Source organism: Stenotrophomonas sp. STEN035 (assembly GCF_056759935.1).
This window is the reverse complement of sequence record NZ_JBRRDY010000035.1, coordinates 1-55,742: the sequence shown is the minus strand read 5'-3', so window position 1 is coordinate 55,742 and position 55,742 is coordinate 1. Positions and strand designations below refer to the sequence as shown.

Here is a 55,742-nt window from a genome sequence, read left to right as displayed (position 1 = left end):
CCCGCCTCGGGGGGGGGGTGCGGGGGGGGGCCGAGCCCCTTTGGGCGGCGCGCCTGGCGGTGCTGTGGACTCCCCGCCCCCCCCCCCGCCGGGGGGCCCCCCCCCACTACCTTGGCTTGCGTGCTCTAATCGCGCACCTGTTGCTGAAGGATGTCGTCCTTGTCTACTTCTGCTTTCCAGCCTGTGGCGGCCAACGAACGCATCGCCACCCTGGACGTGCTGCGCGGCTTTGCCCTGTTCGGCATCCTGCTGATGAACATGGAGGCCTTCAGCGGGCCGATGGACATGTCCTTTACCGGCATCGATCCGCATTGGCAGGGGTGGGACTACTGGGCCGACGCCTTTGTCTACGTCTTCGTGCAGGGCAAGTTCTTTACCCTGTTCTCGCTGCTGTTCGGTGCCGGCTTCGCGGTGATGGCACAGCGGGCTGCCATTGCGGGGCGTGACTTCACCCGTTTCTACCTGCGCCGCAGCCTGGGTCTGCTGGTCATCGGCGTGCTGCATGGACTGCTGCTGTGGTCCGGTGACATTCTGGTCGCCTATGCGCTGCTGTCTTTCGTACTGCTGGCCTTCCGTGAGGCGCCGCGCAGCTGGTTGCCGGCGCTGGGGACGATGGCGTATCTGGGCGCAGCAGTGCTGATGTTGATGCTGGGCGCCTTGATGCAGCTTGTACCGGCCGAAGCTGCCAGCGCGCAGGCAGCTGCCGCGGCAAAGGCCATCGAGGCGCAGCGCCAGGCGTACGGGCATGGCAGCTACCTGCAGGCGGTCGCGCAACGTCTGCGTGACGTCTTCGCTTCCCTGGGGGCGTTGCTGGTTGTCGGTCCGCAGGTGCTGGGTATGTTCCTGATCGGCGCATGGTTCGCGCGCAGTGGTGCCATTGCCGAGCCCGGACGCTATCCGCGGTTGTGGGCAGGCTTGCGCTGGTTGCTGCTGCCAATCGGTCTGGCGGTGATGTTGCTGAGTGTCTGGGTGCTACCGTACAACGCCCCGGGGCAATTCACCATGCGCAGCGCGGGCGCCTACGCGCTGACGGCAGTCGCCGGCTTGATGATGTGTCTGGGCTACCTCGCATGGGGCGTGCGCTGGAGTCGCCATCTGCAATGGTTGGCGCCCGCCGGGCGCATGGCCTTGAGCAATTACCTGGGGCAGTCACTGGTCTGCACCCTGGTTTTCTATGGCTATGGGCTGGGCTGGTTTGAACAGGTTGGGCGTGTCTCACAGCTGCTGTTTGCGGTTGTTCTGTTCGCCATGCAGGTACTGCTCAGCCAGCTATGGCTGCGGTGTTTCCAGTACGGGCCGGTGGAGTGGCTGTGGCGGGCGTTCACTTACTTGCAATTGCCACCACTGCGGCGCTGATGCATTGGCGGCAATAAAATAGCCGGGTGAACTCCCCCAAAGACGATGTACTTGTTGTTGGTGCCGGTGCCACCGGCCTGGCCACCGCGTTGGCGCTTTCCGAAGCAGGACGGCAGGTGCGGGTGATTGACGCAGGCACGTTGGGCGGTGCTACCTCGCACGGCAACTGCGGCACCATCACTCCCAGCCATGCACCACCGCTGGCCGCTCCCGGTGTGCCATTGCGCGCTCTGCGTTGGATGCTGTCGCCGCAGGCGCCGCTGTACATTCCGCCGCGTCTTGATCCAGCGCTCTGGCGCTGGCTGCTGAAGTTCGCTGCGCGCTGCAATCGAAGGGACTGGCTGCACAGCGCGCAGGGGCGCGCCGCATTGTTGAATGACTCCCGACAACGTCTGGTCGCCTGGGTGCAGCGCTACCAGCTGGATTGCGAGTTTGCCGAGAAGGGTTTGGATTATGTGTTCCGCCAGCAACGCAATTTCGACACGCATGCGGCCGAATGCGGTGCTTTGGCCGACCTTGGCATCGCTACCGAGATCATCGATGGCAGCGATTACGTTCGTGCCGAGCCCGCCTTCAAGGACGGTGTGATCGGTGCGATACGTTTTCCGGGTGATGCCAGTCTGCGCCCGGACCGTTACACCGCCGAGCTGGGACGGGTACTGCGTGCGCGCGGCGTGCTGATCGAAGAACACTGCGTGGTGCAGTCATTCGAGCCGCACGAGCGGGGCGTGCGCGTGCAGACCAATCGAGGTGCCCGCAATACCGGTGAACTGGTGCTGGCGACGGGTGCATGGTCGCCACGACTGGCTGCCAGGTTGGGGCTGCGCGTCCCTATCCAGGCAGGCAAGGGCTACTCCATCACTGGCAGCTGCGCGATGCAGGTGCCGAGCCGGCCGGTGGTGCTGAAGGATCGTTCGGTATTCGTCATTGCCTGGGCTGAACAGATGCGTCTGGGCGGCACGATGGAGTTTTCCGGGCAGGACTGGCGTTTGAATGCAACCCGTCTGCAGGCACTGGAGCAGGCGGCGCGTCAGTATCTGCGCCAGCCAATCGGCGAGGTCATCCATGAGCGCTGGTATGGCTGGCGGCCGATGACCTGGGATTACATGCCGATACTGGGGCGCTCACCTGTGCACGCTCACGTCTGGCTAGCGGCGGGTCATGGCATGCTCGGCATCAGTATGAGCAGTGGGAGCGGACAACTGATGGCTGATTTGATAACCGGGCAAGTGCCTGCAATCGATCCTGCGCCGTATCGCGTGGAGCGTTTCCAATGAGTGCGCGCAATTACGACGTGGTGGTGCTGGGTGGCGGTTCGGGCGGCTTGGCTGCCGCGTTCCGCGCAGCATCCTACGGCGCCAAGGTGGCGATGCTGGAGCCTGCGCCGCTGGGTGGTACCTGCGTCAATGTGGGTTGCGTGCCGAAGAAGGCGATGTGGCTGGCCGCGGATCTGGCCGAGCGCATTGGGCTGGCACGGCGGATCGGTTTCGATGTGCCGGCCGAACCGGTGTTGACGTGGTCGACTCTGTTGGATCGACGCCAGCAGTACATCGCCAATATCCACGCCAGTTATCAGAAGCGACTGGATGAAACCGGCGTGGTGCGGATCAGCAATCGTGGGCATCTGATCGATGCGCACACGGTGCAGTGCGAGGACGGCACCCAGTTCCGTGCCGAGCACATCGTCATTGCTACCGGCGCGCATCCGCTCAAGCCGGAGTTGCCGGGCGCTGAGTTGGGTGGCGTTTCGGATGATTTCTTCGCGCTGCGGGCGCGGCCGGACCGCGTTGCCTTGGTAGGCGGTGGTTACATCGCGGTGGAACTTGCTGGCGTACTACGAGCGTTGGGTAGCGAGGTTGCCTTGCTGGTACGCGGACAGCGCTTGCTGGACAAGTTTGACGCGGAAGTATCAGATCAGCTGGCAGAGAACCTGCGCCTGCAGGGCGTGGAGCTGCACTTCGGCTGCAAGGTAGAGGCGCTGCAGCGGCTGCAGCAACAGATCCGCGCGCAGTTGCACAACGGCCCGGAACAGGCTGTGTTCGATACGGTGCTTTTCGCTACCGGGCGTGGCCCGAACACAAAGGGGCTTGGTTTGGAGCAGGCTGGCGTGAGGCTGGGCGAGAAGGGCCAGATCGAAGTGGACGATTACCAGAACACCTCGGTGCCTGGCATCTATGCGGTTGGCGACGTTACCGGCCGGGTGACCCTGACGCCGGTTGCGATTGCTGCCGCACGCAGGCTGATGGATCGCGTGCTGGGCGGGCAGCCGGAGGCCAGGCTCGACTACGAGAATGTTCCCAGTGTCGTGTTCGCGCATCCGCCGCTGGGCAGTGTTGGTCTGAGCGAGGAAGAGGCGAGCAGGCGCTTTGGCAAGGTAAGCACGTACTACAGCCGCTTCCGGCCGATGCTGCAGGCGCTGGGGCAGGGGGAGGTACGCAGCCTGTTCAAGATGGTTTGTGTTGGTGAGGATGAAAAGGTGGTTGGCATCCATCTGCTGGGCGAGGGTGCCGACGAGATCCTGCAGGGGTTTGCGGTGGCGGTGAAGGCAGGGGTGACGCGCAGGCAGATGGAAGAGACGGTGGCGATCCATCCGACGTCGGCTGAGGAAGTTGTTTTGATGCGCTGAGCGTGGTGGTCAGCAACAGCAACAGCGCAAAAGCACCCCTCCTCAATCCTCCCCTGCGCTGCGCGCAAGGGAGGAGGCTGATCCTGCAGTTGCGGGCAATGCTTCGGCTCCCTCCCTTTGCCGTAGGCGAGGGGGTGAAGAAGGCCTGCTTGCGCGCCACTGGCGCGCGGCCTGATGAACGACCGAAGGCTATGCCTTCGGGCCGGGTGGGTTGGGGAGGGGTGCGGTTGATCTTACTTCTACTCCGGTAACACCTTGGTCCTACCCATCCGCCCCGCATAAATCCCTTAGCGCCCATAATAGAAAGCCATCTCCCCCGGATGCCGTAACAGCGTGACTGCTCCAAACCAGCGTGAGGCCACAGTGGCCGCGCCAACACTGCCCACCAGCTCGCGCCGCCTGTTGATCAGTGGCCTGTTGCTGGCCGCCACCGGTGCCATCGCCGCGTCCGGCAAGGCGGTAATCGTCAAACTCGCCTATCGGCATGGCGCCGATGCCACTGCCTTGCTGGCGCTGCGGATGATGGTCGCGTTCCCGTTCTTCATCGTCATGGGCATGTGGGCTGCGCGGAGGGCGCAGCCGCTGTCGGTCGGCGACCGCTGGCGGGTACTGCTGCTAGGCTTCAGTGGCTACTACCTGTCCAGCTATCTGGATTTCCTCGGCCTGCAATACATCAGCGCCACGCTGGAACGGCTGATCCTGTATCTCAGCCCCACTTTGGTGGTGCTGATCGCGCTGGTGGTGCTCAAGCAACGGCCCACCCGCATCCAGGTGGCAGCCCTGTTGGTCAGCTATCTCGGCGTGTTGCTGGCTTTCGGTCATGACATCCAGCTCGAAGGCCGCAGCACCTTGATTGGCTCGGGCTTGGTATTCGCCAGTGCACTGAGTTATGCGGTGTATCTGTTCGGCAGTGGCCAGGCGGTGGTGCGGATTGGCGCGGTGCGCCTGACCGCTTACGCCAGCATGGTGGCCTGCGTGCTATGCATCGGTCAGTACCTGCTGTTCCAGCCATGGGATGCGTTGTGGGAGTGCGCGCCATCGGTGTACTGGCTGTCACTGCTCAACGGCACGGTCTGCACCGTCTTGCCGGTGCTGGCGATCATGATCGGGGTCAAGCGGATTGGTTCCTCGCTGGCCGCGCAGGTGAGTATGCTGGGGCCGGTTTCCACGATTGTGCTCAGCGTATGGCTGCTCGACGAACCGATGGGCATTTGGCAAAGCGCCGGGACGGTACTGGTGCTGCTGGGCGTGTTGCTGGTGGGCAGCGGCGTGGCGAAGAAGCGGTGAGTGCCGAGGCCAGTGCCGCCGGTCATGCGCGCATCCTTGAGGCGATTCGCGCCATCCCGCGCGGGCAGGTACTGGGTTATGGCGAAGTAGCGGTCAAGGCCGGGCTGCCCGGTCGGGCAAGGCTGGTGGCGCGCCTGCTGGGCAGCAATGACGACCCGGAGCTGCCCTGGCACAGGGTGCTGCGCTCGGACGGCCGCATCGCCATGCCGGAAGGTTCGCGCGGTTGGCGCGAACAGAGCCAGCGGCTGCGGGCCGAGGGCGTGGCGGTGGAGAACGGCAGGGTGAAGCGGCCCAAACCGCCGCGCAGCCTGGACGAGGCGATCTGGGGCCCGGGCTAGCCGCTGCGGCTATGATGTAGCCAGTTTCCCCGGATGCCACCATGTTCCCGCGCCTACCCAAAATCACCCAGACGCTGCTGATCGCCAACGTCGTCCTGTTCCTGCTGCAGCAGTTGCCGCAAACGGCGGGCATCTTCACCCAGCTGATGCTGTGGCCCTTGGGCTCGCAGCAGGTGTTTGTCGATTCGCCTGGTTTTGAACCGTGGCAGCTGCTGAGCTATGGCTTCCTGCATGGCAGCTTCGGCCATCTGTTCTTCAACATGCTGGCGCTTTTCATGTTTGGTGCGCCGCTGGAAGCAACCTGGGGCGAGAAGCGCTTTCTGACCTATTACATGGTGTGCGTGGTCGGCGCTGGCCTGTGCCAGTTGCTGGTGGCTGCATTTGCCGGTGAGTACAACCCGGTGCTGGGTGCCTCCGGTGGCGTGTTCGGCCTGCTGCTGGCTTACGGCATGTTGTTCCCGAACCAGCGGGTGGTGCTGTTGTTCCCGCCGATCCCGATGAAGGCGCGTACCTTCGTCATCGTGTTCGGTGCGATTGAACTGCTGCTGGGTTTCACTGGCTGGCAGCCGGGCGTGGCCCACTTCGCCCACTTGGGCGGCATGTTGTTTGGCTGGTTGCTGATTCGCTACTGGCGGGGGCAGCCGCCGTTCAACAAGCGTGGCCCGCACCTGCGTCGCGTCAAATAGAAAAACTGTAGTGCCGAGCCATGCTCGGCAGTGGCTTTACCTGCGCAAAGCAGCCCTCACCCCAACCCCTCTCCCGCGAGCGGGAGAGGGGCTCAAGCGGTAGTGCCGAGCCATGCTCGGCAGCAGCTCCGCCGGTAAAGCTCCAGCCGAGCATGGCTCGGCTCTACAACAGCAGAAACGCAAAAAGGCGCGGAATCCGCGCCTTTTTGCTTCCTTCAATTCCGCATCAACGCCAGATCTTGATCTGCTCGGCGTCGGTGCGCTGCATCGGCTGGCCCGGTTTGCAGCTGAAGCTGGCACCAAATGCTGGCAGGTTGGACAGCGGTGCATTGCTGCGCCAGCGGCCCGGTGCGCGCACGTCGGTACGCAGGCGCTGCACGGCTTCATTCGGCGACAGCTGCTGTGCCCACAGGCTGGTCCAGCCCTTGAAGAAGTCCTGCTTGTCGGCCGGCTTGGCATCGGCCTGGGCGGCACTGAAAGCCTCCCATGCGATTTCCATGCCTGACAGGTCCGCCATGTTCTCGTCGCGGGTCAGTTCGCCGTTGACCTTGGCATCCTTGACGCCCGGGAACGGGTAGGCGCTGTACTGCGCGGCGACACGGTTGCCGAGCAGGGTCCAGGCGCTCTTGTCGGCCGGTGTCCACCAGCTGCGCAGCTCGCCCTTGGCGTCGATCATGGCGCCCTTGACGTCGATGGCGCGGCTGACTTCATGTGCGACCAGACCACCGAAGGCGCCGAACTTCTCGGCATTGCTGGCGTTGCCGGCAAAGATCGGGCCCTGCAGTGCGGCAGCCGTCACGATCAAACGGTTCTGGGCAATGTCGTAAGCGATCGACGGCTGCTGCGGCAGCACGTCCCAGCGGCGGTCGGCGTTGCCCTTGCCGATGCGCTTCATTTCCTGGGCGTGGCGCCAGGTGGAGGCGATCAGGATGTTGCCGCCGAAGCTGCCGCGGCCCATCGGCTGCACGGTGTAGTCCAGATCGCGCAACGGGGTGCCGATCTCGATCTTCATCGCGGCCAGCTTGGCTTCGGCTTCGGTCTTGGCCTCGGCGCTGAGCCAGCTGCTGCGCTTGACCGCAGCGATCTGTGCTTCGCGGATCTGGTCGACCATGACGCCGGCCTGGCGGCGGGTGTCGCGGTTGAGGTAGGTCGCTGCGTATTCGTGGCCCAGCATCGGGCCGGCGGCCACGTTGATGGCGTCGAGCACGGCGTCCGGGCGCGCAGGTGCGATGGTCTGGCCACGCAGCACGCGGCCACGGAATTCGAACTCGGCGTCGCGGTAGGCCTTGGACAGGTACGGCGCCATCGCATCGCCCACGCGCCAACGCAGGTAGGCCTTCCACTGGTTGGCCGGCAGGCGGCTGACCATGCCGTTGAGCTGCTGGAACAGCGCCGGGTCGGCCAGCGATACCAGGTCGTCGTTCACGCCCTGCGCCTTCAGGAAGGCATCCAGCTGCAGGTTGCGGTAGCGGCTGTTGAGGTCTTTGGTGGAGACCGGTGCGTAGTTGTTGAACGGGTTGTTGATGTCAGCCACCGAGTGCGCGCTGCGCGCCAGTTCGGTTTCCAGCTGGATGACCAGCGCCGATTCGGCATCAAGCTGCGCGGCCGGGGTGCCGGTCAGCGCCAGGATCTGCTTCACATAGCCGCGGTAGCGGCCCATCAGTGCGACGGTGTCGGCATCGGTGCGGGTGTAGAAGGCCGGGTCCGGCAGGCCGGTGCCGCCCTGCATGAAGTAACCGATGTGGCGGTCCAACGCCTTCAGGTCCACGTCCGGGGCGAAGTTGAACGCCACCGGGATGCCGACCTGATGCAGGGCGGCGATCGAGGCCGGAATGTCCTTGGCCTTCTTGATGGCGTTGATGCGGGTCAGCAGCGGCGCGATCGGCTTGGAGCCGTCGGCTTCCACCGCGGCTTCATCCAGGCCACTGGCCCAGAAGTCGCCGAGCAGCTTCTGCACATTGCCCTGCGGTGCCGTCATCGCACGATCCAGCAGCTGGCGCTGCTGGGTGCGGGTGTTGTCTGCCAGCGTGCCAAGGGCGCTGACCGCGCCGGTCTGCGGCACCGGATTGGCCTTGAGCCAGTTGCCGTTGGTGGTTTCGTAGAAATCCGTACAGGCCGCGCTCACTGCCGGTGCCCGTGCCGCAGGCTTCTTGCGGGCGGCCTGCGCATCGTTGGTGGACAACATGGTCACCAGGGAGAAGGCCAGGGCCAGGGTAAGTGGGCGAACGTTGGGCATGTGGTGCATATCCGCAGAAGGACAAAGTGGGCGGAGTTTAACAAGCTGGCGGCGGATTGGTGCCGGGGCAGGGCACGGAATTGGGTACTGCATCAAAACCGGGGGTTGTGTGAGCGGCGTCAGCCGCGAAGCTGGCGGTGTGGGAGATTCAAGAACCCCGGATTTGTGGAGCGGCGTCAGCCGCGAAGCCACTGCAATGAAGCAGTCAGTACCGTCGGGATTGCGTAGATATCTGGCGCTTTGGGTCTGCTCAGCTTCGCGGCTGACGCCGCTCCCACAAAAGCGTTGGCAAAAAGAAAGCCCGGCGATGCCGGGCCTTCTTCGGGTCTCACTGCAGGGCAGCGATTACCAGATCACTACCTGCTTGTCGCCGGTGCGGACCATCGGCGAGCCGGCCTTGCACTGGAACGCCGCGGCGAAGGTCGGCAGGTTCGACGGCGCACCCATGGCACGGAACTGTGCCGGGGCGTGCGAGTCGGTGGCCAGGCGGACCTTGGCGTTCTCGGCGGTGTACTTGGTGCGCCACACGGTGGCCCAGTTGAAGAAGAAGCGCTGGTCGCGGGTGAAGCCGTCAACCTTTGCATCTTCCTTGCCGGCCGAAGCCTTCTGCAGGGCGTCATAAGCCGTGGCCAAGCCGCCCAGATCGGCGATGTTTTCGCCCAGGGTCAGCGTGCCGTTGACCTGCTGGTCGCCCACCTTGTACTCGTTGAACTGCTTGACCAGCTTGCCGGTCAGGCCTTCAAAGCCCTTGGCGTCAGCCGGCGTCCACCAGTTCTCGAAGTTGCCGGTCGGCCCGAAACGGCTGCCCTGGTCATCGTAACCGTGGGTCATTTCGTGGCCGATGACGGCACCGATACCGCCGTAGTTCAGCGCGTCGTCGGCGTTCACGTCGAAGAACGGCGGCTGCAGGATGGCGGCCGGGAACACGATCTCGTTCTGCAGCGGGTTGTAGTAGGCGTTCACGGTCTGCGGGGTCATGCCCCACTCGGTCTTGTCGACCGGCTGGCCGATCTTGGCCAGTGCCCACTTGTAGTTGAAGGCGTTGGCTGCGCGCACATTGCCCAGGTAGTCATCGTGGGTGGTGCTCAGGCCGCTCCAGTCGCGCCACTTGTCCGGGTAGCCGATCTTCGGGGTGAAGGTTTCCCACTTGGCGATGGCCTTGGCCTTGGTTTCGTCGCTCATCCAGGTCAGGTCCTGGATGCGGTCCTTCAGCGCACCGGCCAGGTTCTTGACCAGTTCTTCCATCTTGGCCTTGGACTCGGGGGAGAAGGCAACCTTGACGTACATCTGGCCGAAAGCATCGCCAGCATCGTTTTCAATGGTGCCCAGGACCTGCTTCCAGCGCGGCTTGATTTCCTTCTGACCGTTCAGTTCCTTGCCGTAGAACGCGTAGTTCTCCTGCACGAACTCATTGCTCAGGTACGGCGCGGCGCCGTCCACGGTGTGGAAGCGCAGGTAGGCGCGCCAAGCTGCCGGGTCGGTGTCGGCCAGCATCTTGCTAACTTCCGCGTGGAAGGCCGGCATCGCCAGCGAGAACTTCTCCGGTGCGGCAATGCCCTGCGCCTGGAAGAACGCGGTCCAGCTGAAGTTCGGGGTCAGCTTGTCGGCATCAGCCACGCTGACCGGGTTGTAGTACAGCGAGACGTCGCGCGACAGCTCGACGCTGGACTTGGAAGCCTTTGCCAGGCGGGTTTCAAACTTGACCACTTCCTCGGCCTGCTTGGCGGCGTCGGCAGCGGCCACGCCGCTCAGCTCCAGCACCTTGGCGACGTGGGCCTTGTAGGCGTTGAGTTTGTCGGCCTTGCTGGCGTCGGTGTAGTAGGTGGTGTCAGGCAGGCCCAGACCGCCCTGGCTGGCATAGGCCATGTTCATGGACGAATTCTTGAAGTCCGCTTCCGGGCCGAAGCCGAACAGGAAGTTCTCGCCCTTGGCAGCGGTGCTGCGCAGGTAGTTGGCCAGCGCGGCGGTGTCCTGCAGGCCATCAATCGCGGCCAGATCGGCCTTCAGCGGGGTGATGCCCAGGCTGTTGATCTTGGCTTCGTCCATGCCGGCAGCCCAGAAGTCACCGACGATCTTCTCGATGCCGGTGGCGTTCTTCATCGCCGCGGCCTGCTCGGCCAGCTGGTGCTGCACGGCAACCGAGCGCTCGTCGAGGATGGTGAAGGCGCCCCAGCTGGTACGGTCAGCCGGAATTTCGTTGGCATTGAGCCACTTTTCGTTCACGTAGCCGTTGAAGTCGGTGCACGCATCCTTGCTGGCATCCAGGTCGGCGGCGGTGAAGGCGTTGTAGGCCGGCAGCTTGGACTCGTCCAGCTTCAGCTCAGTGGCGGCGGCCGGCGCAGCAGCGGTAGCTGCCGGCGGGGACTGCTCTTCTTGCTTGGGGCAACCGGTCAGCACGGCGGCGACGGCCAGCGACAGCAGGAGAATCTGGGGTTTGCGAACGATCACGGGAAAGGCCTCCGGGCCGGTTTCAAAGCATGAGTGAGGCCACGGAGTCCGGGGCCGAAGCAGGAAGATACGCCTGAAACCGATGAGGAAGGGGTGTAGAAGGTCATGGGTCGCTGCAGGCCTATTCCTATGGGCGGCGGCGAGTAGCCAATGCTATACAGCAGCAATGACCAAGACCTCGAGCAAGCAGTGGGACGCGATCCTGATCGGCGGCGGCCATAACGGCCTGGTGTGTGCGGCCTATCTGGCCAAGGCCGGCAAGCGCGTATTGGTATTGGAGCGACGATCAGTGGTTGGGGGCGCCGCGGTCACCGAGGAGTTCCATCCCGGGTTCCTCAACTCGGTGGCCTCTTATACGGTGTCGCTGCTGCAACCCAAGGTGATTGCCGAGCTGGAGCTGGAACGGCATGGCTTGCGGGTGGTCTCGCGCAAGCTCAACAACTTCCTGCCGCTGGGCGACGGTGAGTACCTGCTGGCCGGGGGCGGGCGCACAGCAGAACAGGTTGCGCGCTTTTCCGCGCGCGATGCGGCCCGCTTGCCCGAGTACGAGCAGCGGCTGGAAATATTTGCCGACGTGTTGCGTGCGCAGGCACTGCAGGCGCCGCCCAATATCAGCGGAAATAGTTGGCTGCGCGCTTTACCAGAGTTGTGGAAGGCTGGGCAGCTCGGCAGACAGCTGCAGCGTCTGGACCCGGGGTTGCAACAGGAGTTGATGGATCTATTCACCATCTCCGCCGCCGAATACCTGGATCGTTGGTTTGAGAACGCACCGATCAAAGCCTTGTTCGGCTTCGATGGCATCGTTGGCAACTACGCCAGTCCCTATGCGCCGGGCACTGCCTACGTGTTGTTGCATCACGTGTTTGGTGAAAGCAACGGCGTCAAAGGTGCCTGGGGGCATGCCATCGGTGGCATGGGCGCGATCACCCAGGCGATGGCGCGCGCGGCGGTCGAGGCCGGTGTTGAAATTCGTACCGATGCAGTAGTGAGCAAGGTGCTGGTCGAGCAGGGACGCGCGGTAGGTGTCGTCATGGCTGATGGCGAAGTGCTGCGTGGCAAGGCCATCGTTGCAAACGTCAATCCGAAGCTGCTCTACGAGCGTCTGTTTGATCCTGCCGATGTGCCGGCGCCTACGTTGGAACGCATGGCCAACTGGCGCTGCGGTTCTGGAACCTTCCGAATGAATGTGGCTCTGTCGAAGCTACCTGAGTTCAGTGTGTTGCCGGGGCAGGGTGATCACCTGACGGCCGGCATCATCATCGCGCCAAGCCTGGACTACATGGATCGCGCCTATCTGGATGCACGCCAACATGGTTGGTCACGCGAACCGATAGTGGAGATGCTGATCCCCAGCACGCTGGATGACTCATTGGCGCCGCCTGGGCAGCATGTGGCCAGCCTGTTCTGCCAGCACGTTGCGCCGCAGCTGTCGGGCGGCCGTAGTTGGGACGATCACCGCGAAGAAGTCGCGGATCTGATGATCGCCACTGTCGATAAACATGCACCGGGCTTCGCTGAGTCGGTACTGGGCCGGCAGATCATGAGTCCGTTGGATCTTGAACGGACATTCGGCTTGATCGGTGGCGATATCTTCCACGGCGCGTTGAGCCTGAACCAGTTGTTCAGTGCGCGACCGATGCTGGGGCAGGCGGGCTACAAGGGGGCGCTGCCGGGGCTCTATCTATGCGGCTCGGGTACGCATCCAGGTGGCGGGGTTACCGGGGCGCCTGGGCATAATGCCGCGCGGGTGATCATGGGGGACCTTGACCACTGAAACGGTCGAGGTCCCCGTTATCTCAAGTCAGGGCTTGGTGCTGCTGCCTTCAACCTGCGGCATCTCGTCATCGGCGACGGGCTCCGGTACATCCCGGAGTGGTTCGACGGCTGGTATGCGCGTGGATCGCGGAGCTTCTGAGGCCTGCTCGACAGTGCCTACGTTTACCGTCGCAATGCGGGGTTTCATCCACACCGAATCCTGCCATGCCTGGTACTTGATCGGGTCCCAGTAGCGTTCGTCATAGAACTTCGATCCATCTATCTCGGTGCTGCCGGTGGCGGTGGGGATGATGATGCGCACGTTGCCGGTAAAGCCGGTCCTGCTGCCGGTCAGGCTCCTGCGCTCCCTTCGGAGCTTGCTGGCAATACGCGGCAGAGCTGCGGCATCACCGTAGCGGGCATAGACGTCCTGGCCCAGGGTCAACGCGCGCGCGCGCTCCCCCTCTGGAAGCTCTGCCCAGTACCGTTCTCGCAGACCGGCGAAGCCCTCGTAGCCGCGTTCAGCTGCAAGGTCCATCCAGGCATATGCCAAGGCGCGGTCGCGGACAGTGCCCGTGCCGGTCCACAGCATTTCGGCGACCATGCCTTGTGATGGCTTGTCACCGTAAAAGGCAGCGTTCTGGAAGAAACGGAAAGCTTTCTCCAGGTCACCTGCCTTGTGCTTCTCAAGGCCAAGCAGGCGGAAGCGAAGATCGGGATGTCCGTTGAGGAACCCCGCAGTGATCATCAGTTGATCTTTTGTTGGATCGTCTGGCTGCGTGCCCACTGCCTGGTTGGCTGCAATCACGGGCCAGGTGCTGGATAGCGCCAGCAAAAGCAAGGTCCGGGCGAAGGTATGTTGGCGCATCATGTGTGTCCTTGTGCTATCCGTGCCATGGCGACATGGTCAACGAAGAAGGGTTTGCCTTGGAATGGTCGAAAGTCATTGGCATAGCAGCGGGGGAAGTCCCCCGCTGCTCCCTTGCAAAGACGAGCTTCGGATGAGGATGTGACTTCGAGGTTACTTTGCGCTGGTTGGCTCGCCGACGTTGACCTTCCCGTCGCCGATATGGCGTTGGAAGAAGCCAAGCATTTCCGTATAGAGATTCACGCGGGCATCCTCGCCGTAGAAGCCATGCATTTCGCCTGACTGGATGATCATGCCTTCGGGCTTGTTGCCTGCCGCGATCAGTGCTCTGTTCATCAACTCTGTCTGTTCCGGAGGAGTGCGCACGTCACGTGCGCCGGCAGCGAGATAAACGGGAATCTTCACCTCGCCGGCCCGACGAGCAGGCGAGCTTTCGGCCCAAAGCTTCGAGTCAGTGCCATGCGTGCGCCGCAGGAAGCGCTGGCCGGATTCACGCTCAGGGATGTCGCCCTTCTTGAACATCATGTCGATGTCGTAGACACCCACGTAGCCGAACGTGCACTTGAAGAGGCCCGGCTCCCTGATCGGTGCCATCAGTGAGGAATAGCCGCCGAAACTGCCGCCATAAATGCAGATGCGGTCCTTGTTGGCATATCCGTTGTTGATGACCCAGTGTGTCGCGTCGAGGATGTCGTTCTGGATCCCCTGGCTCCATTGCTGGTGGCCTGCGTCCTGGAATGCCTTGCCATAGCCACCGGAGCCGCGGTAGTTGATCTGCAAGGTGGCGTAGCCACGGCTGGCAAACAGCTGCGCTTCAGGATTGAAGCCCCAATTGTCGCGTGGCCCGATCGGACCGCCATGCGGATTGACGATCAACGGCAGGTTTTTTCCGTCGCTGCCATGCGGCAGCGTCAGGTACGCATGGATGAGCTTACCGTCGCGGGAGGTGAACGAGAATGGCTTGACCGAGGCAAGCTGGGCAGACGCCAGCTGTGGTCGCTGTTTCATGAGAAAGCGTGCCTTGCCGGAGTCGCGATCGAACAGATAGAGCTCTGAGGGATTTGTGTCGCTGTAGACGTTGACAATGATCTTCTTGCCATCGGCGGTGGCATTGGAAAAATCCACCATCTGCCCCTCGAAAGCGTTGGCCAGAGATGCGTAGAGCTCGGCATCCGGGTGCTCCTCATTGAGGAGGGAGACTTTGGGTGCACCAGCCTCGGTGACTACGCCGATGAGTGTCGTATCGTCCGTTGACCAGATCATGTCGGAGACTTCCGCAACCGGATCCTGATGAAGAACCGTGAAGTCTCCCGTAGTGGGGTTCAGTGTTCCCACTGCCGCCGGTAAACGCCCATCATCCCGGCTTGCATAGATCGTGCCATCCGGGGTGGAACGCAGGATGTCCAGGTGGTTACCATCCGATTTGGATGCATTGACCAAGGTCCAGTTGCCCGCATCACGGCGGTAGAGCTCGGTGCGCTCGTCGTACTCGCCGTCTTCGCCCTTGCTGGTGGAGCAGATCGCGAACTGTGGTTCTTTGGCGGCATCCAGCGTGATGTTGCAGTTCTCTTTCGGCGCGCGAGCCATGCTGGTACGGCGCCCGCTCAGTGTGTCCATGCGCACGACTTCTGTGCCGACGCCTTCGGAGGAACGCGGGCTTGTCACCTGCATGATGACGTTCTGGTCGTCATTTTTCAGCGTGTCGAGCAGGCTGAAACGCTCCGAACCAACGGTCTTTCCGCGTTGCGTGGCATCACGGGTGCCGTAGAAGATAAGCGGTCTGGGCTGCGAACCGTCTGCATTCACGGCAAACCATTCGCCGGTTGAGAAGGGGGCTGCGTAGCCGCCCATCTTCTTCACGGCGTTGAACATCAGGCGTTCGGGGCTGGTCCAATAGAAACTGCCAACGCTTTTCTGGTCGGGGAGCTGATTTACCTTCACGATCTTGAGGTCGGAAGTTCTCAATACGGTGAGCACGTCCTGTTCACCACGATCCACGGTTATGGCGATGTAACGGCCATCCGGGGAAATCTTGGCCGTGCCGTAGGCGGAGTGCGAGACGAAGTCGCGTATGGACGGGACGGCGGCCGTTGGCGCCGCGGAGGCTGCCGGAACGGAAAGCGCAAGCAGGATGGCTGCTGCCAGGCATGATTTCATCGGGGATTTCCTTGTCAGATATCGAAACACTGGGTCATCAACAGAATGGCCCGGGAGTACCCGGGCCATTCTGCTTGGATCACACGCTCAATCAACGGAACCGATACTGGAACTCAACAGCGATCTCGCGTCCCACTGCGTCATAGGCGCGCCAGAAGTACGGGTAGGTGTTGAAGCCGTCGTCCTTCGGGTGGTGGTTGTCAAAGATGTTGTTGACGTACAGGTTGACCTGCGCCTTCTCGGTGATCTTCTTGCCGATGCTGCCGTTCCAGATGAAGTACGGAGCGATGCGGCCGGTTTCCTGCCAGTTCGGCAAGCTGCCGTAGCGGACCATGAACAGTGCGGCCTGCCAGTCGTCCCGCTGCCACGTACCGGTTGCGCGGATGCGGCTGCGGAAGTCGAAGTTGCCCAGGTCGTCGCGGTAGTCCAGCACCGGGTCGTTCTTGAACTGGGCGGACGTCTGGCCGAGGGTGTGCGACCAGCCAAGCTGGACACGGAAGTCGCCCAGGCGGTCGGTATCCAGCCTGTAGTCCAGGGTGGCGTCGATGCCCTTGGTGCCGAGGACTGCGCGGTTGATTGGACCGCGACGGATCTCCGTGATCTGGCCGTCGTTCGGGGTGCCCGGGGCGCTGAGGCGGGAAACGCGCGAGAGCATGTCGTTGCAGAAGGCCGAGCCTGGTGCGCCCAGCGTGAACGGCTGGCCGTTGCGGGTCTTGCCGGTGATGCAGCCGGCTTCACCTTCCAGAATGTACGCGGAGGTGATGTCCGAGACCACGTCTTCCAGTTCGATGTGGTAGTAGTCAGCGCTGACCGAAAGGCCGTCGATGATGTCCCACACGAAACCGGCCGTCCAGGACTTGCCTGTTTCTTCGCTCAGGTCCTTGGTGCCTTGGCGCACGCCGAAGGCGGTGTAGTTGGTAGTGATGTCCGAGCTGGTGCACTGCGCTGCGACGCGGCCGCTTTCAAGGCAACGACGCACGTCGAGGACTGAGCTGAATGAACCGCTGCGCTCGGCGAATACATAATGCATGTCCGGGGCGCGGAAGCTGGTGGCGTAGGAACCGCGCACGAGCAGGTTCGAGAACGGACGCCATTCGAGGCCGGCGTTCCAGGTGCGGGCGTCATCCACCGAAGTCACGTCGTCGTACTTGTCGAGGCGGCCTGCGAGGCTGGCCTTGAGGCTGTCGAAGATCGGGATGGACAGTTCAACGCCGGTCGCATAACGGTCACGCTTGCCACCGCCACCGGTGCCGGTGCGGTTGTAGGGGCGGTCAGCACCAGTGTAGTCCGGCAGGATGCGCTTATCTTCGTTCAGCTTGTACTCCTGCTGGGATGCTTCCACGATGGCCGCGAAGCCAAGCGGGCCGGCTGGTAGCTCGAACAGGTCGCCCGAGACCACGAAGTTGCCTTGGTTCACATAGGACTTGGCGTCGGTCTTCAGGGTCGTGCTCATCGACGCGAACTGTTCCGGCGTCAACGCGCTGTAGTAATGAGCTTCATTCAGATCGTAGACCGCGTAGCCGCTACGTGTGCCTAGGCGTGGGCCGAGGAACCAGTCGTTGACCTTCGAGGCGACCAAGCGCGGAGATTCGACCTTGATGCGGTACTCGGCACGGGACACGGTCGCATCCCAGTCGAAGCGGTCGGCAAAGCTGCCCTTGAAGCCAACTGCAAGATCATAGGACTTTTCGTCATTCTTGCTCATCAGGTTGTTCAGGCCGCCGGCTTCCATCGGCGTGAAAATGCGCTGCGCGTCGACGATGGTGCCAAGACCTTGGTCGTACCAGAGGCCGCCGACGGTGGGACCGCCCCAGAACTGGGTGCCGCCAGTGTACTTGGCGCGCGACCAGTAGGTCTGGAGGCTTGCCCATGCCTGCACGCCGCTATCGAAGTCGAACGTGCCATACAGGTACGCCGAGATGTCGTTGTTGCCATTGCTGATCGTCTGGTAGCCAACATCCTTGTAGCTGCCGCAAGCCTGGCCAAGGTTGGTGATCGTGCCGGCCGCGTTGGCCGAGCGATAGTTATGGCGCACCCACTCATCGCCCATCTGCTCGCAGGCGCCAGGCGGCGGTGCGATGTAGCTGTTCGCGCTCTTTGTGCGGTCACGGACACGCATGGTCCCGGTGGGCTGGATGCCGACGAAGTTCGGCGGCAACGGGTTGTCCAGCAGCGAGTCCATGAAGTCACGCTGATACGCGTGCAGCGGCTCGGAATTGAAATATTCAACTGCGTAGGTGAGGCTCCACTTGTCGCCGGTCTTGCCGCCGATCCACTGCAAGTCGGCGCGATCACGGCCGCCGTCGGTGGTTGTGGAACCCTTGACCTTAAACAGATCGCCTTCGAAATTGGTCTTCAGGACGATATTGACCACACCTGCGACAGCGTCGGAACCATAGATGGCAGATGCGCCGCCGGCCAACAGTTCAATGCGCTCGACGGCGGCAGCGGGGATGTTGCCGAAATTGGCGAAGTTGCTCTGGCCGTTGTACGGCAACGGATAGTCAGCAGCACGGCGACCATTGATCAGCAGCAAGGTGCGGCCCGGGCCGAGGCCACGGAGATTGATGACGCTGGCGTTCGGTGTGAAGCCACCCTGGAAGATTTCGTTCTGGGTGGAGCCGCTGGCCTGGGTCAGTGTGTTCAAAGCGTCGAAAACGGTGGTGAAGCCTTCGCGCTCGATCTGGGCGGAAGTGATGACAGTTACGGGTGCCGGACCCTCGACTTCAGCGCGCTTGATGCGCGAACCGGTGACGGTGACCTTGTCCAGGTTGGTCGCGTTCTTGTTGGTCACCTCGTGACCAGGCTGAGGCTCGGCTTCCTGAGCGTGAGCCTGCGCGGTAATGGTCAGTGCCATTGCGGACACCAGTGCAAAGCTCAACGGATGACGGATGAGCGGACTACGAATCGCCATGCATTTCCCCTAAAACGAATGAGGTATCCCTTTCACAACCATGCTGACGAAAGGGCTATTTGTTCCGGTGTTAAAAATTTTCATTTCCCGGTAACCCCAAGTTAACACAAGGTTAACCTTAAAGGTCAAGTGTTCAGCTTGTGCTCATGAGTGCTGGATTCGGCAAGACTTGTGGTTGAAGTCGGCAAAAGTCGGGCTGCTGGTGGTTCTGCGCATCGCGCTATAGTTCGCGCCGAACCAATGAAGTAGAGGCTGTAGTGATCAGGTCGATTCCGCTGGGCGGTGCCCACAAGGTGCAGAAGGGGCTCTCCCCCCATCCGCGTATCCGCAATGTCATTGCGGTTGGCTCGGGCAAAGGCGGGGTGGGCAAGTCCACCACGGCCGTGAACCTTGCTCTGGCGCTGAAGCAGCTGGGTGCCAAGGTTGGGGTGCTGGATGCCGATATCTACGGCCCCAGCGTGCCGGCCATGCTGGGCCTGAGCGGGCGGCCGGAGAGCCCGGACAACAAGTCCATCGAGCCGCTGCGGGCGTTCGGGGTCGAGGCGATGTCGATTGGTTTCCTGATCGAGCCGGACTCCCCGATGATCTGGCGTGGGCCGATGGCCACTTCTGCGCTGACCCAGCTGTTCAACGACACGCTGTGGGGCGATCTGGATTTCCTGCTGATCGACCTTCCGCCGGGTACCGGTGATATCCAGCTGACGCTGTCGCAGAAGATCCCGGTGGCCGGGGCGGTGATCGTCACCACACCGCAGGATATCGCCACGTTGGATGCGCGCAAGGCTTTGAATATGTTCGAAAAAGTCGAGGTTCCTGTGCTCGGTATCATTGAGAACATGGCGGTACATACCTGCGGCAACTGCGGCCATGTCGAGCATCTGTTCGGCGAGGGCGGGGGGCAGCGCATGGCCGAGCAGTACGAGGTGCCGTTGCTGGGCTCACTGCCACTGGATATCGGCATCCGCGAGCAGGGCGATGTGGGTGCGCCTATCGTGGTTGCGCAGCCCGATTCGGCCGCGGCGAAGGCCTATATGGCGGCCGCGCAGCGGATGGCGGAAGAATTGGCCAAGCGCCCACGCGCCAGCATTCCGATCCTGTCGTCGCTGATCTGAGGCAGTCGCCAGCTCGGTAGCAAGCAAGGCCCGCTCAGCGGGCCTTGCCTTATATAGAGAGTGTGCAGAAATTGCTGGCAGGCGATTGCTTGCCGGCTCCTGACCGGCTCTAGGCTAGAATCGACCACCCCCGGCCGCAGGCATGCTGCGGCACAACGTGAACAGGATCACTGAATGAGCATCAAGAGCGACCGTTGGATCCGCCAAATGTCCGAACAGCACGGCATGATCGCGCCGTACGAAGCCGGCCAGGTCAAGCAGGTGGATGGCCAGCGCATCGTCAGTTACGGCACCTCGAGCTACGGCTACGATGTGCGTTGCTCGCGTGAGTTCAAGGTGTTCACCAACATCAACTCGACCATCGTAGATCCCAAGCACTTCGACCCGAAGAGCTTTGTCGACATCGAGGCCGATGAGTGCATCATCCCGCCGAATTCGTTCGCGCTGGCACGCACGGTGGAGTTCTTCCGCATCCCGCGCGACACCCTGGTGGTGTGCCTGGGCAAGAGTACCTATGCGCGCTGCGGCATCATCGTCAATGTCACCCCGCTGGAGCCGGAATGGGAAGGCCACGTGACGCTGGAGTTCTCCAACACCACGCCGTTGCCAGCACGCATCTATGCCAACGAAGGTGTGGCGCAGATGCTGTTCTTCCAGGCCGACAAGGACGACATCTGCGAGACCTCGTACAAGGATCGTGGCGGCAAGTACCAGGGCCAGACCGGCGTCACCCTGCCGCGCACCTGAGTGCGGTTCGAGCTGAAATGAAAAAGGCGCCATCAGGCGCCTTTTTCTTTGTGCAGGATCCGGCGGTGCGGCTTACTTGCCGCGCCCGAACAACATGCCGATACCGACGGCGACCAGGATGGCCGGCCACCAGGTGGCGAGCATGGTGCCGATGTTGCCGTTGATCCAGCCGAGGTTCTTGGCCAGGAAGAACAGGCCAACGATGATCAGGATCAGGGCGGCGATCAGATTGGAGCGCATCGGCTTGCGGAGTCCGTAAGGGGGAAGGTGCTTATCGTAGCCGTTGGCGCCAGATTTCGACACGCTGGGCCAGTACCTCCGGGTCAAAGCGCTGCGCCTTGCCGCTGCCCCAGACCGGGCCCGGCCATGCAGCGTCGTTCTCATTGCGGCCGATCAGGTGTACATGCAGCTGACGCACGATGTTGCCCAAGGCGCCGATGTTGATCTTGCTGACATTTGGTTTGTGCTTGAGGTGCTGGGAGATCTGGTTGATCTCGGCCAGCAGCAGGCGTTGCTGGGCACCGTCCAGGTCGATCCACTCGCTGGCATTGGGCACGCGCGGTACCAGCACGACCCAGGGGAAGCGGTCGTCGTTCATCAAGCGGATCTGCGACAGGGGGCCATCGGCAATCAGTACGCTGTCGGCGGCAAGGCGGGTATCAAGTACGAAATCGGACGTCACAGCTTCGGTCATCGCAGGTTCTCGCTGAAGAAGGCCAAGGTGCGTTCGCGCGCCAGGTCGGCGCTGGCTGGGTGGTAGTGCATGCCGACCTCGCGGTTGAAGGCGTGGTCGGCTGGATAGACATATACAGGCAAGTCGGGTTGCTTTTCACGGTGCGCTGCAACGGCGGCGGCCGGGATCGAGGCGTCCTGGTCGCCAAAGTGGAAGATGGCTGGGGCTTTGAACGCTGTATCCAGGAACGGCACGTTGCGCGCGCCGTAGTAGCTGGCCGAGGGCAGGCCCAGCCGTTGCGCGGCCAACAGGGCGATGCTGCCGCCCCAGCAATAGCCGACCGTGCCGACCTTGCCGTAAGGCGCCAATGCCGCAGCGGTGGCTTCGACCACGGTTACCGCGCGATCCACGCCCAGCTCGTCTACCAGCGCTTTGCCGCGGCTGACGCCGGTCGCGTCATAGTCCAGCTGCAGGTCCGGTTCGATCAGGTCGAAGAAGGACGGTGCCAATACCGCATAGCCTTCGGCGGCGTACTGCTCGGCGACATGGCGGATGTGCGCGTTGGCGCCGAAGATTTCCTGAATTACCACCAGGCCGGCGCGCGGCGTGCCGGAAGGCAGGGCCTGCCAGGCGCGGATGGGGCCGAGTGGGGTGGGGAGGGTGATCCAGTTGGGCATGGGGGAGGCTCCAAGGTGTTGGGTTGGCTCCCTTCTCCCGCTTGCGGGGGAAGGTGCCCGAAGGGCGGATGGGGGAGCTTTTGGAGCGTGAGGTCTGCTTGCTAGAAGCTTCCCCTCACCCCAACCCCTCTCCCGCTCGCGGGAGAGGGGCTCTAGTTAGTCATTGCCAAGATGAGACTGATTATCAGCCCTCTCACGTATTAAGCCAGCCGCAGGGCGAGGCCTCGCAGGCCCGGTATACTGCCCGGCTTTCCGGCCTCGCTGCCATCCCGGCCCGGCCCCAGGATTTCCAGATCATGTCCCAGCTGAACCCCAAAGTCGGCTTCGTCAGCCTTGGCTGCCCGAAAGCCCTTGTCGATTCCGAGCGCATCCTCACCCAGCTGCGGGTGGAGGGCTATAGCATCGTGCCGTCCTACGACTCGGCTGATGTGGTGGTGGTCAATACCTGCGGCTTCATTGACTCGGCCGTTGCCGAATCGCTGGACGCGATCGGCGAGGCGATGAACGAGAACGGCAAGGTCATTGTCACCGGCTGCCTGGGCAAGAAGGGCGACATGATCCGCGAGCATTACCCGGACGTGCTGTCGGTGTCCGGCCCGCAGGACTACACCACGGTGATGGAAGCGGTGCATGCCGCACTGCCGCCCAAGCACGACCCGTTCGTGGACCTGGTGCCCGATTACGGCATCAAGCTGACCCCGCGTCACTATGCGTACCTGAAGATTTCCGAAGGCTGCAACCACCGTTGCAGCTTCTGCATCATTCCTTCGATGCGTGGCGACCTGGTATCGCGCCCGGTCGACGAGGTGCTGCGTGAGGCTGAGCGCCTGGTCAAGGGCGGCGTGCGTGAGCTGTTGGTGGTGTCGCAGGACACCTCGGCTTACGGCGTGGACCGCAAGTACGCGCCGGGTACCTGGCGCGGCAAGGAATACGCCACACGCATGAAGGCGCTGTGTGAAGGCCTGTCCGAGCTCGATGCCTGGACCCGCCTGCACTACGTCTACCCGTACCCGCACGTCGACGACGTGGTGCCGTTGATGGCCGAAGGCAAGATCCTGCCGTACCTGGACATTCCGTTCCAGCACGCCAGCCCGCGCATCCTCAAGCTGATGAAGCGCCCGGGCGCAGTCGACAAGACCTTGGAACGTGTGTTGCGCTGGCGTGAGATCGCGCCGGACATCACCGTGCGTTCGACCTTCATTGTGGGCTTCCCGGGCGAGACCGATGCTGAGTTCGAGCAGCTGCTGGACTTCCTCGATACCGCCCAGCTCGACCGCGTTGGTGCCTTCGCCTACTCGCCGGTGGAAGGTGCAACCGCAAACCAACTGCCGGATCCGGTGCCGGAAGAAGTGAAGCAGGAGCGTCTGGCCCGTTTCATGGAAAAGCAGGCGGCCATTTCCGCCGCCAAGCTCGAAGCCAAGATCGGCAGCGTGCAGCAGTGCCTGGTCGATGCCATCGAAGACGGCATCGCCGTGGCCCGCTCCAAGGCCGATGCACCGGAAATCGACGGTCTGGTGCACATCCAGAATGCCACCGAAGCCAAACTGCGCGTGGGCGAGTTTGTCAACGTCGAGATCACCGACAGCGACGAGCACGATCTGTTCGGCGATGCGCTGATCGAAACCAGGGCGGCACCGTTCGACCTCAAGGTGCTGTGACCGCCGCAGCGGCCGCAAACGATGCCGGCGTGGGCCGGCGTCGTTTTGTAGCGCCATTGCGCGGGCAGGTTGAACCGCAGTGCTTTGACCATCCGCTGTTCGCGGATTTCCAAGGTTTTGAAGCATTGATGCGTTCGGCCGATTGGCCGGGCATCGATGCGTTGAGTGCGCTGTTGCCCGTGCAGGGCAAGTGCTTTGTGACTCAGGACGAGGCGTTGCTGGCTGACGGACTGCACTACGAACAGCGTATTGCACTGGGCCGTATCGCCACCCGCGAGCAGAACTGGCATGACCTGTTCAACGCGATGGTGTGGGCACGCCACTTCGCTATCAAACGTGTGCTCAACGCGCAGCAGTGCCGGCATATCGCAGTGATGGGGGCGAGCCAGCGCAATCGCGCGCAGGCTGCATTGACCCAGTTCGATGAAACCGGGCTGATCGTGCGTGTTCGCGATGCGGGCGTGCTGACGGCATGGGATCGGCATGACTGGTCAGCGCTGTTCAATCCGGATGGATGGCGCGCAGGCGATATCGCGGTCTGCGCGGTGATTGGCCATGCGCTGATGGAGCAGGCGTTGCTGCCCGAGCGCCTTCTCGTCGGGAAGTGCCTGGTGGTCGTTGGTGACGACGACGTGGCCTGCGTTGCCGCGGTGGCTGCAGCAATCGAAGACGCCAGCTTGCTCGCGGACCCCGCCGAGCTACGTCCACTACCGCTGGCCGGCATCCCTGGTTGGCATGCGTCCCAAGATGCGGCCTTTTACCAATTGACCGACTATTTCCGCCCGCTACGTGAAGGTCGCGCCTATCCGGTGCCGCTCAGGCTCAGCCGTAGTTGACGTCGATGATCACGAAGCGGGTCAGGCCGCTCGGCAGCTCCACGGCGAACTCATCGTCGATGCGCTTTTTCAGCAATGCCCGCGCCAATGGTGAATCGATGCTGATCCAACCGGCCGGTGCATCGGTCTCATCGGGACCGACGATCCGGTAGGTGACGGTCTGCCCGGAATCGACGTTCTCCAGCTCCACCGTCGCGCCGAAGAACACGGCTTCCGGATCGCTGGGGGTGGTGTCGACCACGCGTAGGGCTTCCAATCGCTTGCTCAGGTAGCGCACGCGGCGGTCGATTTCACCCAGCTGCTTCTTGCGGTAGGTGTACTCGGCGTTCTCCGAGCGATCACCTTCGGCGGCTGCGGCTGCCAGCGCCTTGACCACTTCCGGCCGACGCTGCCGCCACAGTTCATCCAGCTCGGCCTTGAGCCGGGCATGGCCCTGGGCGGTGATCAGGGCGGTACTTTTTTCTGCAGGGGGGCGCCAGCGGCTCATTGCGGTCGTCTATGACGTTGATGCGGGCATGGTAGCCGGGCTGGCTTGCGCTAGGCCAATCCATGGCTGAAGCTCTGCGTTCTCTGACAAGGAAGTCTGGTCGATGTTGATCCTGCCGCTGCACAAGCCGCTCAATCTGAGCACGTTGCCCTTGGTAACCGTGTTGCTGGTACTGATCAACGTCTACGTGTTCTTCGCCTGGCAGGCTGACGATGAGCAGAAGGTGCAGGCGGCGCAGGACTGGTACCAGCAGTCCGGGCTGGCCGAATACGAGCTGCCAGCCTACGAGAAGCATCTGCGTTTGACTGCGCAGGGCGATGCCTTGGACGAACTGGAATCAATTCCGGCAGAGCAGCGAGGCAGCTACGTTGGCATGGCGACCTTGAGCGATGTCGCTTTCCAGCAGGCGCTGCAGAGCGGTGACTTGTTTGAGTCGGAAGATCAGCAGGTTGCCTGGGCGCCGTTGCGCCGCGAGTACCAGGCGCAGCTGGATCAGGTATTCACCCTGCGACATATCCTGCGCAGTTCGGAATGGTCGCCGCAGCGATTGCTGTCAGCGGCCTTCCTGCACGGCAGCTTGATGCATCTGTTGGGCAACATGCTGTTCCTGGTGGTGCTGGGCCTGTTGCTGGAAGGCGCGCTCGGGGGCTGGCGCTTTCTCGGCCTGTATTTGTTGGGGGCGATGGGCTCCAGTGTGGCCAGCGTGTTGTGGCGCTGGGGCGAAGTTGGCGGCGGGCTTGGCGCATCCGGTGCGATCGCAGCGGTGATGGGGGCGTTCTGCGTGGTCTGGGGTATGCGTCCAGTGCGCTTCTTCTACTGGTTCGGGGTGATCTTCGACTACGTGCGTGCGCCGGCGATCTGGCTGTTGCCGCTGTGGCTGGGTTGGGAGGTGTTCAACCTGCTGACCAATGATGAAGCCGGCATTGGCTTCGACGCGCACGCCGGTGGGCTGATCTGCGGTGCACTGCTGGGTGGCGTTCTTGTGTTGACCAGGCAAACCCGCGAAGCCTATATGGCGGACGACACCGAAGTGTCCGTCAGCGACCAGCGTTGGGAGCAGGCCCAGCACTATATGGGTCGTCTTGAAAATGCGGCTGCTGAGCGCGTATTGAGTGAGTTGGCGGCCGAGCAGCCGCAGCGGCTGGATATTGCGCTGGCGCGCTATCGGGTGGCTGCCAATGCCGGCAAGCGCACCGAGATGCGGGCGCGTGCTGCCGATGTATTGCGGCTGGATGCGGTTGATGCCGCCGCGCTTGCCGCGCAGCAGGACATCGTGAAACAGCTGCTGGGCGATGGCGGAATCGCCGAGCTTGCGCAGCTCGCATTCGAACGCTGCCTCAAGGCCGGCTGGCTGCAGGAGGCTGAAGCGGTATGGGAACAGGCCATTCAATTGCCCGCTGAGATGCAGGCGCAGGGTTGGTTACGGCTGGCCTTGCGACACGGCGAGGCCCATGCCCATGCACAACGAAAGCGTTTGCTGGAGATGCTGCAGCAGCGTTTTTCGGCCACGCCACAAGCTGGCAAGGCCCGGTTCCTGTTGGAGAACGACTAAGCGACCTGTCGTCGCAGTTGCTTTCAGGTTGAGCTGACCTGCAATGCGGTCTTGGCTGCCTCGAGCTTGCGGCGTTGCTCCTCGTCTTCGCAGCGCTGCAGCGCCTGGTCGATCAGTTGCAGTGCTTCGGCGTCGCGGTTGTAGCGTTCGCCCAGCAACAAGGCCGCCTGCAGGGCCCATTGCGGTGCCTCCGGTGCGCGCGGCCATGCCTTGAACATCGCGCGCAAGGTGTCCAGCTGCAGTTGCAGCTGGCCGCCCAGGCGCGCGCGTTCGGCGAGCTGCGCGGCCTGCTGTGGCTCGGCCGGGGTGAAATCCGGGTCAACCTCGAGCATGTCGCGCAGCACGTTCATCGCCTCACGGTCCTGTTTTTCGATCAACAGGCGGTTGATGTACTGGCGGGCGTGGTCACGCAGCGCATCCGATGCGCCTTTGCGACGTAGCAGGCGTTGATACAGTTCATGCACCGGCAGGCTGACCGCGCGCGCGCGCACCGAGCCGCGCAGTGCATCCAGTGCGGCATCCGGTTGTCCTTCGCGTACGAAGTGCTCGGCTTCATCCAGCAATTTCTGGTCCGGGTCATGGCGCGACAATGCGTTGTATGCACCTTCTGGCTCGAAGCCCAGCGCTTCGTGGTACTGGTAGACCAGATAACCGAGCAGATGGAACGCGCTGAACAAGCCCCAGATGCTGAAGAAACTGAGTACCAGCTCGCCAATGATGGGCGGCATGAAGCCGTGCAGCCATTGGCCAGCGGTCAATGCGCTGGCCTGGATGACGAACAGCAGCAGGAAGGCCGCCAGGTAGGGCCAGCCGATGCGGAAGGCGATGGTGATCGAGGTGGCCGGATTGGCGGCGTGACGCAGGCTGCCGTCCATCGCCAGCGAGATGACGCAGCCGGGCTGCAGCAGGACTACTGCGCCGAGGGTCAGCAGGCCGATCACGGGGTTGGTGAAGATCGCCACCGTCACCACGAAGACACCCATCAGTATCATCAGCCCCAATAGCCGGATGACCGAGCCATCACTGCTGTTGAGGGTGTTCTCCGGCGAGGCCATGCGCCCGTTTGCGGTTTCGCGCAGGATCTCGAATGCGTAGCGGTAGATTCCCACCCAGATGACGATGCCAAGCAGCCAGCCAATGGCCGGAAGCCAGGTCAGCAAGGTGCAGAGTGTGAGTGCGATCAGCGAATACAGTGCCGGACCACGCACAGGATAGAGCGTGATCGCAGGCAGTCGTTGCCAGAATGCTTGTGGACGTTGCGCGCTTGCGCTGCGCTTGCGGTCTTCCATGACGTTCCCCTCAGTCAGGCGTCAATTGTGGCCGCAGCGATGGCGGGCCGGCAATGGACCGGCCCGGTTTGGACACTCAGCGCTTGCCGCCGAAGATGCTGCCCAGAATGCCGCGCACGATCTGGTTGCCCAACTTGGTGCCCACAGTGCGGGTGGTCTGCTTGGCCATGGTTTCGATCATGCCCTGACGACGCTTGGTGCCGAAGATGGCGTCCTTGATGCTCTGGCCGAAACCACCTTCCTGTTCTTCGTCCTGCTGGCGGGTGCGGGCGGCAGGTGCCTGCGCCTGCTCGACCGCCTTCTCCGCGCGCTGCGCGAGCAGTTCGGCGGCTGATTCGCGATTGACGGCCGTGTCGTAGCGGGTGCCGACCGGGCTGCCGGCACGCACCTGTGCACGCTCGGCATCGGTGATCGAGCCCATCCGGCAGCGTGGCGGTGCGATCAGGGTCTTCTGCACCGGCGAGGGAATGCCCTTGTCCTGCAGGGTGGACACCAGTGCTTCGCCGGTGCCCAGCTGCGACAAGGTGGCGACCACGTCGAGCTTGGGGTTCTGCACGAAGGTCTCGGCCGCGGTCTTGACCGCCTTCTGGTCACGCGGGGTGAAAGCGCGCAGTGCGTGCTGCACGCGGTTACCGAGCTGGCCAAGGATGTTGCCGGGCACGTCGTCCGGGAACTGCGAGCAGAAATACACGCCCACGCCCTTGGAGCGGATCAATCGCACCACCTGCTCGATACGCTGCACCAGCGCCGGTGGCGCATCGTCGAACAGCAGGTGGGCTTCGTCGAAGATGAAGACCAGCTTGGGTTTCTCCAGATCACCCACTTCCGGCAGCTGCTCGAACAGCTCGGACAGCAGCCACAGCAGGAAGGTGGAATACAGGCGCGGCTTGAGGATCAGCTGGGCGGCGGCGAGGATGCCGACCACACCACGGCCATCGTGGTTGACCCGCATGATGTCGGCCAGCTCCAGTGCCGGCTCGCCGAAGAAGGCTTCGCCGCCGTCCTGCGACAGGCGCAGCAGCGAGCGCTGGATTGCCGCTACCGACTGCGCGCTGACCAGCCCATATTCGGTGGAGATGTCCTTGCGCTCCTCGGCGACCAGACCGAGCAGGGCGCGCAGGTCATCCAGGTCCAGCAACAGCAGGCCACGGTCATCGGCCAGCTTGAAGACGATGTCGAGCACGCCTGACTGGGTGTCGTTGAGTTCGAGGATACGGGCCAGCAGGGTAGGGCCCATTTCGCTGACGGTGGTACGCACCGGGTGCCCGAGCTTGCCGTACAGATCCCAGAACACCACCGGGCTGGCGGCCGGGGCAAAACCGTCCACGCCGATCTCGGCGGCGCGCTGGGCCAGCTTCTCGCCGCCTTCGCCGGCTACTGCAAGGCCGGCCACGTCGCCCTTCACATCGGCCATGAACACCGGCACGCCCAGCCGCGAGAAACCCTCGGCCAGCGTCATCAAGGTCACCGTCTTGCCGGTACCGGTGGCGCCGGCTACCAGGCCGTGGCGGTTGCCGAAGCGCGGGAGCAGGGTGACGGCGATGTCGTCGGTGACGCCTTTGCCGAGCAGGATCGGGTCCATGGAGGCACTCATTGGTGAATGAAGGAAGGATTCTAACGGCCGACTGTATCGCTGCGGTGGCAATGTTGCCCCCAGGTCTGTCTGCCAGCTACCCTGCCTCATCTTTGTCATGCAGTGCTACTGATGCCCGTATCCCTGTTTTCTGCTCGTGCGTGGTCGTTGTTGGTTGCGACCTCGCTGTTGACCGTGGTTCCGGCCGCCCAGGCGATCTCCGCCCGTGACAAGGTCAAGGTGGACGCCATCGAGGCGCGGATGACCGCAGCGGAGAAGCGTTACAGCGATGCCTTGGTGCTGGTTGCCAATGCCGACCCCAAGGGCACCACCGAGGGCGACGCAGCGCTGGAGGACATGGAGGACGTGATCAGTGCCTGCATCGCGCAGAAGGGTTGCCAGGTCAGCAATCTGCTGTCCACCTACAAGCGCTTGCTCAAACAGCGTGCGGACAATAGTGGTGGCGCGGAGGGCGAAGATGGCGGTCCTTTGGAGGCCGATCCGGACCACATCGCGCCGTTGGTGGCTGATGTGCCTGAAGCCGCCCGCGCTGCGGCCCTGCTCAATGATCACCGGCATGCCTTCGATGACATGGTCGAGTACAACCCGGCGATCCAGGCCGGTATTCGCCGTTGGCTCACCGACATGCGTCCCTCGTTGCTGACCAGCTACGAAAACTACATGAATCTGCGTGGCGTCATGTGGCCGGAATGGGAGAAGGACGGCCTGCCTGAAGCGCTGCTGTTCGGCATCATGGCCAAGGAATCCAATGGTCGCGTGCATGCCTCCTCGCGCGTGGGCGCGGCGGGCCTGATGCAGTTCATGCCGGCTACCGGTCGCCGTTTCGGGCTGGGCCCGGATGGCACCGGCTTTGATACCCGCTTTGATCCGCGCAGCGCCGCCAGCGCCAGCGCCGACTACATGAATGAGCGCATGCGCGGGCTCAACAAGAACATCGAGTACGCGCTGGCTGCCTACAACGGCGGCGAAGGCCGTGCCGCGCGCATCTACCGCGAAACCGGCGGCCAGAGCTTCTGGACCGATACCTCGTACAACCAGTTCCCGGGCGAGACCAAGGATTACGTGCCGATGGTGATCGCCGCGGCGTGGATCTTCCTGCACCCACAGCAGTACGGCGTCGAGTTCCCCAAGCTCAACGCGCAGCCGGCGACGATACGCCTGGCCAAATCCACCACCATTTACGAGTTGACCATCTGCCTGGGCAGCACCGGTACCCGCGACGGTTACATGCGTGCGCTGCGCAACCTCAATCCGCGTTACGAGGCCGATGGCTGGATTCCGGGCGGTACCACAATCAATGTCACCACCCGCATTGCTGGCCTGTACAACCGCTATTGCGTCAGTGGCCCGCGCGCCGATCTGGCTCGCGCGCTGATCACGGCAGATCTGAATGCGGCGATCAAACGGCCATCGGCAGCGACGGTTACCGGTAGCGTTGCGGTAGGTGATGTGCAGGCGATGCAGGCCGCGCAGGCCGCTGCACCTGTTGCCGCACCGGCACCACGCCCGACGGCACCGGCGCGACGCGCCGTGCGCAGCTACAAAGTTGCCAGGGGCGACACGCTGGGCGCCATCGCCAACCGCTTCCAATGCGAAGTGCCAGCGCTGGCTCGCGCCAATGGCCTGCGCGCGCCGGCTTATGCCCTCAAGCCAGGGCAAAGCCTGAAGCTGGAAGGCTGCAGTCGTTGAAACAGATAGGGCGCCGAGAGGCGCCCTTCTTGTTTGGTTTTGTAGGAGCGGCGTAAGCCGCGAAGCTGGGATGATTTCAGCGATCAGAGTTTCTGCAATCTGAGGGTCTATCTGCTTCGCGGCTTCCGCCGCTCCCACATTGCTGGGCCGATGCTATCAGCGCAGCTTCGCCAGCGCCTGGCCCAGCTGCACCGGGCTCTCGGCCGTCAGCGATGGATCAAAGTCGGCAACGCCGGGCGGCAGCAGCACGATCACCGTCGAGCCGTAATTGAAGCGTGCCATCTCGGCGAAGCGTTCCAGGGTGATGCCCTTGCCGCGCCAGTCCTTGCGGGTGATGCGGTCGCCGTAGGCGGGGATTTCCTCGCCACTCCACACCGTCTCCACGCCGCTGACCAGCAGCGCGCCGACCATCACCTGCACCATCGGCCCGAAATCGGTGTCGAAGTGGCAGACCAGGCGCTCGTTGCGGGCAAACAGGCGCGGCACATTGGCCACCGCATCGGTGCCAACGCTGAACAGCCGGCCCGGCACATGTACGGTCTCGCGCAGGGTGCCGGTCCAGGGCATGTGCACGCGGTGGTAGTCGCGCGGCGACAGGTACACGGTGGCATACAGGCCATTGTTGAACGGCACGGCGTCGGCGGCGTCGCCCAGTAGCTCGGCGGCGGTGAACGACTGGCCCTTGGCCTGGAAGATGCGGCCATCTTCGATCGGGCCAAGTTGGCTGATGCGGCCGTCGGCCGGCATGGTCAGGGTGCGCGGGTCGGCCGCGGCCACCCGTGCGCCGGGCTTCAGCGCACGGGTGAAGAAGGCGTTGAAGCTGGGGTAGCTGCGCGGATCGGAATTGGCGGCTTCGGCCAGATTGACGTTGAACTTGCTCGATACCGTGTCGATCAGCCAGCGGGAGATGCGCGGGTTCTGCGAATAGGCCAGCGAGCGGGCCATCGACGACAACAGGCGGTGCGGCAATACATAGGTGAGGCTTGTAACCAGACTCATGGTGCGGTTTTCTCGGTGAGCTTCTTCAGGTCGCTGGCAATTGCCTGCGGGTTGAACGGGGGCCGCATCAGGCCGGCCAGCCGGCCCTGCGGGTCAAGCACGGCGATGGTGGCGGAGTGGTCCATGCTGTAGTCGTCCGGGTTCTGCTCGAAGTGCTTGCCCGGTGCTTTCTGGAACACCATGCCCAACGAGGTAGCAAAACGCTCCAGCGACGGCACGTCGGCAGTGGCAGCCAGGGTGTCCTTGTGGAACGCATGGGCGTACTCGCCCAAGCGGTTCGGGGTGTCCCGTTCCGGGTCCACCGAGACCAGTACCACGCGCGGGCGCAGGCTGTCGGGGATGGTTTCCCATTGTTTCTGGGCCTGGGCCAGCTCGGTCAGGGTGGTTGGGCAGACGTCCGGGCACGAGGTGAAGCCCAGGAACACCAGGGTCCAATGGCCGCGCAGCTCACCCGGGATCAGGCGGGTACCGTCGGACTGGGCCAGGTCGAATTCCGGCAGCGTGCGCGGGGTGCCATAGAAAATGATGCTGCTGGTGCCGTCCGTGCCCTTGTTGGAGGGGCCGAAGACCTTCTGCGCCAACAGCAGGCCGAGGCCGGCGGCCAGGGCGATGGCCAGGATGATGCCGGTATTTCGATTGAACATGCGCGCGGGCTTCCGTTCGGATACGGCGGCGGGACGGGAGGTCCGCCGCGGGCGGGATACGGGAGTGTAGGGGATTGCAGGCGTACACCCCGGCCGTTTGGTGGGCGTTTGCACCCCTTTGGAGGGCCATTGCCGAAGTTTCGGCTGCAACTTGGCAATCAATATACCGGCCAGGTGCCTATAATCGCAGACCTTTCAAGTATTTCCGTATTGCCATGACTGCCGAAGCGGCCGCTGAACTCCAAACGATCGTCGATCTGATCCGCTACGGCGCAAGCCGTTTCAATGCTGCTGGCCTGACCTTCGGCCACAGCTATGACAATGCTCTGGACGAGGCGACCCAGCTGACCCTGCACAGCCTGCACCTGCCGCCAGACCTCGGTCCGGCCTACGGCACGGCGCGGGTGCTGCTGGAAGAACGGCAGCAGGTGCTGGCGCTGTTCCAGCGACGCATCGACGAGCGCCAGCCGGCAGCCTACCTGACCGGTGAGGCCTGGTTCGCGGGTTTGAGCTTCAAGAGCGACTCGCGCGCACTGGTGCCGCGCTCGCCGATCGCCGAACTGATCCTCAGCGGCTTCGAACCGTGGCTGGCCGGTCGCGACGTCAACCGCGCGCTGGACCTGTGCACCGGCTCGGGCTGCATCGCCATTGCGATGGGCCATTACTACCCGAACTGGCAGGTGGACGGCAGCGACGTCAACGACGCCGCGCTGTCGCTGGCGGTGGAGAACAAGGAGCGCCTGCTCGCCCACAACGTGGAGCTGGTCAAGAGCGACCTGTTTGCTGGCCTGCAGGGCCGCGTCTACGACCTGATCGTCACCAACCCGCCCTACGTCACCAATGACGAGACCGACGCGCTGCCGAAGGAATACCAGCACGAGCCGGACCTGGCCCTGCGTGCCGGTGACGACGGCCTGGACCTGGTGCTGAAGATCCTGCGCGACGCGCCGGACCATCTGACCGAGGACGGCCTGTTGATCTGCGAAGTAGGCGATTCCGAGCAGCACCTGATCAAGCTGCTGCCGGAGGTCTATATGTCCTGGATCGAGTTCAAGGTCGGGCAGATGGGCATCTTCGCTGTCGAAGCGGCTGAACTGCGCGCGCACCACGCGCGCATCGCCGAGTTGGCTGCAGCACGGGCGTGATGTGCTCTGCTCCTGTTTTGGCTCGTCATCCCCGCGAAGGCGGGGATCGCTCTGGCTCTTGAGCGAGAGTGAATGAAACAACCCGCCGTCTATCTTCTGGCATCGAAGAAACACGGCACGCTCTACATCGGCGTCACCAGCAACCTGGTGGCGCGGACCTGGCAACACCGGCAGCATGTGGTTGAGGGTTTTACCCAGCGTTACAACTTGGACAGGCTGGTCTGGTATGAACTTCACGGGTGCATGGAAGCGGCGATTCTTCGTGAGAAGCAGCTGAAGAAGTGGAACCGGGAGTGGAAGTTGCGGTTGGTGGAAGAGGTGAATCCCGAGTGGCGGGATTTGTGGGAAGAGATAGTTGGGTAGGGTTTTGGTTTGGGTTTGGCTTTGGCTTCGGGCCCTTGCTTTTGAAGCCGTCATTCCCGCGAAGGCGGGAATCGCTCTGGCTCTGGCTCCGTCCTTTGCTTGGTTGGTATGAGGGAAAAGCAAGAGCAAGAGCAAGAGCGATTCCCGCCTTCGCGGGAATGACGGCATCAAGGCAACTGCAAGAGCAAGAGCAAGAGCGATTCCCGCCTTCGCGGGAATGACGGCATCAAGGCAACCGCAAGAGCACAACGGCATTGAATACATTCGGACAACTCCTCCGCGTCACTACCTTCGGTGAATCCCACGGGCCGGCCATCGGCTGCGTGATCGATGGTTGCCCGCCCGGTCTGGAAATCAGCCCCGAAGAATTCGCCCACGACCTGCAGCGCCGTGCCACCGGCAAGAGCCGCCACACTTCCGCGCGGCGTGAGGCCGACGAAGTCGAGATCCTGTCCGGGGTCTATGAAGGCCGCACCACCGGTACGCCGATCGCGCTGCTGATCCGCAACACCGATCAGCGCAGCAAGGACTACAGCAACATCGCCCAGCAGTTCCGTCCGGGCCATGCCGATTACAGCTATTGGCAGAAGTACGGCATCCGTGACCCGCGCGGTGGCGGCCGCTCCTCGGCGCGCGAAACCACCATGCGCGTGGCCGCTGGCGTGGTCGCCAAGAAGTGGCTGCTGCAGCGTTTTGGCGTCAGCGTGCGCGGCTACCTGTCGCAGCTCGGCGAGATCACCCCGGCCGGTTTCGACTGGAGCGCGGTCGAAGACAATCCCTTCTTCTGGCCCGATGCCAGCCAGGTGCCGGAACTGGAAGCCTATATGGATGCGCTGCGCAAGTCCGGTGATTCGGTCGGTGCGCGCGTCACCGTGGTCGCCGACGGCGTGCCGCCGGGTTGGGGCGAGCCGATCTACGGCAAGCTCGATGGCGATATCGCCGCCGCGCTGATGAGCATCAATGCGGTCAAGGGCGTGGAGATCGGCGACGGTTTTGCCAGCGCCGCGCAGAAGGGCACCGAGCACCGTGACCTGATCACCCCGCAGGGCTTCCAGTCCAACCATGCCGGCGGCATCCTCGGTGGTATCTCCACCGGCCAGCAGATCGTCGCCTCGATGGTGCTCAAGCCCACCTCCAGCCTGCGTCTGCCCGGTGCCACCGTGGATACGGCAGGCAACGCGGTGGAGGTCATCACCACCGGCCGCCACGATCCCTGCGTCGGCATCCGTGCCACGCCCATCGCCGAGGCGATGCTGGCGCTGGTGCTGATGGACCAGGCCATGCGTCACCGTGGCCAATGCGGCGATGTCGGCGACATGAGTCCGCGCATTCCCGGTCAGCTCGATGGCTGAGCAACGGCCCCGCGTCTGGGTATCGCAGCCCCTGTTCGACGATACCGTCGCGCAGCTGGCGGCGTACTGCGACGTGGTTGCCACGGACGCGGTCACCAAGCACGACAGTGCAAGCCTCAGTGCGAGTCTGGCCGGCATGGATGGCGTCCTGCTCACTCTCAATGAGCGCATCGGTGCCGCCGAAATCGCCAATGCGCCTGCGTTGAAGATGATCGCCAACGTTGGCGTTGGCTATAACAACCTCGATATTCCTGCGCTTAGCGCTGCTGGCATCCTTGCCAGCAACACGCCTGACGTACTCACGGAAACCACCGCCGATCTTGGCTTCTCGCTGTTGATGGCGGCCGCCCGCCGTATCGTCGAGTCTGACCGCTGGTTGCGCGACGGCAAGTGGGGGCAGTGGTCATTCACCACCATGCTCGGCGCCGATCTGCATGGCACCACTCTGGGCATCCTCGGCATGGGTCGTATCGGCCAGGCCATTGCCCGTCGCGGTCACCATGGCTTCGGCATGAAGGTGCTGTACCACAACCGTTCGCAGCTGCCTGCCGAGCAGGAGCAGGCGGTCGGCGCCAGTTATGTCGGTTTCGACGAGCTGCTGGCCAGCGTTGATCATTTGCTGCTGGTGCTGCCATATACGGCGCAGAACCACCACATCATCAATGCTGCCGCGCTGGCGAAGATGAAGCCGACCGCTACGCTGGTGAACATCGCCCGCGGCGGCATCGTTGATGAGCTGGCCTTGGTCGATGCTTTGGCCAATGGTCGCCTGGCCTCGGCCGCGCTCGACGTCTATGAGAACGAGCCGAACGTGCGCCCAGAACTGCTGGCGCTGGATAACATCGTGCTGACCCCGCATATCGGTAGCGCATCGCTGGCCACGCGTCGGGCGATGGTGCAGGTGGCGGTGGACAACCTGCTGGCTGGCCTGGGCATTGGCCCGGACGCGGGCAAGCCGGTCAATGGCATCAATATCGAACTGCTGAACAACGGCACCGCGCGCATTGCCGTGGCCGGCAAAAAAATCGACGACAAAAAACGATAGGGAGCCTCGGCAGCCGTGCGCTGGAGGTTCCCCGAACCTGGCTCGATGTGTGTCTACCCCCTCCAATATCTCGAGTATCCCCATGAGCAATGAAGCCCGTCGTTTCCACGTAGCCGTTGTTGGCGCCACCGGCGCTGTCGGCCAGACCATGCTGTCCATCCTCGCCGAGCGTAATTTCCCGATCAGCAAGCTGACCCTGCTTGCCTCCGAGCGTTCGGCTGGCCAGCAGGTCGACTTTGAAGGCCAGAAGATCACCATCCAGGACCTGGCCACGTTCGACCCGACCGGCGTCGAGATCGCCCTGTTCTCGGCCGGTGGTGGTATTTCCAAGGAATTCGCGCCCAAGTTCGCCGCTGCTGGCGCCGTGGTGATCGATAACTCGTCGACCTTCCGTTACGACGACGACGTGCCGCTGGTGGTGTCCGAGGTCAACCCGGAAGCGGCCAAGAACCGTCCGCGCGGCATCATCGCCAACCCGAACTGCTCGACCATGCAGCTGATGCCGGTGCTGGCACCGATCCACCGCGAGTACGGCATCGAGCGCATCAACATCGCCACCTACCAGTCGGTGTCCGGCGCTGGCCAGACCGGCATGGAAGAGCTGGGCAAGCAGACCGCACAGCTGCTGGGTTTCCAGGAAATCGAGCCGAAGAAGTTCCCGATGCAGATCGCCTTCAACCTGATCCCGCATATCGACGAGTTCCTCGACAACGGCTTCACCAAGGAAGAAATGAAGCTGGTCTGGGAAACCCGCAAGATCCTCGGCGATGACAGCATCCTGGTGAACCCCACCGCGGTACGCGTGCCGGTGTTCTACGGCCACTCCGAGGCGGTCAACATCGAGACGAAGAAGAAGATCACCACCGAGCAGGCGCGCGAACTGCTGGCCGCCGCGCCGGGCGTGAAGGTGGTGGACGAACGCAAGGCTGGCGGCTATCCGACCCCGGTCACCCATGCTTCGGGCACCGATCCGGTCTATGTCGGCCGCATTCGCGAGGACATCTCGCACCCGCGTGGTTTGAACATGTGGGTGGTGGCCGACAACATCCGCAAGGGCGCCGCACTCAACGCGGTGCAGGTCGCCGAACTGGTCGCCAACGGCGGCTGATGCCCCCAACGACGCCGGCGTGAAGCCGGCGTCGTTGCTTATAGGCGGTACAGCGGTGTTCGAAAGGCGGGTCAGCCGTTATATTGGCCGCCATGAAACCAAGGGGCGGGGGCGCGATGCGCTCAATACAAGGTGTGCTGGTTCTCGGCCTGGCGCTGTTCAGTAGCACAGCAATGGCATTGGGGCTGGGCAATATCCGCGTCCTGTCCAAGCCGGGGCAGCCCTTGCTGGCTGAAATACCGGTCATTACCAGCGATCCGGGCGAGCTCGACAACGCCAAGGCGGGGCTGGCATCAGCGGCCACCTTCGAGCGCGTGGGTCTTGCTGCGCCGACCGGACTGGTAGGAGAACTGCAGTTCCAGTTTGCGCAGGACCGTGACGGCCGCGCGGTGATCCGTGTCACCAGCGCCGCGCCGGTGCAGGTTGCGTCGGTGGGTTTCCTGATCGAGGTCGATTGGGGCCAGGGCCGGTTGGTGCGCGAATACTCGGCCCTGGTGTCCGCACCCGAGGCCGCAACTGCGGTGGCCGAACCGGTGATCGAAGCGCCGGCTGCGGCGCAATCAAATCTGATCGTGCGTACCCCCGAGCCGCTGTCTGAGTTGCCGGCACCTGCCGCGCCGGTAGCAGTGCCTGCACCGGCTCAGCCGGTTGCTGCGACGCAAGCATCGCGCCCCGCAGCGGCGCCAGCGATGAGCAGCGAAGGCCAGCTTGCCACCGTGCAGCGTGGCCAGAGCCTGTCGCAGATCGCCCGCGAGTTGTCGCGTGAGAGCGGCGCGTCCTTGAACCAGACCATGGTCGCGCTGATGCGCGCCAATCCGGAAGCCTTCATCCGCGGCAACATCAACCTGCTCAAGCAGGGTGCGGTGCTGCGTACCCCTGCGCAGGAAGAGCTGGCGCGGGTGGATGCATCCGAAGCGCGCGCCATCGTTCGTGACCAGGCCGCGCAGTGGCGGCAGGCACGAGCGCCGATTCCGCAGCCGGCAGTTGCCGATGCAGCGGTGGCACCGGCCAAGGTCGCCGCGCCGGCATCGGCGGGCGCAGGCCCCAGTGGCGCACGCCTGGAAATCGCCCCGGCCGTGGCCGGTGCACAACAGACTGCTGGAATGACGACCGGACTCGATGCCGGTGGCGAGGGTGACATGTTGGCCAACGAACAGCTGCAGCAAGCCAAGGAAGAGCTGGCAACGCGTGATGCGGAGCTGCAGGAGCTGCGCGATCGCGTCGGCGAACTTGAGAAGCTGCAGAAGCAGCAGCAATCGCTGATTGCGATGAAGGATTCTGATCTGGCTGCTGCCCAGCAGCAGTTGGGTGAGGCGGCCAAGCGCGATGGCGGCGGCTCGTTTGCTTGGGTCTGGTTGGGGCTGGCGCTGCTGGTGCTGGGGGCGTTGGCTTGGGTGCTGGGCCGTCGGCGCAAGCCGCTGCCGGCCGCCCCGCGCGCGGATTTCGCAGCGGGAGACCTGGCCGCAGCGATGCCGGTGATGGGCGCCGCTGCTGCGCAGCAGTCGTCGCATACAGCGGAAGTGGACGAATTCGATCCGCAGGAAGAGCTGGATGTACAGCCGCTGCCTGTCGCTGCGGAAGTACAGCCTGAACCCTACGAAGAACCGATGCCGGCATGGCTGAAGTCCAGCCCGCCCGCACGCGTGGAGCCGGTGCTGCCGGTGGCTGCGCCAGCAGCCGCGCACAAGCCGGTGCTGCTGTTTGAAGCCTCGCGGAACTTTGATGTCATCGCCGAGCCTGCGCCAGTGCAGCCCGAGCCAGCCGCGGCTGACGAGGCCGATTGGCTGGCTGGTGACGTGGCTGCGGTTACGGTTGCGCCGTTGACCCCGGCACCCGCAGGCCGTGAGCGGCTGGAGTTGGCCATCGCCTATCTGGATCTGGGCGATGCCGAGACTGCTCGCACCCTGCTCAACGAAGTTGCTGCCAGCGCTGACCCGCAGGCGCGCGGCGAAGCGCTGGAATTACTTGGCCGCATGGCCTGACGGAGAACTGCAATGAAGCGCGAACGGCGGATTGATTACGTGGAATTCGCCTCGCGCGACCCTGCGGCGAGTCGTGTTTTCTTCGAGCAGGTATTCGGCTGGACCTTTGAAGACTACGGCCCGGATTACACTGCTTTTGATGACGGTGAGCTACAGGGAGGTTTTTTCCGTGGCGCACCAGCGACCACCAGCGTGGGTGCGCCGCTGCTGGTGCTGTATGCCGCACAACTGGGCCCGCTGGCTGCGGAAATCGCAGTGCAGGGCGGTGAAGTGGTCAAGCCGATCTTCACCTTTCCCGGTGGTCGCCGTTTCCAGTTCCTGGAGCCGGGCGGCAACGAACTGGCTGTGTGGTCCGAACGCGACAGCGACTGAGTTGCGCGCAAGTCAAACGGCTCCAACAAGATCAGAGGTTCAATGATGCGCTACGCGCTGGGCGTGGAATACGACGGCAGCGAATTCAAGGGCTGGCAGCAGCTTGGCGAGACCGGCTGTGCCAGTGTGCAGGCGACCTTGCAGGAGGCGCTGTCCTCGGTCGCCAATGCGCCGATCAGTGTTGTCTGTGCAGGCCGTACCGATGCGGGCGTGCACGGTGAATGCCAGGTCGTGCACTTCGATAGCGATGTCGAACGCGCCCCGCGTGGCTGGGTGCTGGGTACCACGACGCGGTTGCCGCCATCGATCTGCGTGCGCTGGTGTGTACCGGTGGTGGATGAGTTCCATGCACGGTTCTCGGCCAAGGCGCGCCGCTATCGCTATCGCATCCTCAATCGCCAGGTGCGGCCGGCGCTGTACCGGCAGATCCTGAGCTGGGACCGGCGCCCGCTGGATGCCGATGCCATGCATCGCGCGGCGCAGGCCTTGCTGGGTGAAAACGACTTTGACGCGTTCCGTAGTTCGCAATGCCAGGCCCTGCATGCGCGCCGCGAGCTGCAATCGATAGCCGTTCATCGCCAGGGAGAAGTGGTGGAGGTCGAGGTCCAGGCCAATGCCTTCCTGCATCACATGGTGCGCAATATTGTCGGTTCACTGATGATGGTGGGCGCTGGCGAAAAACCTGAAAGCTGGATCGGGGAGCTGCTGGCAGGACGTGATCGCAATCTGGCAGGGCCAACCGCACCGCCGCAGGGCCTGGTATTCGTCGGTCCGCTGTATCCTGAGGTCTGGAAGCTGCCGGACGAGGTGACGCTGTGAGCCGTACTTTGTTCCGTACCCGCATCAAGTTCTGCGGCATGACCCGTGCCGGCGACATCCGCCTGGCCACGGAGTTGGGCGTGGATGCCATCGGCTTCATCTTCGCCAAGGGCAGCGCCCGCCGGGTGGCGCCGTCCGAGGCGCGCGCCATGCGTCAGGCGATCGCACCGATGGTCGAAGTGGTGGCCTTGTTCCAGCAGAACAATCGCGAGGAAGTGCGCGAGGTGTTGCGCGCGGTGCGGCCGACCCTGTTGCAGTTCCATGGCGACGAGGACGATGCGTTCTGCCGCAGCTTCAACATGCCGTACCTGAAGGCGATTGCGATGGGGGGGCGTAGCGAGGTCACCGCCCGCGGCCTGCAGCAGATGTACCCGCATGCCGCGGGCTTCCTGTTTGACAGTCACGTGGCCGGTGGCAGTGGCGGTACCGGTGTCGCGTTTGACTGGTCGCAGATTCCGCCCGGCGTGCATCGTCCGTACCTGCTGGCCGGGGGTATTCGCCCGGAGAACGTGCACGACGCCATTCTCGCCACCCAGCCTTGGGGCGTGGATGTCTCCAGCGGCATCGAGGTCTCGCCGGGGATCAAGGATGGCTACAAGATGCGCCAGTTCGTTGAAGAAGTGCGCCGCGCCGACCTGCATGTCGAGCAGGACTGAATACGCCCGGTGTGCCTGATGCCGCGTTTCACACCACGATAGTCGGGCCTGCCGCACTCTTTGGGAAATGCCTGCAGCTCATGCCCGGGCTGATTCCCTTATGATGGTGTCCACGGCGACAAGCACGGATGCCTGCGGGAAACGGATGTTGCTGTCACAGCTTGCAGGCTGGGGCAGTTCCCGCTGAGCAGCTGGGCGCCACAAGGAAAGTGTGCATGGCGGAGTTTCTGGAAGTAGCGCTGTCCTACCCGACGTTGCCTTACAGCGTCGTGTTTGCGTTTGCTGTCATCTACTGGTTGCTGGCCGCGACCGGTATCGTCGATGACGGTGGCATTGGTAGCGGCGACGGCGCCGACTTTCATTCCCATGGTGGTGAACATGGCGCCACAGGTGTTGCCGCGATGTTCGCGCGGCTCGGCCTCGGTGGCGCGCCGACCATGCTGGTGGTGTTGCTGCTGGCCTTTTTCGGCTGGACCATCACCTATCTGGTGCAACTCTTCTTCCTGCAGTCATTGCCCGCGCCTTTGCGCTGGGGTGTCGGCACGGTGGTGGCCATTGCCGCCTTGATTCCCGGTGCGGTGGTGTCGGCCTGGGTGCTGCGGCCAATACGCCGCCTGCTGCTCAAGCTTCGGCCGGTTGCCCAGGAGTCCATCCTCGGCCGGGTTGCGCTGGTCACCTCACCAGAAGTCACCGCCACGCAGGGCTATGCCAGCATGGACGACGGCGGTGCTGGTCTGATCCTGCATGTGCGTGTACGTGATGGCAGCCGTTTGCCGCGTGGCCAACGTGTAAGGCTGGTGGAATACCTGCCCGACAAGAATCACTACCTGGTGGTCGCTGATACCGACCTGCCAGGCTTGGACGTTTTCCCTTCTGATGTATCAGGCGACAAGGAGATCCACTGATGAGTACTGCTGCGCTGGCCCCTTTCATTATCGGGGTTGCTGCCCTGCTGGTTTTTTTCCTTGGTTTGGCCGGTCTGTTCAAAGCCTTCTACAAAAAGGTTGACCAGGGCACCGCGCTGATCGTCAACGACATGAGCGCGCAACCCAAGGTGCATTTCACCGGCGCCTTGATCATTCCTGTGCTGTACCGCGCCGAGCACATGAAGATCAGCCTGATCACCCTGCAGGTTGACCGCCGTGGCAAGGAAGGCCTGATCTGCCGCGACAACATGCGCGCCGATATCACCGTTGCGTTCTACCTGCGCGTCAACGAGACCCAGGCCGATGTGCTGCGCGTGGCCAAGGCCATTGGTGCCGACCGCGCCTCGGACAAGAACGCGGTCGACGACCTGTTCAACGCCAAGTTCTCCGAAGCCTTGAAGACCGTGGGCAAGAAGTTCGACTTCACCCAGCTGTTCGAAAAGCGCCAGGAGTTCCGTGACGAAATCATCGCGGTGATCGGCAACGACTTGAACGGTTATGCGCTGGAAGACGTGGCCATCGACTACCTGGAGCAGACGCCGAAGTCGCTGCTGGACCCGAGCAACATCCTCGACGCCGAAGGCATCCGCAAGATCACCGAACTGACCGCCGCGCAGAACGTGATCACCAACGAACTGGCGCAGAACGAGCGCTTGGCCATCACCAAGAAGAATGTCGAAGCCAAGGAAGCCACGCTGGCGCTTGAGCGGCAGCAGGCCGAGGCCGAAGCACGGCAGAAGCGCGAGGTGGATACCATCCGTGCCCGCGAGGAAGCCGAGACCCTGAAGGTGCAGGAAGAACAGCGCCAGCTGTCCGAGAATGCGCGTATCGAAGCGCAGCAGCTGATCGACATCCGCGACCAGAACCGCCTGCGCGAAGTGGAAGTGGCCGAGCAGAACCGTCAGCGCGCCGTCGCCATCGAAGTCGAGCGCGTGGCACGCGCACGCCAGCTGGAGCAGGTCACCACCGATCGCGAAGTGCAGCTGCAGGGTGTTGAGCGCGACAAGGTGGTCGAGCAGGGCAAGATGGATGTTGCCAATATCACCCGTGAGCGCATCTCCATCGACAAGACCGTGGCGCAGGAAGAAGAACGCATCAAGGAAGTGCGCCAGGTGTCGGAAGCCGACCGCCTGAAGCAGGTCGCCATTCTCGAGGCCGAGGCGCAGGCGCAGGAAGCCATGCTCAAGCAGGTCAAGGAAGCCGAGGCAAGCGAGGCTGCTGCCAAGCACCGCGCGGTGGAGATCACCACGCTGGCGCAGGCCGAGTTCGATGCCGCCGGCAAGCAGGCCGAAGCCAAGAAGGCGCTGGCCGATGGCGTGCGCGCCGAGCGTGCCGCACCGGGTCTGGCAGATGCACAGGTCAAGGAAGCCAGCGCGCTGGCCATCGAGAAGGTCGGTATCGCCGAAGCGCGCGTGGTCGATGCGATGGCCGATGCCAACCTGAAGCAGGGTACGGCCGAAGCCAAGGTGCTGGCCGAGCAGCTGGCTGCGCGTGCGCAGGGCGAGGAGCAGATGGGTCGCGCCAAGGCAACGGCAACCGAAACGCTGGGCGTGGCAGAAGCCACCGTCATCGAGAAGAAGCTGTTCGCCGAGGCCGACGGTTTGACCCGCAAGTTCCAGGCCATCGATTCGCTGGGCGATACCGCACGCGGCCATGAAGAGTTCCGCATGACCCTGGAAACCGGTCTGCGTCAGGCCTTGGCGACCATCGACGCCGGCAAGGAAGTGACCAAGGAGAACGCCGAGGTCATCGCCAGCGCGTTGCGTAACGCCAAGATCGACATGGTTGGCGGTGATGGCGGTATGTTCGAGAACCTGATCAAGGCGGTGTCGCTGGGCAAGTCGATTGAAGGCTTGACCGACAAGAGCCCGATCGTGCAGGACCTGATGCAGCGCTTCCTCGGTGTGGACATGTCCGCACGCGGATTGCCTGCCCGCCGCATCGCCGACACGCCGGCGGTGGAGTCGGACGCTGGCTGAGTGAATGCATGCCCTGCGCGGTGTCATCGCGCGGGGCGGTTGCGCGCCGCAAGGTCTGTAGCATGCGGCACATGAGGATGAGGGCATCGGCGGCTCCGACCTGAGGGCGGCGTCTGCCGATGTCAGAGCAGGGAACTACCGATGGCCGATACAAATCTGGACGCTGCTGTTACGCCGGAAGGCGGCTCCATCGCCGATCAGGCGGTGGCGCAAGGCGGTGCCTATGAGGTGCTGCGCAAGCGTCTGAGTGACCAGGGCGCACGTCTGCGGCAAGTGGTGGAGGCGCTGAACCAGCGCCGGCTGCACGAATTCGGCGACAGCCGGATGGAAGTGATCGGGCGTTTCCGCATCCGCAGTGAGAACAACTGCGTGGGTCGCGACGTGGTGCAGGTCGGCGATGATCTGCTGTTGTTCGGCTACAACGTTTTCATCGGCCTGAAGACACAGACCCGCATCGAGGACGTGTTCGGACTCTATCGTCTGGTGGATGGCGCCGAGGGGTATGACGTCACCCCGGTGGATCTGAAGAACAGCTTCCTGGCGCAGGCCGGCTTCGTTCACGATTTTGGCGAGCTTTACGCCTACTACAAGAATGCGCGCCTGCTGCAGTTGATTGTGCGCGATGGAAAGTTGCTGGCGTCGTTCCAGATTGGCGAGCGTAGTACCGATGTGCGTGTGTTCCGCTGGGCGATGGCGCCCAGTGGCGAGCTGACCTATATCGATGCACGTGGCGAACGCGATATCGCGCTGCCGCCGCCGTTCGATTTTGAGTGGGTGCGTGCCGGCCGTGACATGTTGATCACCGGTCGCTTCCCGCACCTGAACATCCTCGACACGATCTTCGTCGAAACCACCGGTGGCGATCTGACCATCAAGGTCGAGAACAACACCGAGACCGGGCAGGGCGTTTACAGCGAGCCGGTCGAGGACAGCACCCAGTCGGTGGACGACGCGACCATTGATTTCGTCAGGGTTGGCTCGCTGATCCTGCTGAAGATCCAGCCCTATCGCGAAGACAGCTGGCGCGGTCTGATCTACAACACGCTGACCGGCAAGGTGGTGCGCAACGACGCCATCGTGCAGGCATGCGTGCAGCTGCCCGATGACCATGGCGTCATCTTCCCAGGCGGCTACTACCTGCAAAGCGGCGAGCACAAGGCGTTCGATGCCTCGATGCAGGGCATGCGCTACAAGCGCTCGATCCGCTCGCCCAATGGCGAGGACATGCTGTACATCTTCTACGAGCGCGAGGCTGGCAAGTCGGCGCTGTTCGTCTACAACAGCATCCAGCGCGTACTGCAGAACCCGGTGTTCGGCATGGGCTACGCCTTCATGCGCGATGGCCGCATGGTGCTGTTCAATGCCGAGAACGAGGAGCCTACGCGCGTCCATCCGATGCAGGTCTGGCAGACTCCATTCAGCAGTGATGAGTTCGCTGCACACGCACCCACCGGCACCAGCTTCATGGCCCGCATCGGCAATGCCGAGTTGGTGCGTGGCATCTCCAATCTGCTCGATCTCGGTCGCGAGATCGACAGCCGCGAGGTCTCGCTGCCCCGCTACGAGCTGCTGACCCATAACGCGCGCCGTCTGTTCGATGCCCACCATTGGCTGGATGATGCTAACTGCGACGGTGCCGCGACGCTGCTGCGCGAGATCAGTGCGACTGGCGAGTCGATGCTCGACGAGTACGAGAAGGTCGAGAGCATCCGCAAGCAGTCGGCGCAGGCGATGGCCGAGGTCACCGCCGCGCACAAGACGCTGCTTGGACGGTTGCAGCCGCAGAACTGGACAAAGATCGGTGAGTTTGTCGAATCGCTGGGTGACATAGGCAAGCTGCGCGGCCGCTTGTTGACCGTACGCGACTTCCGCTACGTGGACGTTGCCGCCATCGACGCGATGAATGTCTCCTTGCAGGAGGCGCATGACCGGGTTGGTGCAGCGGCAGGTGAGTTCCTTGGCAGCGACAAGGCGCTGCAGCCGTTCGCCGATCGGTTGCAGGAGCTGGATGCCGCCGCGCAAGTGGCGCAGACCGCCAAGCAGCTGTCCGAGCAGATCGCGCAGATGCAGGTGATGTCGGGCGATCTGGACATGCTGTCCGAGCTGATGGCCAGCCTCAAGGTGGATGACGCCGCGCAGCGCACACGCGTGGTCGAGGCGATTTCTGCGATCTACGCCAAGCTCAACCAGGCACGCGCTCGTGCGGATCAGCGCCGTCGTTCGCTGGGCTCGGCTGAAGCTGTGGCCCAGTTTGGGGCGCAGTTCTCCCTGTTCAGTCAGGCCATCACCAGTGCCCTGGGTTTGGCGACCGACCCGGAGCGCGCCGACGAACAATTGTCGCGGCTGATGGTGCAGCTGGAGGAACTGGAGAGCCAGTTCGGCGAGCATGAACAGTTCCTTGGCGACATCCTCAACAAGCGTGAGGAGCTGCTGGATACCTTCGAGTCGCATAAGCAGACTCTGCTGGATGCGCGCCAGCGCAAGGCGCAGTCGGTACTGGACGCAGCCAACCGCATCCTTGATGGCCTGGCCAAGCGCACCGAGCGCTTCACCACTGTTGATGAACTGAACGCTTTCTTCGCCGGTGACCCACTGATCCTGAAGTTGCGTGAGCTGGCCGATCGCCTGCGTAGCTACAAGGACAGCGTCAAGGCCGATGACGTGGAAGCGCGGCTCAAGGGCGTGCGCGACCAGGCAGTGCGGGCGCTGCGTGACCGCAGTGATCTGTTCGAAGGCGGCGGTAACATCATCCGTCTCGGCCGACATCGCTTCAGCGTCAACACCCAGCCGCTGGATCTGACCATCCTGCCGCGCGGCGATGGCCTGGCGGTACATCTGACTGGCACTGACTACTACGAAGCCATTGTCGATCCCGAGCTGGAAGCGCTGCGCGACTATTGGTCGGTGACGCTGGATTCGGAGTCGCCCGCACTTTATCGCGGCGAGTATCTGTCGGGTCTGCTGCTGGATGCTGCCATCAACGGCCGCGAAGGTCTCAGTGTCGAGCTGTTGCTGCGCGAAGCCGCACAAGCCGATGCATTGGCCAAGCGGGTGCGCGATTTCGCCGCGCCGCGCTACCGCGAAGGCTACGAGAAGGGCATCCACGATCATGATGCAACGCTGATCCTGCAGGCGGTTCTGCCGCTGTATCAGGCGGCCGGTTCGTTGGTGCACGCCGCGGGTCCACGCGCGCTTGCCTTGCTGTTCTGGGCGCGTGAGGGCAAGCGTGAGGAAGTGAGCCAGTGGTTGGAGCGCGCCGCCGGTGCGTTCGCCATCGCCAAGCTGTTCAATGTGCGGGACGGGCTTGAAGCCTTGCGCACGGAGATCGCGTCGACATTGGTGGCCTTCCGGGACGAGCATGGCTTGCCGTTCGATAGCGGCGTGCCGGCCTTGGCCGCAGAGTACCTGTTGGCCGAGCTTGGCAACGGCGAGCCAACCTTCTCCTTCAGCGGTTACGCGCGGCAGTTGCTCAACGGCCTGCGCGAACAGCTGCAGGCTGCCGGGCAAGCGGATGCGTTCGATCGTAGCCTGCAACGCTTGAACACACGCTTGGCCCTGCAATGGGCGCAGGCGCTGCAATGGTTGCAGGCAATGTGTGGCCAGCCGAAGTTTGCCGCCATGGCCGGCTATGTGCCGGAAGCTGCAGCAATGCTGCTCGGCGAGCGCGCTTTGCGCAGCCAGGTACGCGAGGTGACCTTGATTGCTGATGTTGGCGGACTGCTCGGTGAACACCCGCGCGTCGCCCAAGGCCATCTGCAGTTGGCGGTGGATGATTTCCTGCAGCGCTGGCAGTCGCATCGCCGCCAGTTCCAACCCGGCTTCGAGCGCTACCAGGCGCTGCGTCATCGCATCAGTGCACGCGAACGCGATTCCCTGCGGCTGAGCGAATTCCAGGCGCGGCCGCTGAGCTCGTTCGTCCGCAACAAGCTGATCAATGACGTCTACCTGCCCATCATCGGCGACAACCTCGCCAAGCAGATGGGCACGGTGGGCGAGAACAAGCGCAGCGATTTGATGGGCCTGCTGATGATGATCAGTCCGCCCGGTTACGGCAAAACCACGCTGATGGAATACGTGGCCAATCGGCTTGGCCTGGTCTTCATGAAGATCAACGGCCCGGCCCTGGGCCATGAAGTGCGTTCGCTGGATCCGGAGCAGGCGCCGGATGCCACCTCCCGGCAGGAGCTGCACAAGCTCAATCTGGCACTGGAGATGGGCAACAACACCATGCTGTATGTCGACGACATCCAGCACACCCATCCGGAGTTCCTGCAGAAATTCATCTCACTGTGCGATGGCACCCGGCGCATCGAAGGTGTCTGGAAGGGCCGCACCAAGACCTACGACCTGCGCGGCAAGAAGTTCTGCGTGGTGATGGCCGGCAACCCGTATACCGAGTCCGGCGAGGTATTCAAGGTGCCGGACATGCTGGCCAACCGTGCCGATATCTACAACCTCGGTGATGTACTCGGGGGCATGGAAGAGGCCTTCAAGCTGAGCTACATCGAGAACAGCCTGACCTCCAGCCAGGTGTTGGCGCCGATGGCGACCCGTGACCTGGCTGACCTTTACCTGCTGGTCGACAAGGCGGCGGGGAAAGACGTTTCGACCAATGCACTGAGTCATGCCTATAGCGGCGCGGAGATCAACGAGATCGTCGCCACCCTGCAGCGTTTGATGCAGGTGCGCGAGGTGGTCTACCGGGTCAACCAGCAATACATCGCCAGTGCCGCGCAGGCCGACAAGTACCGCGTCGAGCCGCCGTTCCGCCTGCAAGGCAGCTACCGCAACATGAACAAGCTGTCGGAGAAGATCTCGCCGGTGATGAATGCTGCCGAGCTGCAGCAGTTGGTGACGGATCACTATCTTGGCGAGTCGCAGCTGCTGACCAGTGGCTCCGAGGAAAATCTGCTCAAACTGGGCGAACTGCGCGAGGTATTGGATGCGACGCAGCTGGCGCGCTGGGAGCAGATCAAACGCGATTTCATGCGCGACAAAGCAATGGGCGGTGACGATGCCGACACTGGCGCGCGCATGGTCGCGCAGCTGGCCGATATCGCCAGTGGTCTACAGGGCTTGCGTGCTGATGAGCCCGCGCCGGTTGCACCAGTTGCACCGCAGGTCGAAGCACCGTGGGAGCAGATCGTGGCCTTGTTGCAGTCGGTTGCCGAGCGTCCCGCAGCGGTGGTGGCGGCGCCGCCTGCTGCAGTGGCGCCGGTTGCGCCAGTGCAGGATCTGACGCCGTTGTTGCAGGTGTTGGCGGCGGCGCAGCAGCGGCAGGGCGAGGTTGGCGATGCCTTGGCCGGCCTGGCCACACAGCTGCAGGAGTGGTTGTCCAAGGACGGCGGCGGCAGCAGCAAGCCAGCGCCACGCGTCCGGCGCGCGCGCACGCCGGAAGAGAAGGCATTGGACGAAGCGCTGATGCGGCATTTCTACGGCGGCAATGTGGTGGTGCCGGGTCAGCAGGGCAGTCGCGGCAATGCAGCGCCGGACGATGCCTGATGTGACGCCGCCATTGTTGCCGCTGCCACCGCAGACGCCGCTGCAAGCCGATGATGCGGCGGCCGTGGCCAGCTACGGCGCGGAACTACTGGTCGCGATCGAGCAACTACTGGCTACGCCGCAGACCGGAATGGCCGCAGCGCGGCTGGTCGCGGAGATGGACAACATCCGCCAGGCGATGTCGGCAGCCGATGGTCGCCAGATCCGCCGTTCGGTGGGATTGTTTGGCCGCTTGTTGGGGCGTGATGTCGAGGCGCAGGCGCGGGCCGAGCAGCTGGCGAGGCAGCTCGATATCTGTCTGCTACGTGCCGATGCCTGCGTACAGGCCTTGCAGCAGGAGCTGGGCGAGCATCTGCAGCAGATTGCCCAGGTGCAGTTGGCGGTGGCCGCCATCGATGATTGGGCTGCTGCCGGCGAGGCCATCCCGCAACCTGCCGAGGTAGTGGCACGGGCCGCGTTGCAACGGCGCCTGCAACACCTGCGTGGGCTCGCCCGCCTGCGGCAGACCGAGGCCGACCAGCTACGTTTGCTGCACGCCCAGGGCGTGGAGCTGATCGAGCGCTACCAGCGTATCCGCGACGTCTTGTTGCCGCTTTGGCGGCAGCAAAGCCTGGCTGCGCGCGCCGCCGACAAGCAGGCGCAACTTGAACAGGCTGCGCAGGCGCAGTCACGGATTCTCGACGAGGTGAGGGCCATGCAGGCTAGACTGCGCTGAGATCCACCCTGCACATGATTGCTCGCGCGCCGCGGCGCGCCACTTGCTCAAGGAGAACTGCTGATGACCCAGGATTCGTTGCCGCTGCCGGCCGGCCCTTCCGCCGATGTTGATGGCACCACGCTGGTCGCCTTGGGGCTGAGCGAAGCCGACCGCCCGCAGATCGCGCAGATCGTGCGCACGCTGGACGACATCAGCCCGGGCAATCTGCATGTATTCGGCCGTGATGCGGCGGGCAAGAGTGCGGCCTTCTCCAGTCAGCTGTTGGACCACGTGCGCAACCGCGACCTGGATGCCTCGGGCGAGAAGCTCGGTGAGGTCGTGCGTATCGCCCGCTCGCTGAAGCTGGACGGTTTGAACGAGCGTTCCAAAGTGCCGGTGATCGGTGGCCTGATCGACCGCATGCGCGCTTCCAAAGGCGAGCTGGTGCAGAAATTCAGCGACACCAACCAGCAGATCGAGAGCCTGCTGCGTGATGTCGGTGCGCAGCAGGCGCAGATGGGCCAGCGCGTCGGTGAGTTTGATCGCATGCATGCCATCGTCCGTGACGAGCGGCAGAGCCTTGGTCTGCACATCGCTGCCGGCAAGCAACGCCTGGCCGAACTCAACAACGAGTTGCACGCGCTGGTTGGTCTGGAAGATCCGCAGTCGCGCATTCGGCGTGGCGAGATCGACAACGCGATCCGTCTGCTCGACAAGCGCGTGGGTGATCTGACGGTGATGCAGCACGCGGCTGACCAGTCGCTGCCGATGATCCGCCTGATCCAGGCCAATGCGATCCAGCTGATCGAGAAATTCAACGCTGTACGCGACATCACCATCCCGTCGTGGAAGCGCCAGTTCGCCATCCAGCTGTCGCTGGGCGAGCAGAAGAATGCGGTGGATCTGTCCAATGCCATCGACGATGCCACCAATGAGCTGATGCGCCGCAATGCCGACCTGATGCGCCAGACCTCGGTGGAAACGGCCAAGGCCAACCAGCGTGCGGTGATCGATGTGGCGACCCTACGCCATGTCCACGAGCAGCTGATCGCCACGGTGGAAGAGGTGCGCAGCATCCACCGCGAAGGCATGCAGCAGCGGCAGCAGGCGGAAGTCGAGTTGGCGCGTCTGCGCGAGGATGTGCAGCAGCGGCTGGCACAGCCGACGCAGGGCGCAGGAATGTAGGAGCAGCGCTGTTTGTAGGAGCGGCGTCAGCCGCGAAGCCGGCGATGCGTCAGACGCCGTTGGCACCAGCGCCGTTGCTCCCTCCCTTTTGCGTAGCAAAGGGGAGGGTTGGGGAGGGGTAAGCTCTCAGGCCTTTCAAGTATTGTCAGCTTCGCGGCTTACGCCGCTCCTACAAAAGCTGCTTGCGCAGCCAATCCGCCAATGCATTCACACGCGGATCCTGCTGGTCGCCGGCAGTGCACAGCGCCCAGCAACCTTCAGTATCAACAAACCCCCACGGCGCGATCAGGCGGCCGTTGACCAGATCGTCAGCGACCAGTGGCTCAGGCGCAATCGCGATGCCCAATCCGGCGACAGCAGCTTCCAGCATGTAATACAGGTGCTCCAAGCCGGTGCCATAACTCAGTTCGTCCGCATCAATGCCATTGCGCGCTGCCCAGGTCGGCCACGCCTGTGGGCGTGAGCGCGTATGCAGCAGTGCATGACCACGCACGGCATCGATAGGCTGCCGGGCCAGTACATGCGCACCATGCATCGAAGGGCTGAACACCGGGCCGATCCGCTCGGGCGCCAGCGTGTGTACCTGCCAGCCGTTCGGCCAAGGGGCCTGGCCGAGCATCAGTGCTGCATCCAGCCCGTCCAGCCGCGGGGCGAAATCGCCATCCTGGGCCGCCAGATGGAGGGTCAGGCCGGGCAGGTCACGTTGCAGGTCCTGCAGGCGCGGGATCATCCAGCGCGCCAGCAGGCTGCCGGGGCAACCAAGTACGAAGGCGTCATTGCGCTGCGGCCGGCGCAGCGAGGAAATGCAGTCGCGCAGCTGCGAGAACGCGCCGGAAGTCGCCTCCAGAAGCCGATGGCCAGCGGCGTTGGGGCGGATGCCGCGGCCGTCGCGTTCAAACAGGACCAATCCCAGTTCTTCTTCCAGCGCCCGCAGTTGCCGGCTCACTGCACCATGGGTGACATGCAGCTCGGCGGCGGCCATGCTGACGCTGCGCAGCCGTGCTGCAGCCTCGAAGGCACGCAAGGCATTGAGCGAGGGCAGGGGCTGGCGGGTCTTCATGTGAGTTTTTCTAACATGTAGTCGCCAAATTATCCATTTTTATGTCATCGGCCCTGCGCTAGAGTGCTTGCCTGTTCCTTGTAGCCGTGACGTCATGACTGATTCGTCGATCTCCGATTTCCACGCCTTCCCTGATGCGCGTGGGCACTTTGGCCGCTTTGGTGGCAGCTTTGTCGCCGAAACTCTGGTCGGGCCGCTGCAGGAGCTGGCAGCCGCCTACGATCAGGCGCGGGTCGATCCGTCCTTCATTGCCGCCTACGACAAGGACCTGAAGCATTACGTAGGCCGGCCCAGCCCGATCTACCACGCCGAACGCCTTAGCAAGGACGTCGGCGGCGCGCAGATCCTGCTCAAGCGTGAGGACCTGAACCACACCGGCGCGCACAAGGTGAACAACACCATCGGCCAGGCCTTGCTGGCCGCGCGTATGGGCAAGACCCGCATCATCGCCGAGACCGGTGCCGGCCAGCACGGCGTGGCCTCGGCCACGGTCGCCGCGCGGTTGGGCATCGAATGCGTGGTGTACATGGGCGCCACCGATATCGAGCGGCAGAAGATCAATGTGTATCGGATGAAGCTGCTCGGTGCCACCGTGGTGCCGGTCAGCAGCGGCTCGGCCACGCTCAAGGATGCGCTCAACGAAGCGATGCGCGACTGGGTCACCAATGTGCGCGATACCTTCTACATCATCGGTACTGTCGCTGGCCCGGACCCGTATCCGCGCATGGTGCGTGACTTCAACGCCATCGTTGGCCGCGAGGCGCGTGCGCAGATGCTTGAATACTATGGCCGTCTGCCCGATGCGATCACCGCTTGCGTCGGTGGTGGCTCCAACGCGATCGGCCTGTTCCATGCCTTCCTCAATGACCGCGAGGTCAAGATCTACGGTGCCGAAGCTGCCGGCGACGGCATCCATACCGGCCGTCACGCCGCCTCCATTTCGGCGGGGCGCCCGGGCGTGCTGCATGGCAACCGTACCTATGTGCTGTGCGATGACGATGGCCAGATCACCGAGACCCATTCGATTTCCGCCGGCCTGGATTATCCCGGTGTTGGCCCCGAGCATTCTTTCCTGTCCGATACCGGTCGCGCGCAGTACGTGGGCATCACTGATGAGGAAGCGCTGGCCGCCTTCCATCGCCTGACCCGCATTGAAGGCATCCTGCCGGCGCTGGAATCCAGCCATGCGGTTGCCCATGCGATCAAGCTGGCGCGCGAGTTGCCCAAGGACGCGCTGGTGCTGTGCAATCTGTCCGGTCGCGGTGACAAGGACGTACACACCATCGCCGCGCGCGAAGGCTTGGTGCTGTGATGGTCGGCTTCGCGAGTCCCGGTTCGCTGCGCACGCCGTTGCTGCTGGGCCTGGTTTCGGCCTTGGCCGCATGCGCGCCGTCAGCCCCCGCGCCGGAACCTGCTGCAGCTCCGCCGGCGCCTGTTGCGCCCGCGGCAGCAAAGGCGTCCCGGGCACCCGCCCCGGCAGTGAGTCCCGCTACCAGTGCCGCGGCCGGCCTGGGTCAGTTGGGTGAGCTGCGCATCGGCGCACCGTTCGGCAAGGCACCGGGCGACAAGGCGTTCGTCTCGCACGGCATGCGTGGGGCGATGGAAGGTGACTGCGAGTACTACGACAAGGGCTCCTTGCCCGAGAACATGTCGATGATGGTGATCGCCGATCGCATAGTGCGCTTCGAGGTGAATACCCCCTTCGAACCTGGCCAGGAGGTCGCCACCCCAGCGCCTGGTGCCGAGGTGACGCCGTTCAATCTGTGGGTGGGAATGACGGTCACCCAGGCCAAGCAGCATCTGCCGGCGGGCGTGGTGACCAGTCCGCATGCCTATAACTCGCCGAACGGCGACTACCTGACCTGGACCGACAAGGCAGCCAAGCTGGCCCTGCGCCTGGAGACACTCGACGGCCTGATCACCTCGATTTACTGGGGCCAGCCCGATGCGGTTGAACTGATTGAAGGATGTGCCTGAGATGGCTGTTACCCGAATTGACGAATGCTTCGTCCGCCTGCGTGCCTCCGGCCGCAAGGCATTGATTCCCTTCATCACCGCTGGCGACCCCTCGCTGGAGGCGACCGTGCCGGTGATGCATGCGCTGGTCGAGGCCGGTGCCGACGTTATCGAGCTGGGCGTGCCGTTTTCCGACCCGATGGCCGATGGCCCGACCATCCAGCGCAGCTCGGAGCGTGCTTTGGCGCGCGGGGCAGGGCGGCAGTACGTGCTGGATACCGTGGCGCGCTTTCGCCAGACCGATGCGACCACCCCGGTGGTGTTGATGGGTTATCTGAATCCGGTTGAGATCCGCGGTTATGCGCGCTATGCCGAAGAGGCTGTGGCAGCTGGTGTGGACGGCATTCTGCTGGTCGATCTGCCGCCGGAAGAGGCTGATGAGCCACGAGCGGCGTTTGCCGAAGCCGGCCTGGCCCTGATCCTGCTGGCCTCGCCGACCAGTAGCGATGCGCGCCTGGACAGCCTTTGCCAGGCGGCGCAGGGCTATCTGTATTACGTCAGCTTTGCTGGCGTGACCGGAGCCTCCGAGCGCCTGGACAGTTCCGCGGCCGGTGAGCGCCTGCGCCTGCTGCGCAGCCGTTCCAGCGCGCCGGTAGTTGCGGGCTTCGGCATCAAGGACGCGGCCAGCGCGGCGGCGATGGCGGCGGATGCCGACGGTGTGGTGGTTGGTAGTGCGTTGGTCTCAGCCATGGATGAGATGATCGATCCGGTGGCCGCGGCTGCAGCATTTCTCAAGCCGCTGCGCGAAGCCCTGGATCGCTGAACGGCGTGACCTGTAGTGGGGGGGGGGGGGGGGGGGGGGGGGGGGGGGCGGCGGGGGGGGCGGGGGCTCGGAGCTGGGGGGAGCGGGGGCGGGGAGGGGGACGGGGCGGTCGCGGGGCGCGGGGGCGGCCCCGGGGCGCGGCGG

Annotated in this window: 44 protein-coding genes; 30 read left to right on the top strand and 14 right to left on the bottom strand. The window is 63.6% G+C overall.

Annotated elements, in window-relative coordinates:
- Nucleotides 1-150 precede the first annotated feature (150 nt).
- The 6 genes from ACVOLL_RS16915 (at nt 151) to ACVOLL_RS16890 (ending at nt 6,293) form a co-directional block, all read left to right on the top strand.
- On the top strand, nt 151-1,356 hold the full coding sequence (locus tag ACVOLL_RS16915) for a DUF418 domain-containing protein (protein WP_481513942.1): 1,206 nt from the start codon (nt 151-153) through the stop codon (nt 1,354-1,356).
- A gap of 26 nt (nt 1,357-1,382) precedes the next feature.
- Nucleotides 1,383-2,633: an NAD(P)/FAD-dependent oxidoreductase gene (locus ACVOLL_RS16910; protein ID WP_481513941.1), complete on the top strand. Its 1,251-nt coding sequence runs from the start codon at nt 1,383-1,385 to the stop codon at nt 2,631-2,633.
- Nucleotides 2,630-3,982, top strand: coding sequence for a glutathione-disulfide reductase (gorA, locus tag ACVOLL_RS16905; protein WP_481513940.1), 1,353 nt, complete (start codon nt 2,630-2,632; stop codon nt 3,980-3,982). Before ACVOLL_RS16910 ends, gorA begins: the two co-directional genes overlap by 4 nt.
- A gap of 363 nt (nt 3,983-4,345) precedes the next feature.
- A complete protein-coding gene (locus tag ACVOLL_RS16900) occupies nt 4,346-5,269 on the top strand; it encodes a DMT family transporter (RefSeq protein WP_481513946.1) in 924 nt (307 codons plus the stop codon).
- On the top strand, nt 5,266-5,607 hold the full coding sequence (locus ACVOLL_RS16895; RefSeq protein WP_481513939.1) for an MGMT family protein: 342 nt from the start codon (nt 5,266-5,268) through the stop codon (nt 5,605-5,607). The genes ACVOLL_RS16900 and ACVOLL_RS16895 overlap by 4 nt, the downstream gene beginning before the upstream one ends.
- 41 nt (nt 5,608-5,648) lie before the next feature.
- Nucleotides 5,649-6,293, top strand: coding sequence for a rhomboid family intramembrane serine protease (locus ACVOLL_RS16890; RefSeq protein WP_481513938.1), 645 nt, complete (start codon nt 5,649-5,651; stop codon nt 6,291-6,293).
- Nucleotides 6,294-6,519: 226 nt separating this feature from the next.
- On the opposite strand, the gene ACVOLL_RS16885 is transcribed toward ACVOLL_RS16890, so the two are convergent.
- Both ACVOLL_RS16885 and ACVOLL_RS16880 read right to left on the bottom strand, forming a co-directional pair.
- Nucleotides 6,520-8,529, bottom strand: coding sequence for a M13 family metallopeptidase (locus ACVOLL_RS16885; RefSeq protein WP_481513937.1), 2,010 nt, complete (start codon nt 8,527-8,529; stop codon nt 6,520-6,522).
- Nucleotides 8,530-8,874: 345 nt separating this feature from the next.
- Complete coding sequence (locus tag ACVOLL_RS16880) at nt 8,875-10,974, bottom strand: M13 family metallopeptidase (protein WP_481513945.1); 2,100 nt, start codon at nt 10,972-10,974, stop codon at nt 8,875-8,877.
- Nucleotides 10,975-11,143: 169 nt separating this feature from the next.
- On the opposite strand from ACVOLL_RS16880, the gene ACVOLL_RS16875 reads away from it, so the two are divergent.
- Nucleotides 11,144-12,751 carry a phytoene desaturase family protein gene (locus ACVOLL_RS16875; RefSeq protein ID WP_481513936.1) on the top strand — a complete coding sequence of 536 codons (1,608 nt, stop codon included), beginning with the start codon at nt 11,144-11,146 and terminating at the stop codon, nt 12,749-12,751.
- A gap of 27 nt (nt 12,752-12,778) precedes the next feature.
- Here ACVOLL_RS16875 and ACVOLL_RS16870 read toward each other — a convergent pair whose 3' ends face one another.
- From ACVOLL_RS16870 to ACVOLL_RS16860, 3 genes are all read right to left on the bottom strand, one after another.
- A complete protein-coding gene (locus tag ACVOLL_RS16870) occupies nt 12,779-13,567 on the bottom strand; it encodes a hypothetical protein (RefSeq protein WP_481513935.1) in 789 nt (262 codons plus the stop codon).
- Nucleotides 13,568-13,753: 186 nt separating this feature from the next.
- Nucleotides 13,754-15,757 (bottom strand): alpha/beta hydrolase family protein, encoded by a 2,004-nt coding sequence (locus tag ACVOLL_RS16865; RefSeq protein ID WP_481513934.1) that lies wholly within the window; start codon nt 15,755-15,757, stop codon nt 13,754-13,756.
- Nucleotides 15,758-15,848: 91 nt separating this feature from the next.
- Nucleotides 15,849-18,671, bottom strand: a complete 2,823-nt coding sequence (locus ACVOLL_RS16860) for a TonB-dependent receptor plug domain-containing protein (protein ID WP_481513933.1) — start codon at nt 18,669-18,671, stop codon at nt 15,849-15,851.
- A 260-nt stretch (nt 18,672-18,931) separates the two neighbouring features.
- Between ACVOLL_RS16860 and apbC the strand changes: the two genes are divergently transcribed.
- Together apbC and dcd are read left to right on the top strand one after the other, a co-directional pair.
- The gene (gene apbC / locus ACVOLL_RS16855) at nt 18,932-19,783 is read left to right on the top strand and encodes an iron-sulfur cluster carrier protein ApbC (protein WP_481513944.1); all 852 of its coding nucleotides are present in this window, start codon (nt 18,932-18,934) and stop codon (nt 19,781-19,783) included.
- A 174-nt stretch (nt 19,784-19,957) separates the two neighbouring features.
- On the top strand, nt 19,958-20,530 hold the full coding sequence (gene dcd, locus ACVOLL_RS16850) for a dCTP deaminase (RefSeq protein ID WP_282266583.1): 573 nt from the start codon (nt 19,958-19,960) through the stop codon (nt 20,528-20,530).
- 72 nt (nt 20,531-20,602) lie between these two features.
- Here dcd and ACVOLL_RS16845 read toward each other — a convergent pair whose 3' ends face one another.
- Genes ACVOLL_RS16845 through ACVOLL_RS16835 form a run of 3 tightly spaced genes read right to left on the bottom strand, consistent with a single transcriptional unit; the run spans nt 20,603 to nt 21,880 of the window.
- Entirely contained in the window at nt 20,603-20,770 is a 168-nt protein-coding gene (locus ACVOLL_RS16845) for a LiaI-LiaF-like domain-containing protein (RefSeq protein WP_170183049.1), read from the bottom strand.
- A 31-nt stretch (nt 20,771-20,801) separates the two neighbouring features.
- The gene (locus ACVOLL_RS16840) at nt 20,802-21,224 is read right to left on the bottom strand and encodes an HIT family protein (RefSeq protein WP_313494466.1); all 423 of its coding nucleotides are present in this window, start codon (nt 21,222-21,224) and stop codon (nt 20,802-20,804) included.
- On the bottom strand, nt 21,221-21,880 hold the full coding sequence (locus ACVOLL_RS16835; protein ID WP_481513932.1) for a dienelactone hydrolase family protein: 660 nt from the start codon (nt 21,878-21,880) through the stop codon (nt 21,221-21,223). The genes ACVOLL_RS16840 and ACVOLL_RS16835 overlap by 4 nt, the downstream gene beginning before the upstream one ends.
- Nucleotides 21,881-22,176: 296 nt before the next feature.
- On the opposite strand from ACVOLL_RS16835, the gene rimO reads away from it, so the two are divergent.
- The gene (gene rimO / locus ACVOLL_RS16830; protein WP_481513931.1) at nt 22,177-23,538 is read left to right on the top strand and encodes a 30S ribosomal protein S12 methylthiotransferase RimO; all 1,362 of its coding nucleotides are present in this window, start codon (nt 22,177-22,179) and stop codon (nt 23,536-23,538) included.
- On the top strand, nt 23,535-24,374 hold the full coding sequence (locus ACVOLL_RS16825; protein WP_481513930.1) for a DUF3025 domain-containing protein: 840 nt from the start codon (nt 23,535-23,537) through the stop codon (nt 24,372-24,374). Before rimO ends, ACVOLL_RS16825 begins: the two co-directional genes overlap by 4 nt.
- Here the strand turns inward: ACVOLL_RS16825 and greB are convergent.
- Entirely contained in the window at nt 24,361-24,861 is a 501-nt protein-coding gene (gene greB, locus ACVOLL_RS16820; protein WP_481513929.1) for a transcription elongation factor GreB, read from the bottom strand. The two genes, ACVOLL_RS16825 and greB, sit on opposite strands and share 14 nt — an antisense overlap.
- 103 nt (nt 24,862-24,964) lie before the next feature.
- Between greB and ACVOLL_RS16815 the strand changes: the two genes are divergently transcribed.
- Entirely contained in the window at nt 24,965-26,413 is a 1,449-nt protein-coding gene (locus ACVOLL_RS16815) for a rhomboid family intramembrane serine protease (protein ID WP_481513928.1), read from the top strand.
- A 23-nt stretch (nt 26,414-26,436) separates the two neighbouring features.
- Here the strand turns inward: ACVOLL_RS16815 and ACVOLL_RS16810 are convergent, their stop codons facing one another.
- On the bottom strand, nt 26,437-27,702 hold the full coding sequence (locus ACVOLL_RS16810) for a tetratricopeptide repeat protein (RefSeq protein ID WP_481513927.1): 1,266 nt from the start codon (nt 27,700-27,702) through the stop codon (nt 26,437-26,439).
- Nucleotides 27,703-27,778: 76 nt separating this feature from the next.
- Complete coding sequence (locus ACVOLL_RS16805) at nt 27,779-29,284, bottom strand: helicase HerA-like domain-containing protein (RefSeq protein WP_481513926.1); 1,506 nt, start codon at nt 29,282-29,284, stop codon at nt 27,779-27,781.
- A 123-nt stretch (nt 29,285-29,407) separates the two neighbouring features.
- Between ACVOLL_RS16805 and ACVOLL_RS16800 the strand changes: the two genes are divergently transcribed.
- Nucleotides 29,408-30,985: a transglycosylase SLT domain-containing protein gene (locus tag ACVOLL_RS16800; RefSeq protein WP_481513925.1), complete on the top strand. Its 1,578-nt coding sequence runs from the start codon at nt 29,408-29,410 to the stop codon at nt 30,983-30,985.
- A 156-nt stretch (nt 30,986-31,141) separates the two neighbouring features.
- On the opposite strand, the gene asd is transcribed toward ACVOLL_RS16800, so the two are convergent.
- A complete protein-coding gene (asd, locus tag ACVOLL_RS16795; protein ID WP_481513924.1) occupies nt 31,142-31,984 on the bottom strand; it encodes an archaetidylserine decarboxylase in 843 nt (280 codons plus the stop codon).
- On the bottom strand, nt 31,981-32,628 hold the full coding sequence (locus tag ACVOLL_RS16790; RefSeq protein ID WP_481513923.1) for an SCO family protein: 648 nt from the start codon (nt 32,626-32,628) through the stop codon (nt 31,981-31,983). Before ACVOLL_RS16790 ends, asd begins: the two co-directional genes overlap by 4 nt.
- Nucleotides 32,629-32,843: 215 nt before the next feature.
- Here ACVOLL_RS16790 and prmB point away from each other — a divergent pair, with 215 nt between their 5' ends.
- The 14 genes from prmB (at nt 32,844) to ACVOLL_RS16720 (ending at nt 51,759) form a co-directional block, all read left to right on the top strand.
- Nucleotides 32,844-33,773, top strand: coding sequence for a 50S ribosomal protein L3 N(5)-glutamine methyltransferase (gene prmB / locus ACVOLL_RS16785; protein ID WP_296246048.1), 930 nt, complete (start codon nt 32,844-32,846; stop codon nt 33,771-33,773).
- Between the two features lie 72 nt (nt 33,774-33,845).
- Complete coding sequence (locus tag ACVOLL_RS16780; RefSeq protein ID WP_481513922.1) at nt 33,846-34,136, top strand: GIY-YIG nuclease family protein; 291 nt, start codon at nt 33,846-33,848, stop codon at nt 34,134-34,136.
- A 254-nt stretch (nt 34,137-34,390) separates the two neighbouring features.
- Nucleotides 34,391-35,488: a chorismate synthase gene (gene aroC, locus ACVOLL_RS16775; RefSeq protein ID WP_481513921.1), complete on the top strand. Its 1,098-nt coding sequence runs from the start codon at nt 34,391-34,393 to the stop codon at nt 35,486-35,488.
- Nucleotides 35,481-36,533 (top strand): 2-hydroxyacid dehydrogenase, encoded by a 1,053-nt coding sequence (locus ACVOLL_RS16770; protein ID WP_481513920.1) that lies wholly within the window; start codon nt 35,481-35,483, stop codon nt 36,531-36,533. Before aroC ends, ACVOLL_RS16770 begins: the two co-directional genes overlap by 8 nt.
- Nucleotides 36,534-36,615: 82 nt before the next feature.
- Nucleotides 36,616-37,641, top strand: coding sequence for an aspartate-semialdehyde dehydrogenase (locus tag ACVOLL_RS16765; protein ID WP_481513919.1), 1,026 nt, complete (start codon nt 36,616-36,618; stop codon nt 37,639-37,641).
- A gap of 116 nt (nt 37,642-37,757) precedes the next feature.
- Nucleotides 37,758-39,623: a type IV pilus assembly protein FimV gene (locus ACVOLL_RS16760; RefSeq protein ID WP_481513918.1), complete on the top strand. Its 1,866-nt coding sequence runs from the start codon at nt 37,758-37,760 to the stop codon at nt 39,621-39,623.
- Between the two features lie 12 nt (nt 39,624-39,635).
- Entirely contained in the window at nt 39,636-39,995 is a 360-nt protein-coding gene (locus tag ACVOLL_RS16755) for a VOC family protein (RefSeq protein ID WP_481513917.1), read from the top strand.
- A gap of 45 nt (nt 39,996-40,040) precedes the next feature.
- A complete protein-coding gene (gene truA / locus ACVOLL_RS16750; protein ID WP_481513943.1) occupies nt 40,041-40,814 on the top strand; it encodes a tRNA pseudouridine(38-40) synthase TruA in 774 nt (257 codons plus the stop codon).
- Nucleotides 40,811-41,470 (top strand): phosphoribosylanthranilate isomerase, encoded by a 660-nt coding sequence (locus ACVOLL_RS16745; RefSeq protein WP_481513916.1) that lies wholly within the window; start codon nt 40,811-40,813, stop codon nt 41,468-41,470. Before truA ends, ACVOLL_RS16745 begins: the two co-directional genes overlap by 4 nt.
- A 215-nt stretch (nt 41,471-41,685) precedes the next feature.
- Nucleotides 41,686-42,375 (top strand): hypothetical protein, encoded by a 690-nt coding sequence (locus tag ACVOLL_RS16740; protein ID WP_481513915.1) that lies wholly within the window; start codon nt 41,686-41,688, stop codon nt 42,373-42,375.
- The gene (locus ACVOLL_RS16735) at nt 42,375-44,375 is read left to right on the top strand and encodes a flotillin family protein (protein ID WP_481513914.1); all 2,001 of its coding nucleotides are present in this window, start codon (nt 42,375-42,377) and stop codon (nt 44,373-44,375) included. The genes ACVOLL_RS16740 and ACVOLL_RS16735 overlap by 1 nt, the downstream gene beginning before the upstream one ends.
- A 141-nt stretch (nt 44,376-44,516) precedes the next feature.
- A complete protein-coding gene (locus ACVOLL_RS16730) occupies nt 44,517-49,877 on the top strand; it encodes a DNA repair ATPase (RefSeq protein ID WP_481513913.1) in 5,361 nt (1,786 codons plus the stop codon).
- Nucleotides 49,870-50,592 carry a hypothetical protein gene (locus ACVOLL_RS16725; protein WP_481513912.1) on the top strand — a complete coding sequence of 241 codons (723 nt, stop codon included), beginning with the start codon at nt 49,870-49,872 and terminating at the stop codon, nt 50,590-50,592. Before ACVOLL_RS16730 ends, ACVOLL_RS16725 begins: the two co-directional genes overlap by 8 nt.
- Nucleotides 50,593-50,655: 63 nt before the next feature.
- Nucleotides 50,656-51,759 (top strand): toxic anion resistance protein, encoded by a 1,104-nt coding sequence (locus ACVOLL_RS16720; RefSeq protein WP_481513911.1) that lies wholly within the window; start codon nt 50,656-50,658, stop codon nt 51,757-51,759.
- A gap of 169 nt (nt 51,760-51,928) precedes the next feature.
- Here ACVOLL_RS16720 and ACVOLL_RS16715 read toward each other — a convergent pair whose 3' ends face one another.
- Nucleotides 51,929-52,819, bottom strand: a complete 891-nt coding sequence (locus ACVOLL_RS16715; RefSeq protein ID WP_481513910.1) for a LysR family transcriptional regulator — start codon at nt 52,817-52,819, stop codon at nt 51,929-51,931.
- Between the two features lie 94 nt (nt 52,820-52,913).
- Here ACVOLL_RS16715 and trpB point away from each other — a divergent pair, with 94 nt between their 5' ends.
- The 3 genes from trpB to trpA all read left to right on the top strand — a co-directional run bounded on the left by trpB (nt 52,914) and on the right by trpA (nt 55,598).
- Complete coding sequence (trpB, locus tag ACVOLL_RS16710; RefSeq protein WP_481513909.1) at nt 52,914-54,131, top strand: tryptophan synthase subunit beta; 1,218 nt, start codon at nt 52,914-52,916, stop codon at nt 54,129-54,131.
- Nucleotides 54,132-54,298: 167 nt separating this feature from the next.
- The gene (locus ACVOLL_RS16705) at nt 54,299-54,796 is read left to right on the top strand and encodes a hypothetical protein (protein WP_481513908.1); all 498 of its coding nucleotides are present in this window, start codon (nt 54,299-54,301) and stop codon (nt 54,794-54,796) included.
- Between the two features lies 1 nt (nt 54,797).
- A complete protein-coding gene (gene trpA, locus ACVOLL_RS16700; RefSeq protein WP_481513907.1) occupies nt 54,798-55,598 on the top strand; it encodes a tryptophan synthase subunit alpha in 801 nt (266 codons plus the stop codon).
- Nucleotides 55,599-55,742 lie beyond the last annotated feature (144 nt).

What these genes read in the sequence shown, in the direction of transcription:
- ACVOLL_RS16915 (WP_481513942.1), top strand. Translation starts at nt 151, where the DNA reads ATGTCGTCCTTGTCTACTTCTGCTTTCCAGCCTGTGGCGGCCAACGAA.
- gorA (WP_481513940.1), top strand. Translation starts at nt 2,630, where the DNA reads ATGAGTGCGCGCAATTACGACGTGGTGGTGCTGGGTGGCGGTTCGGGC.
- ACVOLL_RS16890 (WP_481513938.1), top strand. Translation starts at nt 5,649, where the DNA reads ATGTTCCCGCGCCTACCCAAAATCACCCAGACGCTGCTGATCGCCAAC.
- ACVOLL_RS16885 (WP_481513937.1), bottom strand. Translation starts at nt 8,529, where the DNA reads ATGCCCAACGTTCGCCCACTTACCCTGGCCCTGGCCTTCTCCCTGGTG.
- ACVOLL_RS16875 (WP_481513936.1), top strand. Translation starts at nt 11,144, where the DNA reads ATGACCAAGACCTCGAGCAAGCAGTGGGACGCGATCCTGATCGGCGGC.
- ACVOLL_RS16865 (WP_481513934.1), bottom strand. Translation starts at nt 15,757, where the DNA reads ATGAAATCATGCCTGGCAGCAGCCATCCTGCTTGCGCTTTCCGTTCCG.
- ACVOLL_RS16860 (WP_481513933.1), bottom strand. Translation starts at nt 18,671, where the DNA reads ATGGCGATTCGTAGTCCGCTCATCCGTCATCCGTTGAGCTTTGCACTG.
- dcd (WP_282266583.1), top strand. Translation starts at nt 19,958, where the DNA reads ATGAGCATCAAGAGCGACCGTTGGATCCGCCAAATGTCCGAACAGCAC.
- ACVOLL_RS16845 (WP_170183049.1), bottom strand. Translation starts at nt 20,770, where the DNA reads ATGCGCTCCAATCTGATCGCCGCCCTGATCCTGATCATCGTTGGCCTG.
- ACVOLL_RS16840 (WP_313494466.1), bottom strand. Translation starts at nt 21,224, where the DNA reads ATGACCGAAGCTGTGACGTCCGATTTCGTACTTGATACCCGCCTTGCC.
- ACVOLL_RS16835 (WP_481513932.1), bottom strand. Translation starts at nt 21,880, where the DNA reads ATGCCCAACTGGATCACCCTCCCCACCCCACTCGGCCCCATCCGCGCC.
- rimO (WP_481513931.1), top strand. Translation starts at nt 22,177, where the DNA reads ATGTCCCAGCTGAACCCCAAAGTCGGCTTCGTCAGCCTTGGCTGCCCG.
- greB (WP_481513929.1), bottom strand. Translation starts at nt 24,861, where the DNA reads ATGAGCCGCTGGCGCCCCCCTGCAGAAAAAAGTACCGCCCTGATCACC.
- ACVOLL_RS16815 (WP_481513928.1), top strand. Translation starts at nt 24,965, where the DNA reads ATGTTGATCCTGCCGCTGCACAAGCCGCTCAATCTGAGCACGTTGCCC.
- ACVOLL_RS16810 (WP_481513927.1), bottom strand. Translation starts at nt 27,702, where the DNA reads ATGGAAGACCGCAAGCGCAGCGCAAGCGCGCAACGTCCACAAGCATTC.
- ACVOLL_RS16805 (WP_481513926.1), bottom strand. Translation starts at nt 29,284, where the DNA reads ATGGACCCGATCCTGCTCGGCAAAGGCGTCACCGACGACATCGCCGTC.
- ACVOLL_RS16800 (WP_481513925.1), top strand. Translation starts at nt 29,408, where the DNA reads ATGCCCGTATCCCTGTTTTCTGCTCGTGCGTGGTCGTTGTTGGTTGCG.
- asd (WP_481513924.1), bottom strand. Translation starts at nt 31,984, where the DNA reads ATGAGTCTGGTTACAAGCCTCACCTATGTATTGCCGCACCGCCTGTTG.
- ACVOLL_RS16790 (WP_481513923.1), bottom strand. Translation starts at nt 32,628, where the DNA reads ATGTTCAATCGAAATACCGGCATCATCCTGGCCATCGCCCTGGCCGCC.
- prmB (WP_296246048.1), top strand. Translation starts at nt 32,844, where the DNA reads ATGACTGCCGAAGCGGCCGCTGAACTCCAAACGATCGTCGATCTGATC.
- ACVOLL_RS16780 (WP_481513922.1), top strand. Translation starts at nt 33,846, where the DNA reads ATGAAACAACCCGCCGTCTATCTTCTGGCATCGAAGAAACACGGCACG.
- ACVOLL_RS16770 (WP_481513920.1), top strand. Translation starts at nt 35,481, where the DNA reads ATGGCTGAGCAACGGCCCCGCGTCTGGGTATCGCAGCCCCTGTTCGAC.
- ACVOLL_RS16765 (WP_481513919.1), top strand. Translation starts at nt 36,616, where the DNA reads ATGAGCAATGAAGCCCGTCGTTTCCACGTAGCCGTTGTTGGCGCCACC.
- ACVOLL_RS16760 (WP_481513918.1), top strand. Translation starts at nt 37,758, where the DNA reads ATGCGCTCAATACAAGGTGTGCTGGTTCTCGGCCTGGCGCTGTTCAGT.
- ACVOLL_RS16755 (WP_481513917.1), top strand. Translation starts at nt 39,636, where the DNA reads ATGAAGCGCGAACGGCGGATTGATTACGTGGAATTCGCCTCGCGCGAC.
- truA (WP_481513943.1), top strand. Translation starts at nt 40,041, where the DNA reads ATGCGCTACGCGCTGGGCGTGGAATACGACGGCAGCGAATTCAAGGGC.
- ACVOLL_RS16740 (WP_481513915.1), top strand. Translation starts at nt 41,686, where the DNA reads ATGGCGGAGTTTCTGGAAGTAGCGCTGTCCTACCCGACGTTGCCTTAC.
- ACVOLL_RS16735 (WP_481513914.1), top strand. Translation starts at nt 42,375, where the DNA reads ATGAGTACTGCTGCGCTGGCCCCTTTCATTATCGGGGTTGCTGCCCTG.
- ACVOLL_RS16730 (WP_481513913.1), top strand. Translation starts at nt 44,517, where the DNA reads ATGGCCGATACAAATCTGGACGCTGCTGTTACGCCGGAAGGCGGCTCC.
- ACVOLL_RS16725 (WP_481513912.1), top strand. Translation starts at nt 49,870, where the DNA reads ATGCCTGATGTGACGCCGCCATTGTTGCCGCTGCCACCGCAGACGCCG.
- ACVOLL_RS16720 (WP_481513911.1), top strand. Translation starts at nt 50,656, where the DNA reads ATGACCCAGGATTCGTTGCCGCTGCCGGCCGGCCCTTCCGCCGATGTT.
- ACVOLL_RS16715 (WP_481513910.1), bottom strand. Translation starts at nt 52,819, where the DNA reads ATGAAGACCCGCCAGCCCCTGCCCTCGCTCAATGCCTTGCGTGCCTTC.
- trpB (WP_481513909.1), top strand. Translation starts at nt 52,914, where the DNA reads ATGACTGATTCGTCGATCTCCGATTTCCACGCCTTCCCTGATGCGCGT.
- trpA (WP_481513907.1), top strand. Translation starts at nt 54,798, where the DNA reads ATGGCTGTTACCCGAATTGACGAATGCTTCGTCCGCCTGCGTGCCTCC.